General features: G+C 72.0%; 32 protein-coding genes and 1 pseudogene. 16 read left to right on the forward strand and 17 right to left on the reverse strand.

The window, feature by feature from the left end:
* Positions 1-45 precede the first annotated feature (45 nt).
* Entirely contained in the window at positions 46-1059 is a 1014-nt protein-coding gene (locus SSP29_RS46515; RefSeq protein WP_089107052.1) for an aldo/keto reductase, read from the reverse strand.
* A 47-nt stretch (positions 1060-1106) separates the two neighbouring features.
* Positions 1107-1736 (reverse strand): ScbR family autoregulator-binding transcription factor, encoded by a 630-nt coding sequence (locus SSP29_RS46520; RefSeq protein ID WP_089107053.1) that lies wholly within the window; start codon positions 1734-1736, stop codon positions 1107-1109.
* A 205-nt stretch (positions 1737-1941) separates the two neighbouring features.
* On the opposite strand from SSP29_RS46520, the gene SSP29_RS46525 reads away from it, so the two are divergent.
* The 3 genes from SSP29_RS46525 to SSP29_RS46535 all read left to right on the forward strand — a co-directional run bounded on the left by SSP29_RS46525 (position 1942) and on the right by SSP29_RS46535 (position 5215).
* Complete coding sequence (locus tag SSP29_RS46525) at positions 1942-2934, forward strand: ScbA/BarX family gamma-butyrolactone biosynthesis protein (RefSeq protein ID WP_167450180.1); 993 nt, start codon at positions 1942-1944, stop codon at positions 2932-2934.
* Positions 2935-3236: 302 nt separating this feature from the next.
* Positions 3237-4472, forward strand: a complete 1236-nt coding sequence (locus SSP29_RS46530; protein ID WP_089107086.1) for an acyl-CoA dehydrogenase family protein — start codon at positions 3237-3239, stop codon at positions 4470-4472.
* Complete coding sequence (locus SSP29_RS46535) at positions 4469-5215, forward strand: HAD family hydrolase (protein WP_089107087.1); 747 nt, start codon at positions 4469-4471, stop codon at positions 5213-5215. The genes SSP29_RS46530 and SSP29_RS46535 overlap by 4 nt, the downstream gene beginning before the upstream one ends.
* Positions 5216-5343: 128 nt before the next feature.
* Here the strand turns inward: SSP29_RS46535 and SSP29_RS46540 are convergent, their stop codons facing one another.
* Positions 5344-5919: a TetR family transcriptional regulator gene (locus SSP29_RS46540; protein WP_245883556.1), complete on the reverse strand. Its 576-nt coding sequence runs from the start codon at positions 5917-5919 to the stop codon at positions 5344-5346.
* 319 nt (positions 5920-6238) lie between these two features.
* Positions 6239-9781, reverse strand: a complete 3543-nt coding sequence (car, locus tag SSP29_RS46545) for a carboxylic acid reductase (RefSeq protein WP_089107056.1) — start codon at positions 9779-9781, stop codon at positions 6239-6241.
* Positions 9782-10389: 608 nt separating this feature from the next.
* Here car and SSP29_RS46550 point away from each other — a divergent pair.
* The 9 genes from SSP29_RS46550 to SSP29_RS46590 all read left to right on the forward strand — a co-directional run bounded on the left by SSP29_RS46550 (position 10390) and on the right by SSP29_RS46590 (position 22061).
* Positions 10390-11421: a ParB/RepB/Spo0J family partition protein gene (locus tag SSP29_RS46550; RefSeq protein ID WP_167450181.1), complete on the forward strand. Its 1032-nt coding sequence runs from the start codon at positions 10390-10392 to the stop codon at positions 11419-11421.
* A gap of 177 nt (positions 11422-11598) precedes the next feature.
* Positions 11599-12432 carry a 2-amino-3,7-dideoxy-D-threo-hept-6-ulosonate synthase gene (locus tag SSP29_RS46555; RefSeq protein ID WP_089107058.1) on the forward strand — a complete coding sequence of 278 codons (834 nt, stop codon included), beginning with the start codon at positions 11599-11601 and terminating at the stop codon, positions 12430-12432.
* 118 nt (positions 12433-12550) lie between these two features.
* Entirely contained in the window at positions 12551-13663 is a 1113-nt protein-coding gene (locus SSP29_RS46560; protein ID WP_089107059.1) for a 3-dehydroquinate synthase II family protein, read from the forward strand.
* A gap of 103 nt (positions 13664-13766) precedes the next feature.
* The gene (locus tag SSP29_RS46565; RefSeq protein ID WP_089107060.1) at positions 13767-15131 is read left to right on the forward strand and encodes an aspartate kinase; all 1365 of its coding nucleotides are present in this window, start codon (positions 13767-13769) and stop codon (positions 15129-15131) included.
* 118 nt (positions 15132-15249) lie between these two features.
* A complete protein-coding gene (locus tag SSP29_RS46570; RefSeq protein ID WP_089107061.1) occupies positions 15250-16494 on the forward strand; it encodes a cytochrome P450 in 1245 nt (414 codons plus the stop codon).
* Between the two features lie 68 nt (positions 16495-16562).
* Complete coding sequence (locus SSP29_RS46575) at positions 16563-18104, forward strand: GMC family oxidoreductase (RefSeq protein WP_089107062.1); 1542 nt, start codon at positions 16563-16565, stop codon at positions 18102-18104.
* Between the two features lie 53 nt (positions 18105-18157).
* Positions 18158-19651 carry an aldehyde dehydrogenase family protein gene (locus SSP29_RS46580; protein WP_089107063.1) on the forward strand — a complete coding sequence of 498 codons (1494 nt, stop codon included), beginning with the start codon at positions 18158-18160 and terminating at the stop codon, positions 19649-19651.
* Positions 19652-19684: 33 nt separating this feature from the next.
* Positions 19685-20704, forward strand: coding sequence for a zinc-binding dehydrogenase (locus tag SSP29_RS46585; RefSeq protein ID WP_150136269.1), 1020 nt, complete (start codon positions 19685-19687; stop codon positions 20702-20704).
* 52 nt (positions 20705-20756) lie between these two features.
* Entirely contained in the window at positions 20757-22061 is a 1305-nt protein-coding gene (locus SSP29_RS46590) for a flavin-containing monooxygenase (protein WP_089107065.1), read from the forward strand.
* A 199-nt stretch (positions 22062-22260) separates the two neighbouring features.
* Here the strand turns inward: SSP29_RS46590 and SSP29_RS46595 are convergent, their stop codons facing one another.
* The 10 genes from SSP29_RS46595 to SSP29_RS46640 form a co-directional block, all read right to left on the reverse strand.
* Positions 22261-23490 carry a cytochrome P450 family protein gene (locus tag SSP29_RS46595; protein WP_089107066.1) on the reverse strand — a complete coding sequence of 410 codons (1230 nt, stop codon included), beginning with the start codon at positions 23488-23490 and terminating at the stop codon, positions 22261-22263.
* Positions 23491-23539: 49 nt separating this feature from the next.
* Positions 23540-24979, reverse strand: coding sequence for an MFS transporter (locus SSP29_RS46600; protein WP_089107067.1), 1440 nt, complete (start codon positions 24977-24979; stop codon positions 23540-23542).
* Positions 24980-25067: 88 nt separating this feature from the next.
* Positions 25068-26771, reverse strand: coding sequence for an AMP-binding protein (locus tag SSP29_RS46605; protein WP_089107068.1), 1704 nt, complete (start codon positions 26769-26771; stop codon positions 25068-25070).
* A 5-nt stretch (positions 26772-26776) separates the two neighbouring features.
* Positions 26777-27577: an enoyl-CoA hydratase/isomerase family protein gene (locus SSP29_RS46610; RefSeq protein WP_089107088.1), complete on the reverse strand. Its 801-nt coding sequence runs from the start codon at positions 27575-27577 to the stop codon at positions 26777-26779.
* Entirely contained in the window at positions 27574-28317 is a 744-nt protein-coding gene (locus SSP29_RS46615; RefSeq protein WP_245883558.1) for an SDR family NAD(P)-dependent oxidoreductase, read from the reverse strand. Before SSP29_RS46615 ends, SSP29_RS46610 begins: the two co-directional genes overlap by 4 nt.
* Positions 28314-28829, reverse strand: a complete 516-nt coding sequence (locus SSP29_RS46620; protein WP_167450182.1) for a PaaD-like zinc ribbon domain-containing protein — start codon at positions 28827-28829, stop codon at positions 28314-28316. Before SSP29_RS46620 ends, SSP29_RS46615 begins: the two co-directional genes overlap by 4 nt.
* A complete protein-coding gene (locus SSP29_RS46625) occupies positions 28826-29878 on the reverse strand; it encodes a Phenylacetic acid catabolic protein (protein ID WP_089107071.1) in 1053 nt (350 codons plus the stop codon). Before SSP29_RS46625 ends, SSP29_RS46620 begins: the two co-directional genes overlap by 4 nt.
* A complete protein-coding gene (locus SSP29_RS46630) occupies positions 29878-30765 on the reverse strand; it encodes a Phenylacetic acid catabolic protein (RefSeq protein WP_167450183.1) in 888 nt (295 codons plus the stop codon). The genes SSP29_RS46625 and SSP29_RS46630 overlap by 1 nt, the downstream gene beginning before the upstream one ends.
* A 55-nt stretch (positions 30766-30820) precedes the next feature.
* Positions 30821-31813, reverse strand: coding sequence for a 3-oxoacyl-ACP synthase III family protein (locus tag SSP29_RS46635; RefSeq protein ID WP_089107073.1), 993 nt, complete (start codon positions 31811-31813; stop codon positions 30821-30823).
* A complete protein-coding gene (locus tag SSP29_RS46640; protein ID WP_089107074.1) occupies positions 31813-32883 on the reverse strand; it encodes a ketoacyl-ACP synthase III family protein in 1071 nt (356 codons plus the stop codon). Before SSP29_RS46640 ends, SSP29_RS46635 begins: the two co-directional genes overlap by 1 nt.
* Before the next feature lie 578 nt (positions 32884-33461).
* Here SSP29_RS46640 and SSP29_RS46645 point away from each other — a divergent pair.
* From SSP29_RS46645 to SSP29_RS46655, 3 genes are all read left to right on the forward strand, one after another.
* Positions 33462-34931, forward strand: coding sequence for an MFS transporter (locus SSP29_RS46645; protein ID WP_089107075.1), 1470 nt, complete (start codon positions 33462-33464; stop codon positions 34929-34931).
* A gap of 453 nt (positions 34932-35384) precedes the next feature.
* On the forward strand, positions 35385-37283 hold the full coding sequence (locus SSP29_RS46650; protein WP_089107076.1) for a 2-oxoacid:acceptor oxidoreductase subunit alpha: 1899 nt from the start codon (positions 35385-35387) through the stop codon (positions 37281-37283).
* A 4-nt stretch (positions 37284-37287) separates the two neighbouring features.
* Entirely contained in the window at positions 37288-38349 is a 1062-nt protein-coding gene (locus tag SSP29_RS46655; RefSeq protein ID WP_089107077.1) for a 2-oxoacid:ferredoxin oxidoreductase subunit beta, read from the forward strand.
* A gap of 344 nt (positions 38350-38693) precedes the next feature.
* Here SSP29_RS46655 and SSP29_RS60685 read toward each other — a convergent pair.
* Together SSP29_RS60685 and SSP29_RS60690 are read right to left on the reverse strand one after the other, a co-directional pair.
* Positions 38694-39362 (reverse strand): annotated as a pseudogene (locus tag SSP29_RS60685) (hypothetical protein); the annotation flags it as partial.
* A 7-nt stretch (positions 39363-39369) separates the two neighbouring features.
* Positions 39370-39705: a helix-turn-helix domain-containing protein gene (locus SSP29_RS60690; protein ID WP_107436442.1), complete on the reverse strand. Its 336-nt coding sequence runs from the start codon at positions 39703-39705 to the stop codon at positions 39370-39372.
* Positions 39706-40039: 334 nt separating this feature from the next.
* Here SSP29_RS60690 and SSP29_RS46670 point away from each other — a divergent pair, with 334 nt between their 5' ends.
* Entirely contained in the window at positions 40040-40624 is a 585-nt protein-coding gene (locus SSP29_RS46670; RefSeq protein WP_089107078.1) for a hypothetical protein, read from the forward strand.
* Between the two features lie 22 nt (positions 40625-40646).
* On the opposite strand, the gene SSP29_RS46675 is transcribed toward SSP29_RS46670, so the two are convergent.
* Entirely contained in the window at positions 40647-43043 is a 2397-nt protein-coding gene (locus SSP29_RS46675) for a DEAD/DEAH box helicase (RefSeq protein ID WP_089107079.1), read from the reverse strand.
* Positions 43044-43595 lie beyond the last annotated feature (552 nt).

Raw genomic sequence — 43595 nt, forward strand, 5'->3', positions numbered from 1 at the left:
GGGGCCCTGGCCGGGGGCCGGCACGGGGCATGCCGCCGCGGCGGGTCACTCGCGGGCCGCTGCTGTGCTGCTCATGTCCGCGTAGCGGGTGCCGGCCACCTGCGCTGCCAGCGGTTCGAGTGCCTGGAGTCCGGCCGCGGACAGGGTGAGCGCTGCCGCCGCGGCGTTCTCCCGCAGCCGGGAGGACCTGCGGGAGCCGGGTATGGGCAGGACGGTGAGGCTGTGGACGCGGGACTGCTGGTGCAGCCAGGCCAGCGCGATCTGTGCGGGGGTTGCGGCGTGGTCCGCGGCGATCGTGCGGACGGTGTCGAGGAGCGCTTGGTTGGTGCGGGCCTGTTCGCCGGTGAACCGGGGCATCGTCAACCGGGTGTCGCCCGTGCTCAGGTGGCTGCTGTCGGGGAGCGCGCCGGTGAGCAGGCCGCGGCCGAGGGGCGAGTACGCGACGAATGCCACGCCGAGTTCCGCGGCCGCGGGGACCGCCGACGTCTCGGCGTCGCGGCTGAAGAGCGACCACTCGGACTGCAGTGCGGTGATCGGGTGGACGGTGTGGGCCGCGCGCAGTTCGGGGCCGGTCACCTCGCAGAGCCCCAGGTGGCGGACCTTGCCCTCGTGGACGAGCTCCGCCATTGCGCCGACGGTCTCTTCCAGGGGGACCGAGGGGTCGCGGCGGTGCGCGTAGTACAGGTCGATCGTGTCGATGCCGAGGCGTTTCAGGCTTGCGTGGGCGCACTGGCGGACGTAGGCGCGGTCGCCGCGGACCTGGTTCCAGGTCCGCTGGCCCGGCTGCCGCACGATGCCGAACTTCGTGGCGAGGAAGACCCGTTCGCGGTGGGCGCGGACGAAGGGGCCGAGGAGCACCTCGTTCCCGCCGTTCCCGTACAGGTCGGCGGTGTCGAACATGGTGACGCCGGCGTCGAGGGCGGCCTGCAGGGTTTCCTGTGCCTGGGCCGGTGTGCTGGGTCCGTAGGCCTCGCTGAAGCCCATGCACCCCAGGCCCTGCGCGCCGACTGACGGGCCGCTGGTGCCGAGGGGAACGACCGGGAGGGTGAGGACAGACATGGGAAGGGCTCTCCTTGTTGCGGTGGGCGGCCGGGAGGGCGCGAAGATCACGTGTGGCGGGGGAGGGCGATGTCGATGATCTCCTGTACGCGGTCCGTGAGATCCTCACGGTTGTGCTGGACCCAGGAGATGTGCTGGCTGCCGAAGAACGCGGCGACGACGACCCGCGCCATGGAGGCGATGTCGGTGGCGGGCCGCAGCGTGCCCTCGTCCTGGGCCTGTGTCAGTAGTTCGGTGATGAGCTGGGTGAACCCGCTGAACGGCGTCGGCAGGTCGGCGTCGACCAGGTTCCGCTCGATCTGCAGGCGGGCACCGGCCTGCATCACCGGGTTGTCCCGCAGGGCGGCCGCGGTCTGCAGGAGGAGCTCGGCGACCGCGTCGAGCGGCGGGAGCTGCCTGGCCGTGACCGATTCGGCGATGGCGGGCAACTGGGTGTAGAACTCCTCGGTGACCGCCACGGCCACCGCCTCCTTGTTCGTGAAATGAAAGTAGACGGCTCCTTTGGTCACCTCGGCGAGGTCGGCGATGTCCTGGAGCGTGACGGCGGGGAACCCCTTTGCGGCGAAGGCCGTGGCGGCTGCGTCGAGGAGCTGCCTCCGGGTGCGGCCGGCCCGTTCCTGCTTGAGTTCCCGCGGGGCGGCCTTGGCCGCGGCGGCTGTCCGGAGATGCTTGCTCATGATCCCTCTTCCGTACGTTTCGGCGGTGCCTGGTGCGCATGCCCGCACGAGATAGTTCCCTTGCAAGATACCTCTGCGAAGGTATATTTTCTCATCGCGCCATCACGGTATTCCCGAACTTGATGGGGGACAGACCATGGACCAGTTGTACGAACTGTCGACCAGGGTCCCAGGCGAAACGGGCACCGCAGTTGTGGATGCCTCCTTGAAGTTTCTTCAACCAGTCTCCCGGCAACTGGTCCACCGGGCCGCGGTCGCGGAGGTCTTCATCACGGACGCCCTGCAGGTGAGCGAGGGCCGGTTCCTCGTGGGAGCCCAGTGGCCCCGGGACCATGCGCTGTACTATCCCGACGCTCAGGGCGTGTCCGATCCGCTGCTGCTGACCGAGACGGTGCGTCAGGCCGTGGTCTACCTGGCGCACGAGTACTGCGGGATCCCGCTGGGACACCGCTTCGTCGGCAGCGACACCCACTTCGAGATCACGGACCACGAGGCGCTGGTGGTCGGCGGCACCCCGTTGCACGTCACCCTGGACGCCCGGTGGTCGTGGGTGGCGAACAGACCGCCCCGGCGCTTCGGTATGCAGGTGGAGGCAGTGGTGTCCGTGGCCGGGCGCGAGTGTGCCCGGGCCGGGCTGAGTGTCTGCGCCGTCGACGAGAAGCTGTACCGGCGGCTCCGCTGGCGGGGGGCGCAGGGGCAGGGCCGTGACGGGGCCGCCCGCGTCGGGCACTTGGCCGCGACCCGCCTGCCTGCGGCCGACGTCGGCCGTCTGCGGGCCAAGGACAGCGTGCTGGGCCGCACGGAGGCGGGGGAGTGGCGGCTGCTGGTCGATCTTCACCACGCCGTGCTCTTCGACCACCCCGGAGACCACATACCGCTGATGGTCACCCTGGAGGGCGCCCGTCAGCTGGGCCACCGCCTGGTCCACCGCCGCCACGGCGCTCCCGCGGGAGCGGTACTGCGCGCCGTCCGGGTGGACTGCCCGGCCTTCGCCGGCCTCGACGAACCGGTGCGGCTGTGCGCCGAGTTGCAGCCGCCGGCGAGCGCGTCGGACGTCACGCGGCTGCGCGTCACGGCCGTACAGCGGGAGGACACCGTCGCCACGGTCACCATGGAGTGGCTGCCCCGGGTCCTGCCCGCCGCGCCCGGGAAGGCCGCCTTCTCCCGTGACACGGTCGGCTCCGGCGCGGCGGTGTAGCGGTGAGCGCCGGCCGGCGGGCCTTCCTCGGCCGCTGCCGCGTTCTGCGGTGTACCGGGGAGCCGGAGGTCCGCCGCACCCTGCGGGGTGTGCGGACCGCGTCGGCCGGCTGACGCCCGGACGCGAAGCGGCGTCGGTCAGTGGGCCCTTCATGGCCGCGAGTGCCTCCCGTGTCGGGACGTGCGCCGGCGTGCAGGCACGCAGGGAGCGTTCCTGCTCTCGCGGCATCCGCACCTCCGAGTAAGAAACCGTTAAGAAAGTATTTTTCCATATCCCTGTCCGGCTCGACAAGGAGCTCAATGATGCTCGATCATGCTGAGCCGCAAGAAGGGCGGCGATCCCGCCTCTCCCTTCCGGAGCGGACGGGCGGCACGCTTGCCGAGGACGCCGTGCTGCGTGCCGCCCGGGCGGCAGGGCGTGCCGCCCGGGCGGCGGACCGGGACCGGCGGCTGGCTCCCGAGGTCGTGACCGCGCTCAAAGAGGCGGGTGTCGCACGTCACTTCGTGCCCCGCCGATGGGGCGGCCGGGAAGGCGGCTTCGCCGACCTGATCACCGCCACGGCGCTGATCGCCGGACAGTGCCCCTCGGCCGCCTGGTGCGGCATGCTCTGGGCCGCGCACGGGCGGTACGCCGCCAGGCTGCCCGAAGAAGGACAGCGGGAGCTGTGGGGGAGGGGCCCCGACACGCTGATCGCTGCGGCCCTGGCCCCGCCCGCCGGAGCGGCCCGCCCGGTCCCGGGCGGCTGGCTGCTGGAGGGCCGGTGGGACTGCGTCAGCGGCGTGGACTTCTCCCACTGGGTCCTGCTCGCGGCCCCGGCCGAGGACACCCCGGTCGCGGCCGGTGCCACCCCCGCCGGTCCGGCGCAGGCCGGGGCATGGGTCCTGGCGGTGCCGCGCTCCGAGGTGATCGTGCGCGACACCTGGCGCAGCACCGGGCTGCGCGGCACCGGCAGCAATTCCGTCGACGTGCGCGGGGTGTTCGTCCCTGGCCGGCGCGCCTGCCCGCTGGGCGACGTGCTCGCCGCCGTCGTCGAGCCCGGCGCCTCTCCGGCACGCCAGGCGCCCGCGTATCTGGCCGGCAGCCCGATGTTCTGCGCGCCGGCGCTCGGCGCGGCCCGGCTCGCTCTGCGGTCCTGGACGCGCTGGGCGACGACCCCGTCCGCCGGGCGCCCGGCGGCCCTGGGCGACCCGGCCGTCCAGCGGGTGCTGGCGCGCTCCGCCGGCGAGATCGACGCCGTGGCCCTGCTGTTGGGCCGGGCCGGAGCCAGCGCCGACGCCGAGCCCACCGCGCCACGCGTCGAGGCGGTCAACCGGCGCGACGCCGCGGTGGCGGCCGAGTTGCTGGTGGAGGTCGTCGAACGGCTGTTCAGGACGGGCGGTGTCCATGCCCGGGACGACACCAGCGAGGTCCAGCGGGCCTGGCGGGACATGCACACGGTGGCGGCGCACGGCGCCCTGCGGCTGGACGCCGCGGCCGGCGCGTACGCCGCCTGGGGCGGGGGCGAGTGGTCGGCGCCGATGCCGTGGGGGCCGCGGTGAGCCGGCCGGCCCGCCTGGTGTTCAGCGACGTCGACGAGACACTCATCGCCGTGAAGTCGATGTTCGACTTCCTCGCGTACTACTTCTGCGGCACCCGCGGAACTCCGGGCGCCCGCCACGCGGCGGACGTCCGCCGGGACCTGTCCCGCCGGACGTCCGCCGGCGCTCCCCGGGAAGCTGTGAACCGCCTGTACTACCGCACCTGGGCGGGCGAGCCCGCCGCCCGGGTCGAGGAGCTGGCCGAGGCCTGGTACGCCGAGCGGTCGGGGGCTCCCGGCTTCTACCTGGCCGCCACGTGCCGGGCGCTGGAACTGCACCGCGACGCAGGGGACACGGTGGTCCTGGTGTCCGGATCGTTCCCTGCGGTCCTTGCGCCCATCGCCGCCGAGGTGGGGGCGACGGGCCTGCTGTGCTCGGTCCCCGGGATCCATGACGGAGTACTGACCGGCCGGCTCGTGGGCGATCCCTGTATCGGAGAGGCGAAGCGCGCGGCGGTCCGCGGCATGCTGCGCAGCCGGCCGGCCGTGGACCCGGCGCAGTGCTACGCGTACGGGGACCACGTCTCGGACCTGCCGATGCTGGCGGAGGTGGGCAACCCGGTCATCGTCGGCGGATCGGCGCAGCTGCGGGCGCGGCTGCCGCGGGCGCGGGTGCTGCACCCGCAGGCCGTGGACGACGTCCCCGCCCTCCTGCGCCCCACGCGGGAGCAGCGCGGGCAGGAGTCCCGCAGGGCCGGTGCCTGACCGGCCCTGCGGGCGGGCGGAGGTCCTCGGCACGCGCCCGCTCCCCCCGGCGCGGCGGGGGAGGGATCCGTCCGCGCCGGTGCGGAGGCGGGCGCACCTCACCTGCGGGTACGGGCCCCTGGCGCCCCTCAGCCCGGCGCCGGCGCGGACACGGCCGCCCACAGGTCGTCGAACCGCCGCGCCGCGTCGGCGTCGTCGCCGGGCACGGGATGGGGGATCCCGAAGAAGACCGACATCAGCAGGCGGGCCACGGCCTGCGGGGGCAGTCCGTCCGGGCCCCCGCCGCCGGCCTGCGTCTGCGCGACGGCACGGGCCAGTGGCAGGCAGATCCGCTCCACCAGCCCGTGGTCGTTGCGGTCCAGACAGGGGACCTCCACGGCGAGCCGCAACGCGGACCGGGCCCGCGCGTCCTGGCGCAGGTGCCGGGTGAGGTCGAGGACGGTCTCGCGCAGCGTGTCGACCGCCGCCGGTCCCGGCCGGCCCGCCCGCGCGGCACGCAGGCTCAGCTCGGCTCCGGCCTCCTCCACCAGCGCCGCCGCCAGCTCCTCCTTGGAGGAGAAGTGACCGTACAGCGCGCCCTTGGTCATGCCGGTGCGCTTGACCACATCGAGCAGCGTCGTGCCCATGTAGCCGTACGCGGCGAACTCCTCGGCCGCCGCGTCGAGCACCTGCTGCCGTGTACGCACTGCACGCTTCTGAACCATGCTGAGCCTCCCCGGATGAAAACCTTTCCAAAGGTATGTTCTATGGTGGCGCGCCGCCGGCCGCATTGACATGACCTTATCCAGGTGTCACCGGAGCGCGGCGATATCCCGCCATTGCCGCGCTCCGGGCGCCCCGGCCGCCGCGGGCCGGGGCGGGCCGGGGCGGGCGCGGAGTCCGGCGCCCGTGTCCTTCCCGGGCGGCAGTGCTCTGGCCGGGCCCGGCGGCGGACTCCTGCAGGGGCCCGCGCACTGCGCCGGCTCCTGCGGCGCCCGTCGCTGCGCAAAGCGGCGCACCGTCACTTCCCGGGGCGGACGGGTTCTACGGGATCAGGCCCAGGTGCCGCAGGTCCGCCACATACTTCTCGATCAGCGGCCGGGACAGGTGCGGGATGTCCTGCTCGGCGCCGATGCCGGCGGTGCGCACCGCTGCGCGGAACCGCTCGGCGGGCAGCGCCGACGTCGTGCGAGGGGTGAGCGGCTCCCGCCAGGCGGCTATCAGCGGCAGCAGGGAGTACGGGCGCTGCGCCTTGGGCAGCGTCTGCAGCGCGGCCTCGAACTGCTCGCGCCACTCCCGGTGGCCGCCGGCCCGGCGGACGGTGGTTCCGCTGTCGGCCAGCCAGTCGACCACGGTGTCCAGCGAGACTCCGTCGTCGTGCGGGTTGACCACGTGGAACGTCCGGAATTCGGCGTTCCGGTAGCCCAGGGCGGCCACGGCGGCGGCGACGAAGTCCCCCGGCAGCCCGTCGTAGTGTGCCCGCGGGCGCCGGCCGTCCTGCGCGCCGCTGTAGAAGGACTCGGGCGCGATCCCCGTGGCGATCAGGCTCAGCAGCAGGCGGGTGAAGGTGTCCGGCACGTTGAGCTGCCCGGTGTACCGGGCGTGCGCCAGGATCATGCCGCAGCGGAACACGGTCACCGGCAGCCCGCACAGGTCGTGGGCCTCGCGCAGCAGCACCTCGCCGGCCCATTTGCTGGTGGCGTAGCCGCCTGCCTGCCGGTCGTCGATCGCGCGCTTTGGGCTGTCCTGCCTGATGTCGGTGGCCTCGGACGCGGCGGCGGTGCCATGTGCGGCCAGGGCCACGGTGGACACATACACGACCGGCTTCAGCCGGGTGGTCAGGGCGGCGCGGACGACCTCGGCGGTGCCGGCCACATTGGGTTCGAACAGCTCCCGGTACGGCAGCACGTGGTTGACCAGCGCCGCCGGGTGCACGATGAGGTCCACCGTGGCGGTCAGCTCCTGCCAGTCCCGCTCGCTCAGGCCCAGGCACGGCGCGCCGATGTCGCCCGCCAGCACGCGCAGCGCGCCGTCGGCCGTCAGTTCGGCGAAGCGGCTCTTGAGCGCGGTGTCCCCGCTGTCCAGGGCCTCCTCCAGACGCCGCCGGGCGGCGCTGTCGTCGGCGGCACGCACCAGGCAGACCAGCGTGCCGCCCACCGGGGCCAGGCGTTCGAGCCATTCCAGGCACAGCAGACGGCCGAGGTAGCCGTTGGCCCCGGTCAGCAGCACCGTGCGCGGCTCGCCGGCCGGCGGGGGCAGTGCCGTGCTCGCGGTGAGGGCCGCAGCGTCGATGAACTTGTCCAGAGTGAGGTCCCCGGCACGCACCGAGGCGGCGTGCTCGCCATGCACGGCGGCGAAGGTGGCCCGCTGTGCCCCGGCGGCGCCGCGCAGCCGCTCCACATGGGCGGCGATCTCGCCCAGGGTGTTGGCCGGTCCCAGGACGGTTCCGGCCGGGACCCCGACGCCGAAGACCTCCCGCAGGAGGTTCGCGAACGACAGCGCCGACAGCGAGTCCCCGCCCAGATCGGTGAAGCGCTGCTCCGGGTCCGGCTCGGCATCGAGCCCCGGCAGCAGCGCCTGCGCGGCGCGGGCGACCGTCTCGGCCACCGGGCGGTCGTGGTCCTGCCACACTGCGCGCAGCTCCGCGGCCTGACCCGCGGCGAGTCCGGCGTAGCGCTGTTCGAGCCGTTCGCCGTACCGCTCCTTCAGCCGCGGACGCAGCTGCTTGGTCGAGTCGGTCAGCAGACCGTTGTCCTGGCTGAACGGCACGGTCTCGACGATCAGGTCGCGCGGGACCTCGTACGGCGCCAGTCCGGCCTGCGCGGCGACGCTGTGCAGCGACCGGCTGACCGCCGCCTTCAGCGCCGCCTCGTCGCCCGCCTGCGCGATCGCCTCGGGGGTGGGCACCACCACGGCGAGCAGGTACGCACGGGAGCTGTTGCCGTACACGAAGATCTGCCGCACCAGCGGGCTGGCGACGAGCGCCGCCTCCACCTTGGACAGCGCGACGAACTCGCCCTGGGAGAGCTTGAGTACGTTCTTGCGCCGGTCGACGTAGACCAGTTCGCCGGGCGCGGTCTCGGCCATGATGTCGCCGGTGCGGTAGTAGCCGTCCTGGTCGAACACCTCGGCGGTGTCGTCGGGACGCCGGTAGTAACCGGGGGTGATGAGGGCGGTCTTCACCAGCAGTTCGCCGCGCGGATGGGGAGAGTCGGCGGTGGAGTAGCCCAGTTCGGGTACGTCCACGAGCTTGTAGTCGAGCACCGGGGGGCTCTGCACGCGGTGGTCCAGCATGACCAGGCCGGTTTCGGTGGTGCCGTAGCTGTTCAGGAGCGGGACGTCGAGGGCGTCGCGGAGGAAGGCGGCCAGCTCCGGGGCGAGCGGGGCGGACCCGCAGGGGGCGTGGATGACCCGCCCGCCCAGCACGTGGTCGCGCAGATGCGCGATCACCTCGGCGTGGTCGGCGTCGTGCAGCTCGCCGCGTGCCGCGCGGTGGTTGAGCTGGGCGTGGTAGCTCTCGAAGAGCAGTTCGCAGACCCGCGGCACCATGGCGATCTCGGTCGGCCGGATCAGCGCCAGGTCGTCCAGGAGGGTGGACAGGTCGCTGTCGGCCACGAAGTGCGCGGTGCCGCCGGTGGCCAGTGTCTTGATCACCAGCCTCCTGGCGACCAGGTGGCTCTGCGGCAGGAAGTTGGCGGTGATCAGCGGGTACTGGTTGTCGGCCCCCGCAGGCGGGCGCCACATGAGGGACACGGTCGACTCCGGGAACATCACGCCCTTGGGCGTGCCGGTGCTGCCCGACGTGTAGATGAGGGCCGACAGCGCGCCGTCGGCGCTGCTGTCCGGCGGCAGTTCGGGCACCGGCGGCAGCGAGCCCGCGCGGCCGACGATGTCGGACAGCAGCTCCAGCGACACCGGGGCACCTGTCGTGTCCAGCAGCCGCTCGGCGGCCGCCAGCGCCTCCCGGTGCTCGGCGAGCTCGGGGTGGTGGTCGAAGACGAGGATCCGGTGGACGCGGCTCTGCCCGGCCAGCGCTTCGAGCACGGTCGCCAGCCGGTCGGTGCTGGTGGCGAAGACGCGTGGGGCGGCCTCCGCCACCAGGTGGCGGATGTGGTCGACCGAGGCGTTGGTGTGCAGGGGCACGGCGACCGCCCCGACCTGAGCGCACGCCAGATCGACCGTGGTGTAGTCGGTGCCGGCGAAGCCCAGGATCGCGACGAAGTCACCTTCGCGCAGCGGGTGGTGCGGGTGGTGGTACCAGTCGGCGGCGACCGCGCCCAGCCGTGACCACAGCTCGCCGTACGAGATGGTGTCGAACCGGGGCAGCAGCCGCGCGGTGACGCGGCCGTCCACGCTGACGTACTGCCTGGCGCGCTCGCCGAGTGCGGGCCGGCCGGCGTATGCCGCAAGGGTGCGCTCGACGATCTCGGACAGGCGCGGCCCGCGTCCGGCCCTCTCCTCGAAGACGCCGGCCACCGGCATGCTGTCGGCGAGTTCCGGCTCGGCCCGGAACAATCCGGCAATACGCTCCTTCCGGGTTTTCCCTGCGGAAGCGCGCACAGTGGTGCCTGGTGAATCATTACCCATGACCACGCCTTTCTGTGACCGCGAATTCTTTCCGGCACATGAGCCCGGCTGAAAGCCGAAGAGGGCCGCCACGGGCCGGGCCGGCGCAGGGGAGCAGAGGGCTCCGGTGGCCAAGGCGCGGTCAGCTTAGCGTGCGGACAGAAATGGGCGCCAGGCTGTCGCGGGGTGGTGGGGCGGGGGTGGGGAATTGTGTCGGCGACGCCGTTCGGAATTACTCGCGTACGGGCGGGCGCGGTGATTCCCGTGGAAATCGCCGTGCACCGCGTCCGGGTCCGTGTCCGGGTCCGTGTCCGGGTCCGTGTCCGTGTCCGTGCGCTCGCGTCACCGCACCGCGGGCGGCCCGGGCTGCGCTGCCCCCGGCGGCCGTCGCACGATCCGCCCCCGAGGCCGTGCGGCGGCCCCGTGGTCTCTGCCCGCCGGCACGGCCCCCTGTCCGCCGGCGGTGTGCAACCGGGGAAATCCCCGGTTGCACACCGCCGGCAGGGGTGTCGCGGAGCGCTGTAAAAGATACCTTGGCGAAGGTATTCTTGTGCTGGGTCCGTCTGAGTGCGCACAGACTCTGCGGCCCCTGACCGGCAGCGGCAGGTGTGGCTGAGGAGTGGTCGAACGTGGCAGACAGTGAAGCAGTGCTCCAGCGACGGGACGCGCGCATTCACCCGCCGGACCGCGTGGACGCCGAGGCGCGGTACGCCGGCACGGAAACGGAATGGATACCGGTCGCGGACCTCGATCTGTCCCACTCGCCGCGCTCCGCGGGGGAGAACGGCGAGCACATACGGGTCCTGGCGGAATCGCAGGCCGATCTGCCGCCCATCGTCGTGCAGCGCGGCACCAACCGGGTCATCGACGGCGTACACCGGGTCCGTGCAGCCCGGTTACGGGGGCAGGAGGCCATCCGGGCGCGCTGGTTCGACGGCGACGACGCGAGCGCCTTCGTTCTGGCGGTCCGGCTGAACGTACGGCACGGACTGCCGCTGTCGCTGGCCGACCGGAAGGCGGCGGGCACCCGCATCCTGTGCGAGCAGGAGGGCTGGTCGAACCGGGCCATAGCGTCGGCCGTGGGGCTCTCGCCCAAGACGATCGCCGCCCTGCGCGAGGCGATCGGGCGGTCCGGCGGGCAGGCCAGGCTCGGCAGGGACGGGCGCGTGCGGCCCGTCAGCACCGCCGCCGGGCGGGAGCGTGCCAAGGAGATGCTCCTGCGTGAACCCGCCTCCTCCCTGCGGGCGGTGAGCGCGGTGGCCGGCGTGTCCCCGGGCACCGTCCGCGACGTGCGCGACCAGCTCCACCGGGAGGCCAGGGCCGTGATCCCCGGTCAGCGCCGCCTCCCGGCCGCGCGCCACGCGGAGACCGGGCGCGCGCAGGCCGCGCCCTCGGGGCAGGGCAAGCTCGACCGGTCCACCGCGCTGCTGCGCTCCCTGCGCACCGATCCCTCCCTGCGGTTCAACCAGTCCGGCCGCCTGCTGCTGAGCATCCTCGCGGTGGCCGCCATCGACCCGCAGGCGCAGGAGGGGCTCGTCCTCGACCTGCCCGACCACTGTCTCGACTTCGTCGCGGAACTCGCGCAGGCGAGCGTGCGGGCATGGCAGGACCTTGCCGTGCGCGTGTCGCAGCGCCGGGCGCAGCCGCCCGGGCAGAAGTAGCCCGCGCCAAACACTGAAAAGCGAGAAAAATGCAGGGCTTGACGGGCCGGTGAATTCCTTGGTTTGGTCGTTGAGGCAACACCGGAAACACCGCAGAAAAACTTCCGCAGAAAGCGCGTCGAATGCGCACCGGACAACTGATCTGGTCATCTGGGTTTGGGACGGGGTGTTGATGAAATGACCGATGTATACGGCTGGACCGGAAAGGATCGTCGAGTTCAGCGAATTGTCCACTCGGCTTCCGGGACGACGTTCCTGGTTCCGCTCGACCACTCGTTGGCCGACGGCCCGGTGGCTTCCGCTGCCGGATTCGCACAACTCGTCGAGGAAATGGCCGCCAACGAGGTGGACGGGATCATCGTCCACAAGGGGCGCGTGAGGTTCCTGCCGGCCGACGCGCTCGGGCGGATGGCACTGATCGTCCACCTCAACGGCAGCACACAGCACGCGCCGGACAAGGACGCGAAGATCCTGGTGGGCGCCGTGGAAGAGGCGGTCGCCCTGGGCGCCGACGGCGTCAGCGTGCACATCAACCTCGGGTCGGACACCGAGGCCGCCCAGCTCACCGACCTCGGCGCGGTCGCCGGCCACTGCGCACGCTACGGCCTGCCGCTGCTCGCGATGGTCTATCCGCGCGGCCCCCGCATCACCGACCCGAGGGACCCGGTCCTGCTGGCCCACGCCGCGAACGTCGCGGCCGACCTCGGCGCCGACATCGTGAAGCTGCCGTACACCGGCTCGCCCCTGACGATGCGCGAGGTCGTCGCGGCCAGCCCGATCCCGGTCGTCACCGCCGGCGGCGGTGTACTGGAGGACACCGGGAAGTTCCTCGACCTCATCGACAGCACGATGGAGTCCGGCGTGCTCGGCGTCGCCGTCGGACGCAACGTCTTCCAGGCGGCGGACCCGGGCGGACTGGCCCGCTCGGTGGCCCGCCGGGTCCACGCCGGACCCCGCTCGCTCGAGGACCTGGCCGTCCTGCGCCAGGAACTGTCCGAGGCGGCCCTCTGACAGGCACCCCGCCCGGCCCGCCTCACCAGGCCGGCCACCCACCGCACATCGTGACGAGCCGTCACCGACAGCCAGGCGCGACCACGACAGCAAGCCACCCACAATCAAAGGTGCGAACATGAAATCCGCATGGATCGACCTCCGCGGCACCGCTTCCGAACTCGCCACCGCCATCGTCGAGGAAAGCACCCACATCGGCGTCGAGACCGTGGTGCTGGACGACCCCGAACTGGCGGGCAAGGTCCCGCCGAGCGTGCAGAAGGCCGCCGTGGTCACCGGGGAGACGCCCACCGCCCTGATCGACCAGCTCGTCGACGTGGTCGACATCCTCATCGCCGACCACAGCATCGCCGAGAAGTTCGAGGGCCTCCGTCCCGGCCTGCGCTCCGGTGTCCTGGTCAAGGTGCTGGACGAGCAGACCCTCGACCTCGCCTGCCGGATCGCAGGCGAGGCGGACCTGACCCTCGTCGAGTTCCGCCAGGACCCCAGCAAGATCCCGCTGGAGATCCTGCTCGCCGCGGCCGACAAGGCCAAGGGCTCCATCGTCACCGTCGTCGAGGACGTCGAGGACGCGGCCACCACCCTCGGCGTGCTGGAGCGCGGCTCGGACGCGGTGCTCCTGGCCCCCAAGCGGGTCGGCGACGCCACCGAGCTGATGCAGGTCACCCGGGGCGAGGCCGCCTCCCTGGAGATGGAGGAGCTGGAGATCGTCCAGCTCACCCACCTCGGCCTGGGCGACCGCGTCTGCGTCGACACCTGCTCCCACCTGCGGCCCAACGAGGGCATCCTGGTCGGCTCGTACTCCACCGGCCTGGTCCTCGTCAGCAGCGAGACCCACCCGCTGCCGTACATGCCCACCCGCCCGTTCCGGGTGAACGCCGCAGCTCTGTCCTCGTACACCCTGACGCCCGGCAACCGCACCCAGTACCTGTCCGAGCTGCACTGCGGGTCGGAGATCCTGGCCGTCAGCACCGACGGCAGCGTGCGCACGGTGGTCGTGGGCCGGATCAAGATGGAGTCCCGCCCCATGCTGCGGATCGAGGCCCGCACCCGCAGCGGCCAGCTCGTGGACATGGTCGGTCAGGACGACTGGCACGTGCGGGCGCTCGGCCCCGGCGGCAGCGTGCACAACTTCACCGAGCTGCGGCCCGGCGACGTCATCCTCGGCCACACCATGACCGACCAGCGCCACGTCGGCTACGCGATCCGGGAGTTCCTCCACGAGCAGTGAAGCCCGCGCCCATCACGTGACCGCCCGCGGGATGCGGCGGTCACCGCGGCGCCCGGGCCACGTCCTCCACGTCCCACGGATTTGAAGGAAGAGAGTGCGTGAGATGGCGCTCATAGTGCAGAAATACGGCGGAACGTCGGTCGCCACACCTGACAAGGTCATCGAAGCTGCACGGCAGATCCGGGCGGCGCGCGAGGACGGGAACCAGGTCGTCGTGGTCGTGTCCGCCATGGGCGGGGCCACCGACGAACTGCTGCGGCTGGCGTCCGCGGTGACCTCCCGCCCCGACGCACGCGAACTGGACGCCCTGCTGTGCACGGGCGAGGCCGCGTCCGCCGGACTGGTCTCGCTGGCACTGGGCCACCAGGGCATCGCGAGCCGCTCGTTCAGCGGTCCCGAAGCGGGCATCCGCACCGACCACCGCCACGGCCGGGCCACGATCGTGGAGGTGGACCCGCGCAGGCTGCGGGAGGAACTCGCCCGCGGAGCCGTCCCCGTCGTCGCGGGCTTCCAGGGCGAGTCGATCGCCACCGGGGCCCGCACCACCCTGGGCCGCGGCGGCTCCGACACCACCGGTGTCGCCCTGGCCGCCGCACTCGGCGCGGACCACTGCGAGATCGTCACCGACGTCGCCGGCGTCTACACGGCCGACCCCCGCACGGTCGCCGGCGCCCGCCGCCACACCGCCCTGCTCTACGAGGAGATGGCCGAACTGGCCGTCAGCGGCGCGAAGGTGCTCGCCTCCGACTCGGTCGACTACGCGCGCACCCACGGCGTCGACCTGAAGGTGCGCTCCAACAGCGCCGCGATCGGCCCGCAGACCTGGGTCGGCGACGGCCGCCGCGCCGCCGGGGCGGCGTCCGGGGAGTTCTGGACGCCCGCGGGCCGCCTCCGCCCGATCGCCGGGGTCGCCGGGCGCTCCGGCCTGGTCCGCTGCGTGCTGCGGCGGATCACCTCCGACCACGTCCTGCGCCTGCTCGGCGAACTGGTCGAGCGCGAGACCGAGGTCGAGCTGCGCCGCTACGGCAACCTCGGCACCGAGGACGCCGGCGACATCGCGCTCACGCTGCCCGAGGACAGCGTGCCCGAGATGCGGGAACTGCTCGCCGACACCGACCGCGGCATCCGCCTCGACGAGGCGCACTGGACGTCCAACCTGGCCCGGCTGTCCGTCGTCGGCCTGGGCATCGGCCGGCAGCCGTACGCACCGCTGCGGCTCCTGGAAGCACTGCGCTCGGTCGACGCCGCACGCACCGACCTCCACGTCACCTCCAACCGGCTCAGCGTGCTGACCGGTCGCAGCGACCTGGCCGCGGCCACCCAGATCGTCCACGACACCTTCCTGCCCGAGCCGGTGACGCCCCTGGTCCACCCGGCGGACCCGGACCACGCCCGCGCCGCCTGGCCGCTGACCGCCGGGCCGGGGCAGCTCGGCGTCGCGATGCCCGCTCTGGCCGCCGCCGAGTGACCCCGGCCCCCACACCACGAGGGAGAACACCGATGTCCGTCATCCCACTCGACCCCGGCCGTCCGGGCGGGCCGGCACCGCGCGGCCTCGCCGGCGGGCCGGGGCCGGAGGGCCTTCGATGACCGCCACGCCGGCCTTCGACCCCATCTGCGACGAGCAGCTGGCCGACCCCTACCCCGTCTACGCGCAGATGCGCGCGCAGTGCCCGGTGCTCCACGACTCAGACCGGGACATCTGGATCCTCACCCGCCACGAGGACGTGGCACGCGTCGTCCACGACCCCGAGACCTTCTCCTCCCAGAGCGCGGTGCGGATCACCGCAGGCCCCGAGTCCGACGAGGTCAAGCAGGTCCTGGCCGAAGGCTGGGCGCTGACGCCGAACCTGACCGAGAGCGACGGCGAGGAGCACAGCCGGCTGCGCGTGGCCGTCAACCGCGTCTTCACACCGCGGCGCGTGGCGGCGCTGGAGCCCTTCGTCCTGGACACCGCCGAGGAGCTGATCGACCGGTTCGCCGCGGACGGCCGGGCCGACATCATCGAGGGCTACGCCTGGCCCCTGCCGCTGATCGTCATGGCACGGATCCTGGGCATGCCGCCGAGGGACGTGCCGCTGCTGCGGCAGTGGAGCTCCAACTGGCTGAAGCTGTCCGTCGGCACCGGCGAGCCGGCCGAACGCGTCGAGTGGGCCCGCGACGTCGTCACCATGCAGCACTACGTGATGGGCCTGCTGGACGACACCGACCGGGCCGGCGAGGGCTCGCTCGTCTCCTCGCTGGCGCAGTACGGCCTCGAGCACGGGCTCGACGACGTGGAACTGATGCGCATCGTGATGAACCTGATCATCGCCGGGCACGTCACGGTCACCCGCGCCATCGGCAACGGCCTGGTCACCCTGCTGGAGAACCCCGACCAGCTCGCCGCCCTGCGCGCGGGCCAGGCGTCCGCCGAAGCGATGGTCGAGGAGATCCTGCGCTTCGAGTCCCCGGTGCAGGGCCTGTTCCGCACCGTGACGCGCGAGACGGAACTCGGCGGCAGGCACCTCGTGCCGGGCGACCGCGTGATGGTCCACTGGGGCTCCGCCAACCGGGACGGGTGCGTCTTCGACGACCCGGACGAGTTCGTTCTCACCGGCAGGCCCCGCCGGCACCAGATGGCCTTCGGCCGCGGCGTCCACGCCTGCCTCGGCGCCTCCCTGGCACGACTGCAGCTGCGCGTCGCCATCCCGCTGCTCTTCGACCGGCTCCCCGGGCTGCGCCTTGGCCCCGCCGGCTCCCGCACCCGCGAACGCCTCGTCATCGCACGCGGATTCGAGGAACTGCACCTCCACTGGAACGTCCCACCCCTGCGGGAGGCCGCATCATGACCGCACCAGCGCCAGCGCCCGGCCGGCGACGCGTCGCCGGCCGGCCCCGGACCGTGTAGGCGGCCGCCATGACCTACGACGTGATCGTGATCGGCGGCGGATCCGCCGGCTGCGTCCTGGCCCACCGGCTCAGTGCCGACCCGCGGCGCTCGGTCCTCCTGCTGGAGGCGGGCCCCGACTTCGCCACCACCGACGACACACCCTCGGACATCAAGGACGCGACCTACGCCCCGTACACCTACGACTGGGGCTACCGCTGCGTCCCGGACGCCTTCGGCAACGAGGTGCCCGTTGCGCGGGGCCGCGTCATCGGCGGCAGCTCGGCCGTCAACGTCTGCGTCGCCATGCGGGCCCGCCCCGCCGACCACGACGCGTGGGCCGCCGCGGCCGGCCCCTGCTGGGGCTACGAGCGGATGCTCCCCCTCTACCGGCGGATGGAGCACTACCCGTACGGAGAGGAGAAGTACCACGGCCTGGGCGGCCCCTACCGCATGACGCTGCCCGCCCCGCAGGACCTGGGCCAGCACGCCGTCGCGGCCCAGCGGGCCGGCGTGCGCCTCGGACACGCGGAGGTCGCCGACTTCAACGCGCCCGGTGAGCCGGGATTCGCCCGCACCCCGCTCAGCGCGGCCGACGGCATACGGCTGAGCACCGCCATCGGCTACCTCAACCCCGTGCGCGACCGGCCCAACCTCCAGGTACGCGGCGAGACGCTCGTCGACCGGGTGCTGTTCCGCGGCACCCGGGCCCGGGGCGTGCGGCTGGACACCGGGGAGGAGATCCCCGCCCGGCACGTCGTGCTCAGCGCCGGCGCCTACAACTCGCCCGCCATCGCCCTGCGTTCGGGCATCGGCGACCGCGGCGACCTGACGGCGCTCGGTATCGACGTGGTGGCCGACCTGCCGGGGGTGGGACGCAACCTCACCGAGCACCCCGCCTACTGGAACGTCCACGCGGCCAAGCCGCCCCAGGCCGAGGCCGGGTCGGTGTTCGCCAGCGTCCTCAGCGTCGCCACCGGGCCGGGCGAGCCCGACTTCGACGTACAGATCCTGCCCTCGGCGGCCGTACCGGCCGGCAGTCTGCCCGAGCAGTTCGTGCCGCGGGCCGAGAACCACCCCACCGGCTGGGACATGGTCTTCTTCGTCTCCTGCGTCCAGCCCCGCTCCCGCGGGAGCGTACGGCTGGCCTCACGCGACCCCCGGGACGCGCCGACGATCGACCTCGGCCTGTACACCGCCGCCGCCGACGCCGAACGGGTCGCCGACGGGGTACGTCTGGCCCGCCGCCTGGCCCGCACCCGCCCGCTGGCCGACCTGCTGGCCGACGAGCGGGTACCGGGCCCGGACATCAGCGACCGGGAACTGGCCGACGCCGTGCGCCGCGCCCCGGCGCACTACAACCACGCCAGCGCCACGATGCGCATGGGCCGCCCCGACGACCCGGGCGCCGTGGCCGACGCCGACGGCGCCGTGCGCGGCGTCGAGGCACTGACCGTCGCGGACGCCTCGGTGTTCCCGGCGATGCCCCGCGTCGCCACGAACGTCCCCGCCATCGTGGTCGCCGAGCGGATCGCCTCGGTGCTGTGCGAACGGCTCGCCCCGTGCACCTGATCCCCACCACCAGCCCGAGCCGGACATGCCCGGCGCACTATCAGGAGGAACCCGTGTCCACGACCGTCGAAGCCGTACAAGTCCTGCGCACCCGCTGGTCGTCCGAGAACGAGGCCGACCGCTTCACCGTGGACGACCCGGCCACCGGACGGCCCCTGACGGTCATCCAGGGAGCCGACGCCGGCCGGGTGGACCAGGCGGTCAGGACCGCCCACGAAGCCCACTTCGCGTGGAAGGCCCGCACCCCGCGCGAGCGAGGCCGCTGGCTGTACAAGGTCGCCCAGGTCATCCGCGAGCACGCCGACGAGATCGCGGCCCTGGAGTCCAGCGACAACGGCAAGCCGTTCACCCAGGCACGCCAGTTCGACCTGGAGGGTGCGGTCACCATCTTCGAGATGTTCGCCGGCCTGTGCGAGGCGATGCCCGGCCAGGTCCGCGACGCGGGCAGCATGCTCGACGTCACGGTGCGCGAGCCGTTCGGTGTCGTGGGCGCGATCGTGCCGTTCAACTGGCCCCCGCTGCACACCGCGGGCAAGCTCGCCCCCGCCCTGGCCGCGGGCAACGCCGTGGTCATGAAGCCGCCGGAGCAGGCGCCCCTGTCGGTGCTGCGCATCGCCGAGCTGGTCCAGTCCGTGCTGCCGGACGATGTCGTGCACATCGTGCCCGGCGGCGGCGAGGTCGGCGCCCACCTGGCCGGCCACGAACTGGTCGGCAAGATCTCCTTCACCGGCGCGCCCACCACGGGCCGGGCCGTGATCAAGACGGCCGCCGACAACCTGACGCCGACGCTGCTGGAACTCGGCGGCAAGAACGCCCTGATGATCTTCGACGACGCGGATGTGGACTCGGCGCTGCGCTGGGCCGTCGAGGGCGGCTACTTCAACCAGGGCGAGGCGTGCACCGCCTCCTCCCGGGTCCTGGTCCACGCCGACCTGCACGACGAGGTGGCCCGCCGCCTCGCGTCCGCCGTCGGGCGGCTGAAGGTCGGCGCCGGCTCCGACGCGGACACCCACGTCGGCCCGCTGGTCAGCCCCGCACAGCGGCAGCGGGTGCTGGACTACCTGGAGATCGGCGTCGGCGAGGGCGCGACCATCGCCGCGCAGGCACCCCTGCCCACCGACCCCGAGCTGGCCGACGGCTACTACGTGCCGCCGACCTTGTTCACCGGCGTCACCCCCGACATGCGGATCGCGCAGGAGGAGATCTTCGGGCCCGTCGTGTGCCTGATCCCCTTCCGGGACGAGGCCGAGGCCGTCCGCATCGCCAACGGCACCGAGTTCGGCCTGGTCGCCGGCGTGTTCACCCGCGACGTGGAGCGCGCCCTGCGGGTCAGCCGCGAGCTGCGGGCCGGCATCGTGTTCGTCAACCACTACAACCGCGCGTTCACCGGCACCCCCTTCGGCGGCGTGGGCGCCAGCGGGTACGGCCGTGAGCACGCCCTGGAGACCTTGCAGGAGTACAGCTTCAGCCGCAGCCTGCGCCTGCCCTCCGGCCGCGAGGAGATCCCCCGCTGGGCGCCGTCCCTCGACGTCGTCGACGAAGCCTGACCGGGATCCGGACATCCGCGAAGGTGGTTGCCTGTGAGTACGACGATGCGCGCGGCGGTCTGCGTGGAGGCGGGCCCTCCCGAGGTCCTGCGGATCCGCGACCTGCCCGTTCCCGAGGTCCGCGAGGGCTGGAGCCTCGTACGCGTGGAGGGTGCGGGCCTGAACCGCTCCGAACTGAGGACCCGTCAGGGGCATTCCCCGAACGTCTCCTTCCCCCGCGTGCTCGGCATCGAGTGCGTGGGCAGGGTGGCCGACTCCACCGATCCCCGGCTGCCGGCCGGGACGACGGTCGCCGCGGTCATGGGGGAGATGGGCCGGGAGTTCGACGGCGGCTACGCGCAGTACGCGCTGCTGCCGAACGCCCTGCTGATGCCGGTGACCACCACCCTGCCGTGGGAGGTCCTGGCCGCGCTGCCCGAGACCTACCTGACCGCGCACGGCGCCCTTAACGCCCTGGGCGTCCTGCCCGGCGGGGGACGGCTGCTGATCCGCGGCGGGACCTCCTCGGTGGGGCTGGCCGCGGTACGGATCGCCGCCGCCCACGGCATCGAGACCGCGGCAACCACCCGCAACAGGGGCAAGGCCGACGCACTGAAGGCGGCCGGCGCCGACCACGTCCTGTTGGACGACGGCCGGCCGCCGGCCGACGCCGTGCACGCGCTGTGGCCCGACGGACCGGATCACGTCCTGGACCTGGTGGGGGCCCGCAGCGTGCCGGACTCGCTGCGGCTGGTGCGCCGCGGCGGGACGGTGTGCGTGGCGGGTTCGCTCAGCGGCTGGCTGATCCCCGACTTCGAACCGATCGCCATGATCCCGACCGGGACCAGGCTCACCGCCTTCCACAGCGACACCCTCAAGGGCAGCAGTGGCCAGGGTCTGCTGCAGCGGATCGCCGACGCGGTCCAGGCGGGCATCTACCGCCCCCACCTCGATGGCGTCTTCGCCCTGGACGACATCGTGACCGCCCACCGCCGCATGGAGGCCGACCAGGCCACCGGCAAGACGGTCGTGCTGCCCTGGGCCGACGCCACCGGCGGGCGAACCGGCCGATGACGCACCACCGCGCGAGCAGAAACCACATCCCCAGCGGACCAGGAGCGCAGCCATGATGACCGAGTTCGTCGAGACCGCCGTCGTCGGAGGGGGCCAGCAAGGGTGCTCGGTCGCGGGCTGCCTCGCCCGGCTCGGCTACCGGGCGGTGGTCTTCGAGCGGGGAGAGATCGGCCAGGCCTGGGCGAAGGAGCGCTGGGAGAGCCTGCGCGTCAACACGCCCAACCGGACCGTCACCTTCCCCGGCATGCCCTACGACGGCGACGACCCCGAGGGCTACATGCCCGCCCGCGAGGTCGCCTCGCGGCTGCGGCGCTACGTGGCCGAGGCGGGCATCGACGTGCGCGAGCACACGCCCGTGCGGTCCGTCGAGTCACCCGCCGACGCCCCCGTCCACCCCGGCGCACGCTTCCGGCTCCACCTGGAGAACGGCCGCAGCGTCGAGGCCCGCAACGTCGTCGCCGCCCTCGGCGGCTACTGCGCGCCGCGCCTGCCCGAACTGACCGCCCGGATCGACCCGTCGATCACCCAGCTGCACACCCGCTACTACCGCACCCCCCGGTCCCTGCCGCCCGGCGCGGTGCTCGTCGTCGGCTCGGGCAACAGCGGCCAGCAGATCGCCGAGGACCTGAGCGACGCCGGCCGGCAGGTGTACCTGGCGGTCGGCCGCCACAAGACCTCGCCGCGCCGCTACCGGGGCGCCCAGGTCCTGGACTGGCTGCAACTGCTGCCGCTGGAGGGCAACTTGGAGTCCGCGTCCGGCGGGCGCGGCAGCTCTCCGGTCCTGCCCGGCGTGTCGGTGCTCACCGGCAAGGCCGGCGGCCGCGACCTCAGCCTCGGTGTGCTGGCCCGCAAGGGCGTCACCCTCGTCGGCAGCGTCCGCGGTGCGCAGGGCGACGTCCTGCACCTGGAGGACAACGTCCGCGCCGTCGCGCGGGCCGCGGCCCGCGCCGAGTCCGAACTCCTCACGGCGATCGACACCGCGATAGCGCGGCACGGCCTGGTCGTGCCCGAGCGCACGCCCGCGGCTCCCTTCGACGACTCGCTGTTCGCGGACTACGGGGACAAGCTGGACCTGGCCGCCCGGAACATCACGTCGATCGTCTGGGCCACGGGATTCGTGCCCGACTACCGCATCCTGCCTCCCGCCGCCCTGGACGACAGCGGCATGCCGGTGCACCGTGCCGGGGCAGGCACCCTGCCGGGGCTGTACTACGCGGGCCTGCCCGAGGGCGGTTCGGTGATGCCGCTGCTCATCGCCTCCACCCGGGCCCAGGCGGAGCGGGTCGCGCGCGGCATCCACCTCGACAACACGCTGCGCCACCGCTCGCCGGCGGCGCTCGGCCGGCTCTGGGGCTGACCGGAGCAGGCTTCGGCGACCGGCAGCGAGCAGCGGCGCCCGGCGGGAGAACCCGCCGGGCGCCGCTGTGTCGCCGGCGTGCCGGCGCCGTCCCGGCGGCGCCGCGGCAGAGCGGGCCATGGCCGGCGGGCCGATGGCACGGACACGCCGCCGGCGCCGCCCCAGGTTTCTGGCAGGCGGCGCCGGCGGCGCGGGCACGTCAGGCCGGTCGCGGTACGACCTCCAGGCGCTGGGGCCCGTTGATGATGAAGGACTCCACGCGCGGGGGCTGCTGGCCGGGGTGTGCCAGGGCGAGCTCGGGCAGCCGGCTGAAGAGCGTGCTCAGGGCGACGCCCGCCTCAAGGCGGGCGAGGTGCGCGCCGAGGCAGAAGTGGGGCCCGTGACCGAACGCGAGGTGTTCCTTGCTGGACCGTGTGGGGTCGAAGCGTTCGGGGCACTGCGGGTGCAGTTCCGGGTCGCGTCCGGCGGCGGCGAAGGCGACGGTGATCGCATCGCCCTTGCGGATGACGACGCCTTCGCCCAGGTCGATGTCCTCCAGGGCGCAGCGCATCGGTATGTGCATGATCGGGCCCTCGATGCGCAGCGTCTCCTCGATGACGTCCTTCCACCCGATGGTCCCCTCGTGGATGCGGGTGAGGGTCTCGGGGTGGCCGAGCACAGCGTGGACGGCGCTGGTGATGAGGTTGACGGTGGTCTCGTAACCGGCGCCGATCATGAGGAACAGCGTGCCGAGCAGTACGTCCTGCGACAGCGGCTCCTGGCCGGGGTCGGCGGGCAGCAGCAGGTCGCTTGTCAGGTCGGCGGCCGGGTGCTCCCGCTTGTAGCGCAGCAGTTCGCCGAGCCGCTCGTACAGGGTGTCGTTGGCGGCCCGTGCTTGCTTCGGGCCGAGGGAGGAGTTCAGCACCGCGTCGATCCCGGTGCCGATCTTGATGCGCAGGTGGCCGGGGACGCCGAACAGGTCGCAGATGACGGTGATGGTCAGGGGCAGGGCAAGGGCCTGGCGGATGTCGGCGACGGACCCCGGGGGCAGTGCGGCCAGGGCGTCGATCAGCCGGTCGGCGGTCGCCTGGACCTGCGGACGCATGCCTTCGACCTGCCGCGGTGAGAACGTGGGGGCGACGCGCCGCCGGGACGTGCGGTGCTCCTCGCCGTAGAAGTTGAAGAAGCTCTGCTGCAGGGCGAGGGCGGCCAGCGGCCAGCCGTCGGGCATGTGGGCGAGGTCGGGCCAGTGCTGTCGTATGTCGCGCGAGACCCGCGGGTCGTTGGTGAGCGACTGGATGACGCTGTGCCGGGTGACCGCCCAGGCGCGGACGGGTCCCGGAAGCTCCACCAGCACGGCGGGCGCCTCGCGCAGCGAGGTGGCTTCCGCGTGCATCGCCCGGCCGGTGGGGTCGAGGACGGGGCAACGGGTGACGGACAGGGCTGTCATGGGGGACTTCCTGACTTCGGATCGGATGGGCAGGTTGCGTCGGTGCCGCTCAGCTGCCGGCGGCGGCGGCGGCGACGTCGGCGGGCGCGGCCACCGGCCGTGCGGCAGCGGCAGGTCGCGCGGGCGGTCCGGCGGGGCGCTCGCGCAGGAACAGCGACGCGGCCAGGCCGATGACGCCGGTCGCGGCCATGTACAGGGCGATCGGTGTCCAGCTGTGGTACTTGCCGAGCAGGGAGGTGGCGATGAGCGGGCTGACGGCGCCGCCGAGCAGACCGCCCACGTTGTAGCTGATGGACATCCCGGAGTAGCGCAGCGCCGTGGGGAACAGCTGCGGGTAGAACGCGCCCTGCACGCCGTAGTTCGCGGCGAACCCGGCGAACAGCGCCAGGAAGCCGAGCGCCATCAGCGGCAGGGACCTGGTCTCCAGCAGCGGGAACCAGGCGAAGGGGGCGGCCGTCATGACGGCGATGCCGCCGACGAAGACCGCTTTGCGGCCGCGGCGGTCCCCGAGCCGGCCGAAGAACGGCATGGCGACGATCAGGAAGACGCACGACGCGGCGAGCAGCGTCAGCATCTGCGAGCGGCTCACGTGGATGGTCGCGGCGTATTTGAGCGAGAACACCGACCCGAGGTAGAAGACCAGGAACATCGGGAGCGCCGACAGCGACGCGCACAGGGTGAGCAGACCGTGCCGCCCCACGATCTCGAGCGCCGGTACGGATCTGACGGCGCCCTCGGACTTGACCTGCTCGAACTCGGGGGTCTCCGCCAGCCGCAGCCGCACGCGCAGCGCGAAGGCCACGAGCACCGCGCTGAACAGGAACGGCAGCCGCCATCCCCACGACAGCACCTGACGGTCCGGCAGGAGGGTGACGAGCAGCAGGACGGCGTTGGCCAGCAGCAGCCCCCAGGCGTTGCCGGTGCCGACGACGGCCGTGAGCAGGCCCCGCTTGTTCGGCCGGGCGTTCTCCAGCGCCATCAGGAAGCCGCCGCTGGACTCCCCGCCGAGCGAGCATCCCTGGACGAACCGCAGGACGGTCAGCAGGATCGGGGCGGCGACTCCGATCGTCCGGTAGGTGGGCAGCAGCCCGATCAGGACCGTCGCGCCGCCCATCACGGTGAGCGTGGTGATCAGCGTCGTCCGGCGGCCCAGCCGGTCCCCGAGGTGCCCGAAGACGACGGCGCCGAGCGGCCTGCCCACGAACGCGACCGCGAACGTGGACAGCGACAGCAGGGTTGCGGTGGCGGGGGCGAAGGAGGGGAAGAACAGGGTGCCGAAGTACAGGGACGAGAACGACCCGTAGATGAGGAACTCGTAGAACTCGATGCTGTTGCCGATGAGGCTGCTCAGTACGGCTCGGGTGCGCTGCCTCTCGTGGGCGGGGCCGGGTTTCATGGTGTCTCCGAGGCTTAAGGGGGCGAGGGTGCCGGTGAGGTGGTGCGGCTCGGGGCGGTGGAGGCGGTGGAGGCGGGCGGGCGCCGGTGGCATGGCGCAGCCCGCTCACCGGTCGGATGAAAGGGCGCCTGTGGTGCGGCGCGAACACCGCCCCCGGCAGCCGCACCGGGGGAGCGGGGCGCTAGCCGGGGAAGTCCTCCTCCCACCACTCCTGCGGCGAGCGCGTGAGCCGCTGCTCCTCGCGCCTGCGCAGCTCGGCCCGCTGGGTCTTGCCGGAGACGGTCTTGGGCAGCTCGGCGAACTCGATCCGGCGTATCCGCTGGTAGGGGGCGAGGTGCTCGCGGGCGTGCGCGAGGATCTGCTGCGCGGTCTGCGCCTCCGGCCGGTAGTCGGCGGCGAGTGCGATGTACGCCTTGGGTACGGCCAGGCGCAGCGGCTCGGGTGAGGGCACCACCGCGGCGTCGGCGACGGCCGCGTGCCGCAGCAGCACGCTCTCCAGTTCGAAGGGGGAGATGCGGTAGTCGGACGCCTTGAAGACGTCGTCGCCGCGTCCCAGGTAGCGGAAGAGGCCCTCGGCGTCGCGGGTGGCGAAGTCGCCGGTGTGGTAGACGCCGCCGTGCAGGGCGCGCGCGGTCGCCTCGGGATCGCCGAGGTAGCCGCTCATCAGGCCCAGGGGCCGGCCGGCCAGCGGCAGGCAGATCTCGCCCTCCGCCAGGCCGTCGGGGACGGGGGTGCCGGTCCGCGGGTCCAGCAGGGCCACGTCGTAGCCCGGCAGCGCCCAGCCCAGCGCGCCCTCCACGGCCGGCATCCCCGGCGGGGTGCCGATCTGGGCGGTCGTCTCGGTCTGCCCGTAGCCGTCCCGTACCGTGACGCCCCAGGCGTCGCGGATGCGGTGCACGACCTCCGCGTTGAGCGGTTCCCCGGCGGCCACCGCCTCGCGCAGCCGCATCGGCCACCGGGTCAGGTCCTCCTGGATGAGGCTGCGCCACACGGTGGGCGGTGCGCAGAAGGAGGTCGCCGCGCAGCGCGACATCATCTCCAGCAGCGGACGGGCCGCGAACCGGGGCTGGTTGACGACCAGGACCGTGGCCTGTGCGTTCCAGGGGGCGAACAGGCAGCTCCAGGCGTGTTTCGCCCACCCGGGCGAGGAGATGTTCAGGTGCACGTCACCGGGGCGCAGGCCGAGCCAGTACATGGTCGACAGGTGACCGACCGGATAGCTCAGCCCGGTGTGGCCGACCATTTTGGGACGGGCCGTGGTGCCCGAGGTGAAGTAGATGAGCGACGGCTCCTCGGGCCGGGTCCGTACCGTCTCCCGCAGCGGTGCGGCGGCGTAGGCCCGCTGGTAGTCCTGCCAGCCCGCCACCCGCTCTCCGACGGCGACACGCGTCCAACTCCCGTGCAGGCCGTCGAGCCTGGGGGTGAGGTCGGACTGCGCGATGACGTGCCGCACCGCGCCGCGCTCCAGCCGTTCGGCCAGGTCCTCGGGGGTGAGCTGGACGGCCGCGGGGATGACCGCGGCGCCCAGGCGGAACGCGGCCAGCACGCACTCCCACAGTTCCGTCCGGTTGCCGAGCATGAGCAGGACGCGGTCCCCGCGCCGCACGCCGATCGACCGCAGCCATCCGGCGACCCGCCGGGACCGTTCGGCCAGTTCGGCGAAGCTCAGTGCCCTGTCGGCGAGGACCGCGCCCTGTCGGTCGAGGTCGAGAACGCGCAGCGCGGTGGCGTCGTTGCCGTCGGAGATGACGTCGAACCAGTCCGCGACCCAGCTGAACGTCTCGCCGGGTTCGGGCCGGGGGAAGGCGCGGGCGCGCGGCAGGTCCCCGTAGGAGGACAGCAGGTGGTCGCGGGCGCGCCGGAACGCTTGGGTCACTTCACGCATGACGGCTACCTCCCGTTGAAGGCGGCGCGGCCGGGCCCGTCGGCGGCGAAGGTCCGCATGCCCCTCAGCCGGTCCTCGGTGGCGAACAGGGCGGCGAACACCGACCGTTCGATGGCCAGTGCGGAGGCCAGGTCGGTCGCCAGACCCTGGTCCACGGCCGTCTTGGCGGCGTGCAGGGCCAGTGCGGGGCCCTTCTCGAAACGCCGCGCCCAGCGCAGCGCGCTGGGCAGCACCTGGTCGGTCGGCACGACCTGGTCCACCAGGCCCAGCTGCAGGGCCTCGTCCGCACCGACCTGGCGGCCGGTGAAGATGAGCTCCTTGGCCTTGGCCGGGCCGATCAGCCGCGGCAGCCGCTGGGTGCCGCCGGCTCCGGGGATGACGCCGAGCAGGACCTCGGGCAGCCCCAGGCGTGCCTCGCTTCCGCAGATGCGGGCGTCGGCGGTCAGCGCCAGCTCGCAACCGCCGCCGAGGGCGGGCCCGTTGATCGCGGCCACCACCGGTTTGGGGATGGCGGCCACCGCGTCGAAGGCGCCTTGGAGCACCGGTGCGTGCCGCACCATCTCGGCGTGCGTCATCGCGGCCATCTCCTTGATGTCGCCGCCGGCCGAGAAGGCCGTGGGCCCGCCGTACAGGACCACCGCGCGGACCCGCTCGTCGCCGGCGGCCTGCTCGGCCGCGGCGCGCAGCGCGGACTGTGCCGCACGGTCGAGCACGTTCAGCGGCGGCCGGTTAAGGCGCAGGATGCCCACCGCTCCGTCGAGGTCCAGCCACGCGGAGAGGCGTTCCACCGTGGGTGCGCTCGTCATGACCACAGCAGGCCTCCGTTCACTTCGAGGACGTGGCCGTTGACGTAGCTCGATTCGGGCCCGGCCAGGAAGAGGGCCGCGTCGGCGGCCTCGTCGGCGCCGCCGGGCCGGCCGAGCGCCAGCCGGGTCTTGTAGCGCGCCCAGATCTTGTCGTTCTCGGTGAGCTGCCGGCCCATGCCCTCGTCGAGGATGCCGGGGGCGAGGGAGTTGACCAGGATGCCGCGGGGGCCGAGCTCGATGGCGCTGACGCGGGTGAACATCTCCACCGCGGCCTTGGTGGCACAGTATCCGGCCGCTCCGATGGCGACCCGGGTGGCCATGCTGGAGGAGACGTTGACGATCCGGGCGGCCTGGCTGCGTTCCAGGTAGGGGATCGCCGCCTGGGTGCACAGGAACACCCCGGTCAGGTTGGTGGCCACCATGTCCTGCCAGTCGGTGACCGGCAGCCGGTCCACCCGCCCGTCCCGGCTCACACCGGCGTTGGCGACCAGGATGTCCACGCCGCCGAAGCGCTCGGCGGTCCCGGCCATCAGCGCGGCGACCGAGTCGGGACTGGTGACGTCGACCGGGACGTAGGCGCCGCGGCCGGGGGAGAGGTCGAGGACCTCCTTGATGTCGTAGGGGTTGCGTGCGGCGCACACCACCTGTGCGCCCTCGAGCAGGTAGCGTTCCGCGATCGCGCGGCCCAGTCCCCGGGAGCCCCCGGTGATCACGGCCGTCTTTCCGGCGAGCCTCATCATGATCCTCCTTGCCTGACGTCGGGGACCGGGAGCACGGCGGAGCAGCCGGCCGTACCGATCACATCGAAGGGCGATCCGCAGCCGCGGCAGTCGTAGGGCACCTTGCAGACCGCGCCGCCGAAGCGGCCTGCCCGTACGACGTCGTCGCCGGCGCAGTAGGGGCATCGAGGCGTGGTGCCCGCCACGCGGTAGCCGGCGGTGCGCAGGGCGTCGTGCCCGGCGGCGGTCACCGCGGCGGGCTGCCATATGCCGCGCTCCCACACGATCTGGATTCCGTGCCCGGGCGCGGCGTCGGTGAGAGCGGAGCGCACCCGCCGGGCGATCTCGCCGCGGGCGGGGCAGCTGAGCCGGGTGGGGGCGAGGCGGACCACGATCCGGCCGTCGGTGCGGGACACCGAGCGCACCACTCCGAGGTCGCCCAGGGTCACGTCGATCTCCGGATCGCGCACGTCGGCGACGACGCCGGTGAGCGGGTCGGGGGGCGGGGTCGCGGCGGCCGCGGGGGCGTTCACAGGAACACCTGCGGGGCGTAGTGCGCGCGGACGAGGCGGCCGCGTGCCAGGCAGTCGGCCAGGACGCTGCCGCCCGTCCCGGCGGCCCGCGGCACCGGCAGGTGCGGCAGACGTGAGCCGGGGACGCCGCTGTCGCCGACCAGCGCGGCCAGACGCGCGTGCAGCGCGTCAGTCAGGGCGTCCTGCGGGCCGGCGCCGAAAAGGTCGCCGGCGCAGTGCGTCACCTCGGTGAACGCCCGCGTGAACTCCTCACTCGTCTCGGGCCAGGCGGCCAGCGCCCGCACCCATCGCCGCCAGTGGTCCAGGTGGACCAGCTGTTCGTCGCGGATGGCGGCGAACGCGGGCTCGTCTCCGGCGCGCTCCTCGGCGAGCACGCTGACGGCCGCGGCGATCACCAGCCCGCACACCACGGTGGACGGCCAGTCGCCGAGCCGCCCGATGACACGGGACACCCGCCACTGTTCCTGCGGCCGCTCGAAGAAGTGGGCGTCGGCGGCGGACGCGTCGAATCCGTGCAGCGTCAGGATCGTCTCGGCGTGCGCCAGAGCCTCCTGTCCGATCGAGCCGACGGCCAGCGACTCCTCCAGGTCGATGTAGTCGACGATGCGTTCGCCCAGCCGGTTGCCCAGCACGAACAGGTCCTCGGCAAGTGCCGGCCACAAGCGGCCCGGGGCGGGGCCGGTGGCCCCGCGCGGGTCGTCGCAGGGGCCGGACGCTGCGCCGTCGGGCTGCTGCTGTGGCGGGGCGGCGGTGTCCGGGGCGGCGGAGCGGTCGCGGCGGCGGGTGGTGGGGAAGCCGGGCTGGCGGTGCGGCATCCGGGTCTTGGCGGCGAGCAGGCCGCGGTCGTCGGCGCTGGAGACGATCAGGTCGGTGCGCCGTACCACCCAGAGCCGGAAGAGGTCGTCGCGGCGGCCGTAGGTCTCCTTGGCCAGGTGCCAGGCGGCGTCCCGGCGCGGCGCGACGAGGGAGCCGACGTGGTTCAGCGGCGAGCCGCTGCCGGTCTGCGCGAACACCTCGTAGACGTCGGTGTCGGTGGGAACGTGCGGCATCACGCCACCCCCCGCAGTGCGCGCCGGTATCGCGTGTTGCGGTCCAGGGCGCCGCGCACCCAGTCCAGGCGGCGCTGCGAGGCGGGGCCGCCGCCCGCGATGACCTTCTTCACCTCGGCCCAGTCGGGCATCGCGAACTCCCACTCGCCCGAGGGAAGTTGACGGGCCAGCGCGGGGTCCACGTGCATGCCGAGCTTCTCGAAGACCGGGATGATCTTGCTGAGCCAGGCCTGGCGCAGTTCGTCGTTGCCGTCGGGCTTCAGGCCGATCTGGTGCATGCGGTTGGCGTGCAGGGTCTCGGTGTCCGGCGGGCCGAGGTAGGCCAGCACCCGCGGCAGCCACGTCTCGAACCCCTCCTGCACGCGGCGGCGCTGCTCGGCGTCTCCGTGCGTCAGCACCTCGTGGGTCAGGTCCAGGGCGTGCTGGTAGTGGAAGGACTCCTCGCGCTCGATCTTGCGCAGCGCCCGGCCGTAGGGCAGGTAGACGCCCTTCATCAGCGACCGGAACTGGAAGATCGCCGCCGAGTTCATCAGGAGCAGCCCCGGGCCGAACTCCTCCCAGGACGCGAAGGAGTAGTGGAAGATGTTGTGCACCTTCGAGCGGCCCTCCAGGTAGTCCACCAGGATCCGCTCGCGTGGCATGCCCAGGTCCTCGGCGACCCGTGCGGCCACATGTCCGTGGCCCACCTCGTCCTGGACCTTGGCCATCAGCATCTGCCGCCGGGTGCAGCTGGGCGCGCGGTCCAGCCACTCGGCGAACGGCAGCACACCCACCAGCTCGTTGAGCGCCTGGACGGTGGCGAACCGCCTGGCACCTTCCCGTACTTCGTCGGGCATCGGGTCCCACAGTTCGTAGCAGCGGAGTCCCGCCGCTGTCGCTGTCGGCATGTCTGGTTCCTTTCGCAGCGCTTGCATGGTTGGCAGCGGTGTCGCGGGGCAGGGCTCAGTACCAGCGGACGACCACGGCCCCCGCGGTCATGCCGCCGCCCACTCCGGCCAGCACCAGGCGCTCGCCCCGGCAAAACGGCCGCAGCTCGTTCTCCGCGCGCAGGGTGAGCGGGATGGAGGCGGTGGCGGTGTTGCCGAACTGCGGTGCGGTCAGCGGGACCCGGCCGGGGTCGACGCCGAGTTCGCGCGTACAGGCCTCCACCAGGCGGGTGTTGGCCTGGTGCAGGATGAAGCGGTCCACGTCCGCCAGCCGGACCCCGGCCGAGTCGAGCGCCTCGCCGATGACCTTGGGCAGCACGCCGAGCGCGTACTCGCGCACCTCGCGGCCCCGCATGCGGAACAGGTGCTCGCCGGCCTCCCGGCTGCGGGCGTCCAGCGGCGTACGGGTGCCGCCGGCGGGCACCTCGACCAGCTCGTGGTGCTCACCGTGGGTGACCAGCCGCCAGCCCAGCACGCCGTACCCGTCGGGCACCGGACCGAGCAGCACCGCGCCGGCCCCGTCGCCGAAGAGGCTGACGGTGCGCCGGTCGGAGCGGTTCATCAGCGAGGAGTACATGTCGGTGCCGACCACCAGGGCGTGGTCGCCGCCCTGGCCGGCCAGCCGCGCCGACAGCATCGAGTCGGCGACCGCCAGCGCGTAGAGGAAGCCCGAGCACACCGCGTTGACGTCGAACGCCGGGACCTCGGACAGGCCGAGCTTGTTCTGCAGGATGGCCCCGGTGGAGGGCTGCGGCTGGTCCGGCGTCGAGGTGGCCACGACCATCACACCGAGCCGGGCCACCGCCTCCGGCACTGCGCCCAGTGCCTCGCGAGCGGCGTGCAGCGCCAGGTCGGAGGTGACGGTGCCGGGCTCCCGGTACCTGCGCTCCAGGATGCCGGTCCGCTCGACGATCCAGTTCTGTTCCGCGCCCGTCCACTCGGCGACCTGCGCGTTGTCTATGACCAGCGGCGGCACGTGGCCGCCGAGGCCGAGGAATCCGTAGCCCATCACACGTCCTTCGCCGAAGGGTGGTCCCGCGGTGTCTCGTCCGGCACCTGGACGACGGCACAGGCCCAGGTCCAGGCCGCCCCGCCGCTGATCACCAAGGCGACGTCGCCCGGTTCGAGCGGCACCCGGTCCCGCATGTCGACGAGATTGGCGAGGAAGTCGCCGCATCCGAGGTGGCCGGTGGCGGAGCCGAACCGCAGGGCCTCGGCCTTGAGCATGTCGTCGAGCACCGGGCCGTAGATGGAGTCCAGCAGGCTCGCCCCGAGCCGGGGCAGCGCGATGTACTTGATCCGCGGGTCGTCGGGCGCCAGCCCCGCGTCGTGCAGGCTGTCCGTGATCACCTTGCGGATGTTGTGCCCGGCGATGGTCTCGAACTTCTCCTTGCCGTACGCCGCCATGTAGGACTTCTTGGGAGTGCGCAGGTCGATGAAGCCGTCGTGCCACATGGGAGCCGGGCTGAAGTCGTTGCCGTGCCGCATCATCAGCTCGAACTGGGCGTCGGTCGCGGTGGCCAGGGACAGCAGGGCGTAGTCGTCGGGCTCCGCGTCGCCCCGGTGCACCAGGGCCGCGGTCCCCGCGTCACCGAAGCCGAGCCCGTAGTCGGAGGTCCAGCGGTCCATGCCGGGAGGGCAGAACCGGTCGCCCGTCGTGACGAGCACTGCACCGAGCCCGGGGTCCGCGTCCAGGTGCATCCCGGCCAGCTGGAGGGCCAAGGAGCCCGCGTTGCAGCCCTGCTGGACGCCGTAGGGCGTGGCGCTGCCGGCGCCCACCGCGTGGGCCACGTAGTGCGGCGGCGACCACATGTCATGGCCCTGGTGGTAGATCCAGGTGTGCAGGACCAGGCCGACGGCGGAGGGACTCCAGCCCGCCCTGCTCAGTGCGGCACGGCCGGCCTGCGCCGCCATCTCGGGAGCGGACAGGGCGGCCGAGAACGGCAGGTGGCTGACGCCGAGCCGCTCCGCGTCCGAGTCGGTCAGCTTCCCGGCCGCCACGGCGTCCTCGACGTTCTCGCGGTCCGGTGGGAACCACGAGGTCACGGTCTTGATCCGCAGATCGTTTCCGAATTTCATGCAGGCTCCTTCGAAAGCTCGGGATCCGTGGCGAGTGCGGGTCGCCGGCCGACGAGCGGGGGCCGGGTGCGTGCTCGGCAGTCCGTCCGGCCGGGAAGAGGGTGACGCCGTTCCAGGCGCGGTGCGATACGCAGGTCTTCGATACGCAAGTCCTCGACCACCGGGGTGGTCATCGGCGCACCGGGCCACCGGTGGCTTCCGGCCCACAATCGCATACCTTCGCAGAGGTATGTAACTGTGGCGGAGTGCGGCGCCGGTGAGCGGGCACCGGACCGCACCGGGCCCGCGGGTGCCACCCGTGGTGCCTGCACCGTCGTGCGCCGCCGGTGCCGCGCGGCGGTGTCCGTCTTGTGCAAGTGAGGACCGTCCTCACTTGCACAAGGGCAGGGGTTCCGGCCCTCTGCACGGCCCGTGCCGCGGCCGGGGCGGCATGCCTCAACTGTGCGATCCCGGGCTGAAGTTGGCCGGTCCCCGCCCCCGCTCCAGATTTACATACCTTCACGAAGGGATTATTCTCGGGTGCAGAACCCGCCTCGGGCGGCCACCGCCCCGCTCACCCCGAAGGAAGAAGCCACCCCATGGCCACCACAGACTCCCGATCGCCACGGTGGGCCGGGTACACACTCGCCCTGCTGGCGTTCACCCAGTTCATCGTCACCATCGACTACAACATCGTCTACGTGGCGCTGCCGGACATCGGCAGCCAGCTCGGCTTCTCCGCGCAGTCGCTGCAGTGGGTCGTCAGCGCCTACGCGGTCGCGCTCGGCGGACTGCTGCTGTTCGGAGGCCGCGCGGCCGACCGGATCGGCCCGCGACGCATGCTGGTGACCGGACTCGTCATCTACGCACTCTCCTCCTTCACCGGCGGACTCGCCCAGAACGCCGGACTCCTGGTGACCGCCCGCGCGCTCCAGGGTGTGGGCGGTGCGCTGCTGACGCCGGCGACGCTGATGCTTGTCTTTACGACGTTCGCCCCGGGCCCGGAGCGCAACCGGGCCACGTCCGTGTGGGGCGCCGTCGGCAGCGCGGGCCTGGCGGCGGGCTCGCTGCTCGGCGGGGTGCTGACCAGCGCCTTCGGCTGGAGCTGGGTCTTCTTCGTCAACGTCCCCCTCGCGCTGGTCGCGGCGTTCGCCGCCACCCGGATCCTGCCGCCCGACCGCCCGCTCGGCACCGGCCGCAGCTTCGACGCCGTCGGTGCCGCAGTCGCCACCATCGGTTCGACGCTGCTGGTGTTCGGCCTGGTCAGCGGCCCGGACAAGGGCTGGGGCTCGCTGGAGGGCCTCGGCGCTCTGACGGCCGGCGCGCTGCTGCTGGCGCTGTTCGTCCTGATCGAGAAGCGCTCCGCCGACCCCCTGGTGCCCCTGAAGCTGTTCCGCCTGCGGGGCCTGAACGTCCCCATGCTGGCGTTGATCGTCTTCCAGGCATCTCTGGGCGGTACGTACTACCTGCTCACCACCTACCTGCAGTCCGTGCTGAACTACAGCCCGTTCGCCGCCGGTATCGCCTTCCTGCCGCCGACCGTGATCTGCATGGTGGTGGCGATGAAGCTCAACGCCCGGGTGCTGGGTCTGCTGGGGGTCCGCACGACGCTCTTCCTCGGCACCGTCGGTACCGCCGTCGGACTGGCCGCGATCATCGCCGGCATGTCCACGCACGGCTCCTACTGGGCACTGCTGCCGGGGATCGCGATCTGGGGCGCCGGCGGCGGCTTCGCCTTCCCGTCGCTCTTCGTCGCGGTGGCGTCCTCGGGGGCCGAACCGGCCCAGCAGGGGGTCGCCTCGGCGCTCGCCTCCACGTGCCGTCAGATCGGCGGCGCCCTCGGCCTCGCGGCTCTGGTCGCGGTGGCCAACGCGCACGCCGGCCACAACCCCGACCCGCACGCGCTGGTCGGCGGGCTGCGGATGGCAGGGTGGGTCGCGGCCATGGGGACGCTCGGCGGTGCCTTCATCGGACTCGGCCTGAAGAAGCAGCCCCGGCCGGCCCCCACGCCTGCCACCACCCCGGCGTCGACGCCGGAAGTCACCGATGCCGCCCCGCAGGCGGGCTGACGCCGTCTCAGCCCAGTGAGTGACCCGGGCTCCCGGGCCCCAACCGGTACGGGCGCCCGGAACAGGGGCGCCGCGGCGTTTGCACGACGCGGACCACCGGTGGCATGGACGGCGCCCACGAGTGCCTTACCGGCGGGACGGCGGTCGCCGGCCCCGCTCGCCGACAGCGCGTCGGCCCTGGCGAAGATCCTGTGTGCGGGCGGCCGGACAGGCGGCGCAGGACGGCGTCCCGGACTCGGCCACCCTCTGCACGGCCGGCAAAGAGGCAGCCGCTGCCGACCGCCCCCGCCACGGCACCGCGACAGCAATCGACGGATGAGACGTCGACAGCGATCGCTCAACCGTCCCCCGTCGGGCCCGCGGCACGATCCCCCTCTCCCACGGGGTTGACGACCGCGCACGGCGTCCTCCGGCACCGCGATCCGTGAGATCAAGGACGACAGGAGCTTTTCGATGCTTGTCCAGACCAGCCCGTCCGCCCAGGCCGAGGCGCCTCCCGTGAAGGAGTTGTGTTGTTTGGGTCGGGTGGTGATTCGGTTTGCGGGTGATTCGGGTGATGGTATGCAGTTGTTGGGTGATCGGTTTGTGTCGGAGACGGCGTTGTTGGGTAATGATCTGTCGACGCTGCCGAATTTCCCGGCCGAGATCCGGGCGCCTGCGGGCACTCTGCCGGGGGTTTCTTCGTTCCAGTTGCATTTCGCCGACCATGACATCCTCACTCCCGGTGATGCGCCGGATGTGCTGGTGGCGATGAACCCGGCTGCGTTGAAGGCGAACCTGCCGGATGTGCCGCGCGGGGGGGAGGTCATTGTCGACTCGGATGGGTTCACCGGACGGGCGATGCAGAGGGTCGGCTACGGCACCTCGCCTCTGGAGGACGGGTCACTCGACGGTTACAGCCTCCATCCGGTGCCGCTGACCGCGCTGACGGTGGAGGCGCTGAAGGAGTTCGGTCTCAGCCGTAAGGAGGCCGAGCGCAGCAAGAACATGTTCGCGCTGGGTCTTTTGTCGTGGATGTACCACCGGCCGACCGAGGGCACGGAGAGATTCCTCCAGCAGAAGTTCGCCAGGAAGCCCGAGGTCATGAAGGCGAACCTGGCGGCTTTCCGGGCGGGCTGGAATTTCGGTGAGACGACGGAGGAGTTCGCGGTCTCCTACGAGGTCGCCCCGGCGGCCACCGCTTTCCCGGTGGGCAGGTACCGGAACATTTCCGGGAACCTGGCGCTGTCCTACGGGCTGGTTGCCGCGTCCCGGCTGGCGGGTCTGCCGTTGTTCCTCGGGTCGTACCCGATCACCCCGGCGTCGGACATTCTGCATGAGTTGTCCAGGCACAAGAATTTCGGTGTGCGTACGTTCCAGGCGGAGGACGAGATCGCCGGTGTCGGTGCGGCGCTGGGCGCGGCGTTCGGCGGTGCGCTGGGCGTGACGACGACCTCGGGTCCGGGAATCGCGTTGAAGTCGGAGACCATCGGCTTGGCGGTCTCGCTGGAGCTGCCGCTGCTGGTGATCGACGTCCAGCGGGGCGGGCCGTCGACGGGGCTGCCGACCAAGACCGAGCAGGCCGACCTGTTGCAGGCGATGTTCGGGCGTAACGGTGAGGCGCCGGTCCCGGTGATCGCGCCGCGGACGCCGGCGGACTGTTTCGATGCGGCGCTGGAGGCGGCGCGGATCGCGCTGGCGTACCGGACTCCCGTGATGCTGCTCTCCGACGGGTATCTGGCCAACGGCTCCGAGCCCTGGCGGATCCCGGAGCTGGAGGAGCTCCCGGATCTGCGGGTGCAGTTCGCGAGCGGACCGAACCACACCCTGGAGGACGGTACTGAGGTCTTCTGGCCGTACAAGCGGGATCCGCAGACCCTGGCCCGGCCGTGGGCGGTCCCGGGCACGCCGGGTCTCGAGCACCGGATCGGCGGCATCGAGAAGCAGGACGGCTCGGGCAGCATCTCTTACGACCCGGCCAACCACGATTTCATGGTCCGCACCCGGCAGGCCAAGATCGACGGCATCGGCGTCCCGGATCTGGAGGTGGACGACCCGGAGGGGGCGCGCACGCTGGTGCTGGGCTGGGGGTCGACGTACGGGCCGATCACGGCGGCGGTACGGCGGCTGCGGGCGGCCGGCGAGCCGATCGCGCAGGCGCATCTGCGCCACCTCAACCCCTTCCCACGCAACCTCGGTGAGATCCTGTCCCGGTACGACCGCGTCGTCGTCCCGGAGATGAACCTCGGTCAGCTGGCCACGTTGATCCGCGCGCGATACCTGGTGGATGTCCGTTCCCACAACCAGGTCAACGGCATGCCGTTCAAGGCCGAGCAGCTTGCCACGGCGCTGAAGGAGGCCATCCATGACTGACGCCATGACCGACGCCACCGACGGACTGCTGCAGCTGATCCCCAAGGCCGAGGCCAAGCAGTCCGTGAAGGACTTCAAGTCGGACCAGGAGGTGCGCTGGTGCCCGGGCTGCGGTGACTACGCCGTCCTCGCCGCCGTGCAGGGCTTCATGCCCCAACTCGGCCTGGCGAGGGAGAACATCGTCTTCGTCTCGGGCATCGGCTGCTCGTCGCGTTTCCCGTACTACATGAACACGTACGGGATGCACTCCATCCACGGCCGCGCTCCCGCGATCGCGACCGGGCTGGCGACCAGCCGGCGGGACCTGTCCGTGTGGGTGGTGACCGGTGACGGTGACGCGCTGTCCATCGGCGGCAATCACCTGATCCATGCGCTGCGCCGCAACGTCAACCTGAAGATCCTGCTGTTCAACAACCGGATCTACGGGTTGACGAAGGGGCAGTACTCGCCGACGTCCGAGGTCGGCAAGATCACCAAGTCGACGCCGATGGGCTCGCTGGACGCCCCGTTCAACCCGGTGTCGCTGGCGATCGGCGCGGAGGCGTCCTTCGTGGCACGCACGATCGACTCCGACCGCAGGCACCTGACGGAGGTGCTGCGCGCGGCCGCCGCCCACCCGGGCACGGCCCTGATCGAGATCTACCAGAACTGCAACATCTTCAACGACGGCGCCTTCGACGCTCTCAAGGACAGGCAGTCGGCGGACGAGGCGGTGATCCGTCTGGAGCACGGGCAGCCCGTCCGCTTCGGCGCGGACGGTGCGCGCGGTGTCGTACGGGACCGGCTCACCGGCGATCTGAAGGTGGTCGACGTGAGCGCGGAGAACGAGTCCGAGGTCCTTGTGCACGACGCCCGCTCCCCCTCCCCCACCACGGCCTTCGCGCTGTCCCGGCTGGCCGACCCCGACACCCTGCACCACACGCCCCTCGGCGTCTTCCGCTCGGTGGAACGGCCCGTCTACGACGTCCGGATGTCCGGGCAGCTGGACACCGCCGTCGAACAGCACGGCAGGGGCGACCTGGCGGCGCTGCTGGCCGGCGGGGACACCTGGACGGTCGCGGGCTGACCTGGCACCCGGTCTTTCCATGTCGGCTTTGCGGGACGGCGGGTGAGCCGGCCGGTGACCTGTCGGACCGTCGGCGGTGCAGGAGGAGCTGCTGCCGGCGCGGCTCGCAGGGGCGCGATGCAGGCGCGGACCATCTGGTGGATGACCGGGGCGTTCTCGGCGAGGGGTTCGCGGTGCAGCCGGGTGGCGTTCGTGCATCCTGGGGCGAACCGCTGTTCCAGGGCTTGTCAGGGTCCGGCCTGGTGGGTCGGGGCCGGTTCTCACGGAGGGTGCCCTGCCGGTCGGTGGCGCGCGCGTAGCGCAGCACGGTGCTGAGGCCCCGGCCCGGATGCCTGGCGGATCGTCCGGCGCGAGTGGCCCTGGGCGAGCAGCGCGTGGACCGGGGCGTGCGCGGCTTTCTTGCACCGGGCCCGACGGCCGCCAGGGCCCGGGCCGGCGGGCACTGTGGTGTCGATCGTGTCGGCGTACGCGGTCCTGGGCCTCTCGTGCCAGGGGTCCAGGAACGCGCCGGTCTCGTGGCGCAGGTACGCCTCCGGCGGGGGGACGTTGTGGCCGAGTTCCTGCGCGTAGGCGACGGTGCGGGTCTCGTACCGGGCCGGGCCCGTCGGCCGCTCGCCCGACGGCGTGAACGGCGGGGGAGGGCGCGGGTCCAGGCCGACCGGGGAGAGGCAGACCAGCCAGCACCCCGGGATCTTCGGGTCGAACGCCGGGGCACTGGCGTGCTCGGGGGCGGACAGGCCCACGGTCAGGCGGGCGGCGGCGGCCAGGAACGTGGTGTTGATGTCCGGGCCGGCCGCGAAGGGCAGCGCGGCCTCGCCGCCGGTGGGCAGGTCGACGTCGCGCACCCACTGGTAGGCCTCTTCGTCCAGGAAGCCGCCCGTCCAGCCCTGCGCGACGGGGTGTTCGGGCCGGGCCTCCGGCGGGGCCGGGTCGACCGGCGTGCCGCCGGGGGAGCCGGGGTTGTGCCCGCAGACCCGTCCGCCGGCCGCGTCCCGCACGGCGCGGGGGCGCGGCGCTCCGTTACGGCCGGCGCCGCCTCATCCGGGGCCGGAAAAGAGGAACCGGCACCCGGCGCCTCCGCCGCACTGACGGCCGCCGGCGCCGGGACGGCCGGGGAGGGAGCGGCCGCAACCGGGGCAGCCGCTGGTACGCCTCCGGCCGCGGCGGGCGCGGCTCGCTGCGCCCGTGCTCCCAGTCCGTCACCGTCTGCTGGGTGGTCTTCAAGGCCTGCGCCAGACGGGCCTGAGTGACCCCCGCCGCCTCCCGCAGCCGCGCCCGCTCCGCCGGGGTCGGCAGCTGCGGTTCCTCCGCCAGCAGCACGTCGACCGACGCGAACAGCTCTTCCTGACTCGCCAAGGTGGCTCACCTCCGTCAACCGCACCAGCAGTTACTTAACCCTGGATTTAACCTATTCTCTTGACTCTTTCGGGGGTGTCGTGTCGCCCCGTGACAGCGGCAGCCAGCGGCACCCTGACCTCAACCTTTCACCAGCGAAAACACCCCGAGCTGACGCCTCACCAGTTGGTACAGCACAGAGTGAGAACGGCCGCCGCCACGGACTCGACTTCGGCAGCGCTCACTTGGGCAGCTCGTGATGCTCAGAACCTCCTCAGAACCGGTGTCAGGTCCCCTAGGCACGGCGAGCCTTCGGGCAGCGCTCACAGATGGGCGCCGGAGCCGAGGGAGCAGCATGGCCGGGCCGGACAACGTCGCGCGCATCATTGCGGCCGGTAGCGCGTTGATCACAGGTGTCAATATGGCGGTGTCGTATGCGACTTACGTGCGCAAGCGGCCCCGCCTCGCGGTGAAGGTGAGCTTCGCGGACGCGCCCCACTACAGCATTGAGGGTGGCGTCCGGAGCTACCTCGTCGTGCACCTTGCCAACCGCGGTGAGGCAACAGTCAGGGCCGTCTATGTCGGTCTCGATACCGCATGGGGGGAACGGCCGCGATCCCGACAGTTCGGCCGCCTACGTAGGAAGTGGCAGGGCGGCGCCGTAGCGTATGTCCTGACATATATGGAAGACCTCAGCCTGGAGTCTGAGTTTCCTGTCACTTTGGGAGCATTCGAGGAATCTAGGCCCTTGTTCCGTTTCGGCGGTTGCTTGAAAGAACTCAACGAGCTGCCAGAGCGAAAGTGGCATCGTGCCAGCGTCGGCTTGCCGGGCGGGCGACACATCTATAGCCCATGGGTCGAAGAGGAATGGCTCTCGTGCGGCTGCGCCGGGTGTACTCCGCTGGCGCAGCAGCTCACCTTTGACGACCTTAACGGCTAGAAGCACCAGATATCCGACGCCGCTACGCCGCCGCCCATTCCAGTCCGAGTGCGGCCAGCTGCACAAGCCTGTCCGCACTGAGCTTGGCTCGGCGGGTCTTCGTGTTCGACAGGAAGACACCCAGCTTGACCGTGACCTCTTCACCGTCGATCACGATCACTTCTTCGTGAGAGCGGCTGACGGGCCCCACAGAGCCCGTGCGCTCCCGGTACTGGGTAAAAGCCGCAACCCCCCGCTCGAACGCCCCCAAGCGGCCCCCAGAGGCCTTGGCGGGCGCCTCCAGCTCCGGGGCCGGCGGCTGGATCCCCAGAGCCGTCAGCCGCTCCCGTTGCCCGGGCACGAGGCCCTGCCACACCGCGTGTTCCTGATGCCGGGCCAGCCACCGCCCCACGTCCATCCCGTGCACGGTGACGCCGGGCAGGACGACGGCCTGGTCCTCCTCACGCAGCAGCTCCCGCACGGCCGCATAGTGCCGCTGCCAGTCCGCCGGCCACTCCGGGTTCCAGTCCGGATCGATCTCGGCGAGCGCGGCCACCCGCTCCGGATGGCCCTCCAAGGCCCCCGCCCGGCGCAGGTTCGACAGCCACTGCCCCACCGGCCGGTCCAACGCCATCGCCCCCCGCGGCGCGCACAGCGTCCAGTGCATCTCGAAGTACACCCGCGCCGCCGCCAGGTTCTCCTGGAACTGCGCGTCCGCGACGTCCCACACCATCCCCAGCGACTCCAGCCGCTGCGCCCGCACCGCCGACAACTGCCCCGCCCCAAACGCCCTTCGCTGTTCCGCCACCCACGTCCCCAGCGGATACGACCCCTCCCGGTGGTCATAGGGCACCCTCGCCCCGCCGGTCCTCTCGGCATACCGCTTCAGCGCCGCCCACCCCCGCGCCCAGTCCTGCCGCTCGACGCTGATCACGTTGAACGACACCCAGTTCGCGACCATGACCGGATCCCTCGGAGCCGCAAAACGCAGCAGCAGCCGGGATTCCTCTTCACCCTCCTCAGGGGCCGCACCGATCGTCTCCATAGGCTTGGTACGCTGCAATCCCTCCTGCGGGATGGCAAGCAATTCCACAGCCTCTTCATCGTGAGCCCGCAACCCCTCCAGGACTTTCACCAAAGGCCGATACGACCCCGAGGTGAACATATCCTCCGGCTGCTCCCCCTCCTTCAGGAACACCGGAACAATCAGGGACGCCAATTTCCCCTGACCGGGCTTCTGCCGCAAAGCACGACCGATCGCCTGCACAATGTCATGCGGAGCACCCTTGGGATCAATCAGCGCAACGGAATCCACGGCACGGATATCGACGCCTTCCCCGAGGACGCGACAATTCGAAAGAACGGCCCGCTGAGCGGTACCACCGAAACCACCAAGGACGTCCTCCCGGCGCTCCGGGGTGTGCTCACCGCACAGCCAGTCAGCCCACAGCGCCGACGGGTACTTGCCCGACTGGTCCGCATGCAGCCGCGCCGCCACACCCCCCAGCCCCTCCGCGAACGCCTGCGCCTCGATCCTCCGATGGTGGAACGTGATCGTGGTCTGAAGCCCGTGATCCGCCATCGTCCGCAACAGCGCACCCTGGAGCGCACCCATCCGCTCCCCACGCACCCCTTCCTCGCGCGACAGCGGCCCCCGCAACCGCTCCGGCGTCACCACCGGGTCCGTCAGCTCCACCACGATGATCTGATACCGGGCCAGCAGCCCCCGCGCCACGGCCGACGCCAGCGTGAGCTTGTACAGCACCGGCCCGAAGATCTCGGCATCGTCCATGGAGGCCGCCAGCTCCGCCGGCAGCGCGTCCCGCACCCCTTCCGCCACCTCCCACGTCGGGGGCCGCTCCTGCCAGATCCGCGGCGTCGCCGTCATGTACAGCCGGCGCGCCGCCGGGATCACACCCTGGTCGTGAACGGCCGCCCACGCCTTCCCCAGAGAACCGCTGGTCCGATGCGCCTCATCGACCACCACCAGGTCCATCGGCGCCAGCCGCTGCCCGTACTCGCCCTCGAACGCCTCCGCCAGCACACCCAGACTCGCGTACGTGCCGAACATCGTCACCGGCCCGCTTCCGTGCCAGAGAGCAAGCCGGACAGGATTCGTGGTCGCCCGCACATCAAGCCCCCACAATTGCGGGTCCTCTTCCAGCGAACAAACTGCCACCGCATCACCAACGTGCCCGGTATTCCGCCACGACTTCACAGTCTGCTTCAGCAGGTCCAGAGTCGGCACCAGAACCAGAACGCGCCCGTGAGGAATAAGCCTCTTGGCCGCTACGGCAGCCATGATTGTTTTTCCTGTGCCGCACGCGGAATGCACCTGCCCGCGCAGCCCGTCCGCCGGGATACCGCCGGGCGGGATATCCAGGCCGCGAACGATCGCGTCAACAGCCTCGATCTGATGGTCACGAAGTTTCACGGCCATTCCCGTACTCTCCATTTCTGCCTGAATTCACCGGGAGGGAATCCACGAACGATGACTGGTCCCGGGGATGGTGGGCTCTGACTCCATACTCTACACAGCGCATCATAGTGATGCACCTACCTTCAGTGAAGTCTCACCTCGCAGAATGCATCGTGGCCTGTTCACGCCTCACCAGGCTGGCCGATGATGTAGCATGAGCCGCGCACTGACATGGTTTTTGATCGTCCGTCAGAGCGACAGAGTGAGTATCCGTGAAGATTCCCGTTCGACTGGCACCCGATGCCCCGTCAGTCTTGTTGCGGAGGTCACGGCTTGGAATTCCAGTCGCTACACAGCTCCCCAAACGATGCACCCTCCCTGTTGCTGCCGCTTTTCGGATTCCCGCTTGCGGGAATCCTTCCGATGCGCGCTTGCGCGCATCGGCGCTTTTAACAATTCCGCTTGCGGAATTCAATTCCCGCGCCTGCGCGGGAATTTTTCGGTAATTCAATTTCGCTTGCGAAATTGAATTCACTACCGTGCGCGCCAGCGCACGGTATCCCGCTCCGCGGG

It is taken from the genome of Streptomyces hyaluromycini (assembly GCF_002217755.1).
GTDB classification, from domain to species: domain Bacteria; phylum Actinomycetota; class Actinomycetes; order Streptomycetales; family Streptomycetaceae; genus Streptomyces; species Streptomyces hyaluromycini.

What these genes read in the sequence shown, in the direction of transcription:
- SSP29_RS46515 (WP_089107052.1), bottom strand. Translation starts at nt 1,059, where the DNA reads ATGTCTGTCCTCACCCTCCCGGTCGTTCCCCTCGGCACCAGCGGCCCG.
- SSP29_RS46520 (WP_089107053.1), bottom strand. Translation starts at nt 1,736, where the DNA reads ATGAGCAAGCATCTCCGGACAGCCGCCGCGGCCAAGGCCGCCCCGCGG.
- SSP29_RS46530 (WP_089107086.1), top strand. Translation starts at nt 3,237, where the DNA reads ATGCTCGATCATGCTGAGCCGCAAGAAGGGCGGCGATCCCGCCTCTCC.
- SSP29_RS46540 (WP_245883556.1), bottom strand. Translation starts at nt 5,919, where the DNA reads ATGGTTCAGAAGCGTGCAGTGCGTACACGGCAGCAGGTGCTCGACGCG.
- car (WP_089107056.1), bottom strand. Translation starts at nt 9,781, where the DNA reads ATGGGTAATGATTCACCAGGCACCACTGTGCGCGCTTCCGCAGGGAAA.
- SSP29_RS46555 (WP_089107058.1), top strand. Translation starts at nt 11,599, where the DNA reads ATGACCGATGTATACGGCTGGACCGGAAAGGATCGTCGAGTTCAGCGA.
- SSP29_RS46560 (WP_089107059.1), top strand. Translation starts at nt 12,551, where the DNA reads ATGAAATCCGCATGGATCGACCTCCGCGGCACCGCTTCCGAACTCGCC.
- SSP29_RS46565 (WP_089107060.1), top strand. Translation starts at nt 13,767, where the DNA reads ATGGCGCTCATAGTGCAGAAATACGGCGGAACGTCGGTCGCCACACCT.
- SSP29_RS46570 (WP_089107061.1), top strand. Translation starts at nt 15,250, where the DNA reads ATGACCGCCACGCCGGCCTTCGACCCCATCTGCGACGAGCAGCTGGCC.
- SSP29_RS46575 (WP_089107062.1), top strand. Translation starts at nt 16,563, where the DNA reads ATGACCTACGACGTGATCGTGATCGGCGGCGGATCCGCCGGCTGCGTC.
- SSP29_RS46590 (WP_089107065.1), top strand. Translation starts at nt 20,757, where the DNA reads ATGATGACCGAGTTCGTCGAGACCGCCGTCGTCGGAGGGGGCCAGCAA.
- SSP29_RS46595 (WP_089107066.1), bottom strand. Translation starts at nt 23,490, where the DNA reads ATGACAGCCCTGTCCGTCACCCGTTGCCCCGTCCTCGACCCCACCGGC.
- SSP29_RS46600 (WP_089107067.1), bottom strand. Translation starts at nt 24,979, where the DNA reads ATGCCACCGGCGCCCGCCCGCCTCCACCGCCTCCACCGCCCCGAGCCG.
- SSP29_RS46605 (WP_089107068.1), bottom strand. Translation starts at nt 26,771, where the DNA reads ATGCGTGAAGTGACCCAAGCGTTCCGGCGCGCCCGCGACCACCTGCTG.
- SSP29_RS46610 (WP_089107088.1), bottom strand. Translation starts at nt 27,577, where the DNA reads ATGACGAGCGCACCCACGGTGGAACGCCTCTCCGCGTGGCTGGACCTC.
- SSP29_RS46615 (WP_245883558.1), bottom strand. Translation starts at nt 28,317, where the DNA reads ATGATGAGGCTCGCCGGAAAGACGGCCGTGATCACCGGGGGCTCCCGG.
- SSP29_RS46625 (WP_089107071.1), bottom strand. Translation starts at nt 29,878, where the DNA reads ATGCCGCACGTTCCCACCGACACCGACGTCTACGAGGTGTTCGCGCAG.
- SSP29_RS46630 (WP_167450183.1), bottom strand. Translation starts at nt 30,765, where the DNA reads ATGCCGACAGCGACAGCGGCGGGACTCCGCTGCTACGAACTGTGGGAC.
- SSP29_RS46635 (WP_089107073.1), bottom strand. Translation starts at nt 31,813, where the DNA reads ATGGGCTACGGATTCCTCGGCCTCGGCGGCCACGTGCCGCCGCTGGTC.
- SSP29_RS46640 (WP_089107074.1), bottom strand. Translation starts at nt 32,883, where the DNA reads ATGAAATTCGGAAACGATCTGCGGATCAAGACCGTGACCTCGTGGTTC.
- SSP29_RS46645 (WP_089107075.1), top strand. Translation starts at nt 33,462, where the DNA reads ATGGCCACCACAGACTCCCGATCGCCACGGTGGGCCGGGTACACACTC.
- SSP29_RS46650 (WP_089107076.1), top strand. Translation starts at nt 35,385, where the DNA reads ATGCTTGTCCAGACCAGCCCGTCCGCCCAGGCCGAGGCGCCTCCCGTG.
- SSP29_RS46655 (WP_089107077.1), top strand. Translation starts at nt 37,288, where the DNA reads ATGACCGACGCCACCGACGGACTGCTGCAGCTGATCCCCAAGGCCGAG.
- SSP29_RS46670 (WP_089107078.1), top strand. Translation starts at nt 40,040, where the DNA reads ATGGCCGGGCCGGACAACGTCGCGCGCATCATTGCGGCCGGTAGCGCG.
- SSP29_RS46675 (WP_089107079.1), bottom strand. Translation starts at nt 43,043, where the DNA reads ATGGCCGTGAAACTTCGTGACCATCAGATCGAGGCTGTTGACGCGATC.